We start from the raw sequence: 57671 nt of genomic DNA on the forward strand, positions 1-57671 counted from the left end.
ATGTTGCTTAATGATGACCCATGCAGGGTGGCGAACAGATGACTATCATGGGGGCTTTCCGCCCAGGGATGTCTCCCGATGAATGCACTTGCCGCTTTCCCGATCAACAGTAAATGGCCCGCCCAGCACCCGGAGCGCTTGCAACTGTACTCGTTGCCTACGCCCAACGGTGTAAAAGTATCAATCATGCTTGAAGAGCTGGGCCTGCCCTACGAGGCACACAAGGTCAGTTTCGACACCCAGGACCAGTTGTCTCCCGAGTTCATGTCCCTGAACCCCAACAACAAGATCCCCGCGATCATCGACCCCAATGGCCCAAGCGGGCAGCCGCTGGCGTTGTTCGAGTCCGGCGCGATCCTGATTTACCTGGCGGAAAAAACCAGCCGGTTGCTCTCCGAAGATCCGGCCACCCGCTATGAAACCCTTCAGTGGTTGATGTTCCAGATGGCCGGGGTCGGCCCAATGTTCGGACAGGTGGGGTTCTTCAATAAATTCGCCGGCAAGGCTTATGAAGACAAGCGCCCGCGTGACCGCTATGTCGCCGAGTCCCGCCGCTTGCTCCAGGTGCTCGAGAAACGCCTGCTGGGTCGCACGTGGATCATGGGGGATGACTACAGCATCGCTGACATCGCCACCTTCCCCTGGATTCGCAACCTGATCGGCTTCTATGAATCGGGCGACCTGGTGGGTATCGCCGATTTCCCCAATGTACTGCGCGCGTTGGATGGCTTTATCGCACGCCCTGCGGTGATCCGTGGCCTGAACATTCCGAGCTGAAGCATGCCGACTTTCGATTTCAAGCAACTGGATGTATTCAGCAGCGTGCCCTTCAAAGGCAACCCGCTGGCCGTGGTGCTCGGGGCCGACAGCCTGACGGACCAGCAGATGGCCGACTTCGCCAAGTGGACCAACCTCAGCGAAACCACGTTCTTGCTGAAGCCCCGTGACCCACGCGCCGATTACCGAGTGAGAATTTTCACCACCTTGCACGAACTGCCGTTTGCCGGGCATCCGACGTTGGGCAGTTGCCAGGCATGGTTGCACGCAGGCGGTGTTCCGCGTGGGCAAGAGGTCATTCAGGAGTGCGAAATCGGTTTGGTCCGCATCCGACGTGAAGGCGACGAACTGGCGTTTATCGCGCCACCGCTGTTGCGTTCGGGCGTTGTCGAGGCGCCGCTGCTGGAGCGTGTGCGCCTGGGGTTGGGCCTGGCCCCTGACGCGATTGTGCGCAGCCAGTGGGTGGATAACGGCGCGGGTTGGCTGGCGGTGATGCTGGCTGATCGCCGGGCCGTGCTGGAGGTGAAGCCTGACTATGCGCAACTGCTCGGGTTGGCCGTTGGCGTCATTGCTCCCTGCAACGGTGAGGACGCACAGTTTGAGGTGCGTGCCTTTATCGCTGGCGACGGTGCCCAGGAAGACCCGGCCACCGGCAGCTTGAACGCCGGCCTGGCCCAATGGTTGCTCAGCGAGGGCCTGGCGCCGGAGCGCTATGTGGTCAGCCAGGGCACGGTCATGGGCCGCGTCGGGCGTATTCGTATCGAGCGCCAGGGTGATGAAGTTTGGGTCGGCGGCGCCGTTGCGGTATGCATCGAAGGCCGTCTACAGCTCTAGATCAATGCAATTGTTACGTGCCGCGCAATACACTGTTCGGCCCTCGGCATTTGTGCTGCGGGTGCTTGGGGCATAAGCTTTGGTCCCAAAGATTTCAGCCATTTTTTCAGGAAAGCCATGACCAGCCAGTTCCCCCAAGCCCGCCCCCGTCGCCTGCGCCGCTCCCCGGAGCTGCGTGGCTTGTTCCAGGAAAGCGAATTCACCCTCAACGACCTGGTGCTGCCGATTTTCGTCGAAGAAGAAATCGACGACTTCGTGCCGATCACCAGCATGCCGGGCGTATTGCGTATTCCTGAGAAAAAACTGGCCGGCGAGATCGAGCGTTATGCCCGTGCCGGCATCAAGTCGGTGATGACCTTTGGCGTGTCCCACCATCTGGACGCCAGCGGCAGCGACACGTGGAAAGAACGCGGCCTGGTCTCGCGCATGTCGTCGATCATCAAGGACGCCGTGCCGGAAATGATCGTGATGTCCGACACCTGCTTCTGCGAATATACCGACCACGGCCACTGTGGCGTGATGCATGGCGCCCACGTCGACAATGACGCGACCCTGGTCAACCTGGGCAAACAAGCCGTGGCCGCCGCCCGCGCCGGCGCCGACGTGATCGCGCCCTCGGCGGCGATGGACGGCCAGGTCCAGGCCATCCGCCGCGCCCTGGACGACGCCGGTTTCACCCACATCCCGATCATGGCCTACTCCACCAAATTCGCCTCGGCCCTCTACGGCCCGTTCCGCGAAGCCGGCGGCAGCGCCCTCAAGGGCGACCGCAAAAGCTACCAGATGAACCCGATGAACCGCCGCGAAGCCGTCCGCGAATCGCTGCTCGACGAGCAGGAAGGCGCCGACGCGCTGATGGTCAAACCGGCCGGCGCCTACCTCGACATCATCCGCGACATCCGCGAAGCCTCACGCCTGCCAGTGGCGGCGTATCAGGTGAGCGGTGAGTACGCAATGATCAAATTCGGCGCCCAGGCGGGGGCGATTGACGAAGACCGCGTGGTGCGCGAGACCTTGGGCTCGATCAAGCGGGCGGGGGCGGATTTGATTTTTACTTACTTTGCGATGGATTTGGCGTTGGCGGGGATTTAAGGGCGCCATTTATCCCTGTGGTGAGCGGGTCGGATTTGCTTGCCGCAGGGGTAGGAGGGCGACCTTGTATATTGATTTTGAACAGCGCTCAATTAAATTTTTCGTAATCTTCCGCACCTAATGACTTTAACCATTTCTTGAAGAAATCAATTTGATCCTGTGGGTTGTTTGTTAGGTTTTCTTCTTCATAGTCGAATAAATGGACAATGTTGTCCTTGGTTGCTTGTTGGCCTAAAGTCATTTCGTATGCCACAAGTCCAGCGCTCATCTGAGAGGCCATTCTTGATGGTTTTACATTTATTTTGGCCCCTTTACATAGAAAGGTGATGTGCGGAAAATCCGCTCTAATATTTGCGAAGCAGACGTACAGGTCTCTTCCTCTATAAATTTTCTTAAAGTTTTCGGCTTCTGAAAATGTCATGGTGAGTTTTGTTGGGTCATATTTGACGGTGACTTGTTTGTGTTCATTGTTGATTATTACTTTTATATTTTTTGTTTCCATTTTATTTTCTGTTAGGGTTTGGTATGGAATATTCAATGCGGCTAACCTCCCCTTGGAGCTAGATTAGGTGTTGGCAGAAATTCAAGAACGCCGTAATTCTGTGGTGAGCGAACTTGCTCGAGTGGGACTGGGCGGCAGCCACTTAACTGGCTACACGGATCTAATTGACTGAGCGGGCCATATTGATTAGTTTTATTCCTTGAGTAAGTAACTGTCGAGTTTTTCTATTATGGTCTGTGGCTCGGGGTTTGCTTGTTTCATGGTCGTCGAGCTAAATTTGCAGTGATTCGGCCCATTTTTTGCGGTAAGAAATCTGTTCGTTGATGTCATTTGTAAGTTCGTTTTCTTCATAGTCGAATATACGAACAAGTTTTGCATCGGAATCACCTATTTGGGTTTCATAAGCTACGATGCCGCTAGACATTTGTGATGCCATGGCTGAAGGATAGACATTTATTTTTGAACCTTTACATAGAAATTTAATATCACTAAATTCTTTTCTCAATGAGCCAAAGCATAGATAAATATCTGCTTCGCTATACGTTTTTTTCAGTCCGCTGGCAAAGGTTATTGAAAGTGTTGCTGTTCTTCCGTCGCATTCTATTGTGGCCGTTTCTCGAGTTGAGTTTTTGATTACGAATATCTCTAGTGCTTTCATTTTTTTAGCTTCTATTTGGGTTGATTACTGGGTAGACCGACGCTGGGGTTGGCGCCGTGCCAGAAAGCCGTGCCATTTCCAAAAGGTGAGCTGAATTCCACATATAAAATTTCTCGTTCGGAAAAAACATCGATAGTTAATATTTTCATTTCACTTCTTCGTTAATGGGACTCGTACAACAGTATTATCTACATTCGTCGTGTTGGTCTTTAGCTCAAACGTCCATGTTTCCTCATGGTAATGATGCTTGCTCGGCTTGCTGTTCATTTCATGAAGGCCGTAACGGACGCTTCTTTTTGCATCGCCGGAAAAAATTCGGGAAAAGGGGACAGATTTATTAGTTTTTAATGCGCTGATGGTCAAACCGGCCGGCGCCTACCTCGACATCATCCGCGACATCCGCGAAGCCTCACGCCTGCCGATGGCGGCGTATCAGGTGAGTGGTGAGTACGCGATGATCAAATTAGGCGCCCAGGTGAGTGCGATCGATGAGGCACGTGTCGTGCGCGAGACCTTGGGCTCGATCAAGCGGGCGGGGGCGGATTTGATTTTTACGTACTTTGCGATGGATTTGGCGTTGGCGGGGGTTTAGGTAGGCGCTCATTCTGTGGCGAGCGTGCTCGTCACAGATGCATTTGCTAAGTTTGCACCGATTCAGCCCAGCGCTGGCAGAAATCATGCTGCTCTTGTATATCATTGGTGAGATCGTTTTCTTCATAAGAAAATATATGCACAAGTTCCCCTTCTGGCTGCCCCATAGTCATTTCGTAGGCAACAAGACCGTTTGACATATGTGAAGACATACCTGACGTGTGGACGTTGATTTTGGCGCCTTTGCAAAGAAACAATGTGTCTTTCATATCAGCTCTTAATAAACCGAAGCAATCGTATAAGTCCATTGCTGTATAGGTTTTTTGGATCCCGTTGCTTAGAAATAGATAAAGGGTGGGTTTGCCGCCTTCATATTTGACCACTGCACTGTCACGTATCCCGTCTTTGATAATGGTGATTTCACGTGATTTCATGGGTATTTCCTATGCGGGTTCAAAATTGTATATCCCTTAAAGGTTCCGTCTTCATTAACGGGCGATGCTCCTAAAATATCCTTGGTATCTATTCGTCCGGGAATTGCGATTTCTAATTCGTTTTTATGTTTTGAGAGCTTTCCGAGCTCTTTGTTCACGTCTCTTCCAGGGATTTTCCTCAGTGTGTAAAGGAAACCCTCTTCGAATCCAAAGTTTGAAGCAAATGCCAACGCTTGTTTCCTTGAGGTTGAAGTGGGGACGAATTTGCTAGGAGGGCTGGCATTATTCAAGGCGTGCAGGAAAAGGTCTGTGCTGTCTCCTCGACTTTCAAATCCATTATTAAAGATTTCGTCTGGTCCTCTTAAGTCACCGCGATATAGATATTCTCGTTTTTTTTCTGAGCTGGGTAGCGGGGGAGCCCCCTCATCCACCTTTCCCTGCCCGTGAGATTTTTCCGTATTAAGCTGTGGTTTACATCCCCCCGCGCCTGGGCATGTACTTAAACCTAGCGGATCCACCCACCCAGTAGGATTGGGCACGTACTGGTATGCATTGATCCCACCGGCCAGCTTTACCGGATCAGCTGTCAGGTAACGACCAATATCCGGATTGTAGTAGCGATGGCGGTTGTAGTGCAGACCGCTTTCCGGGTCGAAGTATTGGCCTTGAAAACGTAGTGGGTTGTCGACTTTGCCTACGTCGAGGCGGCTGATTTCGCCGTAGGCGCGGTAGTGGGCGGACCAGACGATTTCGCCGTCGGGCGTGGTGAGTTCTTGCGGCGTGCCGAGGTGGTCGAGTTGGTAGTGATAGGGCTTGGTTTCTTGTGGGCCGAAGCCTTCCAGCAATGCCAATGGGCGGAAGCTGTCGGGTTCGTAGAGGTAGCTGCGATGACGATCCGCGTGATGCTCAGCGACTACTTTGTCGCCTTGCCAGAAAAATTCTTTGGTGATGCCATCCACGGTTTTGCTGATGCGCCGCCCAAACGGATCGTAGCGATAACTGGCGGTTTGGCCATTGGGCTTTGTGATGCCGATCAGCCGGTGCTGACAGTCGTAGCGGTACTCGGTAACGAGTGAATGACCCTTGCCACGTCGCTCGCGTATCAGGTTGCCGAAGACGTCATAGTCGTAATGGTGATCGCCTTGGATCATCAACCGATTACCCGCAACGATGTCCGGGCCCGGCCTGTCCTGCATCAGCAGGTTGCCGGCAGGGTTGTGGCCGAAGCGTTCCTGGACGTCTTGCGAGTGATCGGCGCGGGTCAGGCGGTGGAGTGGGTCGTAGCGGTAAAGGTGTTCGCCTTTGCGGGTGTCGTGCAGGCGGGTGAGGTTGCCGGTTTTGTCGTAGTCGTAGTGGCGTTGGTAGAGGTGGTTTTGCTGTTGGGTGACGGCGTGGGTATGTAGCCGGTTTTGCTCGTCGTAGTGGTAGTGGCTGAGCAGTTGGCCTTGTTGGCGTTGGTGTTCGCGGCCGCTCTTGAACAGATGCGAGGTGAGCACTTCTCCGTTGAGCTCGACGGTGGCGAGATGGCCGCCTTTGTCGTGGTTGAAAGTGAGGCGGTTGTTGTCCGGTAGGCGTAAATGCTGAAGTTGGCCGCAGGCGTCGTAGCCGTAGCGCAGCGTGCCCCAGCCCTGGTGTTCGGCGGTGAGGCGGTTTTGGCGGTCGTATTCGTAGGCCAGAAACCAGTGGCCGTCGTCGACGCTGAGGAGGTTGCCTTGGCGGTCGTAGGCATAATCGACAGCGCTGCCGTCGGGCAGGGTTTTTCTTACGAGGCGACCGGCATGGTCGCGATGGTATTGAGTGACGAGCTGACTGCCATCGTCGCCGTATTCGGTTTTCTTCAGCAGGTTGCCGTTGAGGTCGTAGGCGTAGGCGGTGCGTTGGCCGTCGAAGCCGGTTTCCTGTTGGATCAGGCCGTTGGGGTGGTAGTCGAGCTGGTAGGTTTCGCCGACTTCGTTTTCGATGGCGGTGAGCAGTAAGCGGGCGTTGTCGTAGCGGTAGTTGACCTGGGTGCCGTCGGCATTGATGCGGCGGCTGATCAGGTGCAGGCCATCGGCGTATTCATAGCGGGTGACGTGGCCGAGTTCATCGCGTTCGGCGATGATTTTTCCGTAGGGGTTGTAGCTGAATTCCCGGCTAGTTCCCCCGGGCTGGGTCAGTTTCAGCAGGCGTCCTACAGCGTCCCATTGATACTGGGTCAGCGCGCCCTGTTCATCCTCACGCGCAACCTGACGGCCCAGGTCGTCATAGCGATAGCGCTTGATCCCGCCATTCGGTAACTGCTCTTCAACGAGCTGCCCGCGTTCGTTCCACACCAAGCGATGGCAGCTGTTGTCGGGGTACCAAACCCCGGTCAGTTGCCCTTGCTTGTCGTAGCTGTAGTCGGTCGCATTGCCATCGGGGTCGATCTTGCGAATGACATCGCCTTGGTCATTACGCTCGTATTTCCAGACCGCCTCACCACGGCGCATAACCCGTACGAAGCCGTTGTCATGCTCGTAGGACGTCGGCTCATCATCCCCCGGAAACAACGCGTTCAAGCGTCCGGCGGCGTCGTACTGATACGCCGTCACCGCGCCCATCGGGTCTTGCTCGACCGTCAGGCGGCCCTTGTCATCGTAGGATTTGAAATGTTGGGCGCCGTCGGGATCGATGCGCTGTACTAATCTCGCTCGGTCGTCATGTACATAAACCTCTTGGCTGCCATCGGCGTTGTGCACAGTGACTCGACCGTCATCGCCCCAGGCATACCGCGTATCCATCTGCGAAAAACTGGCCCAATGCCTGACACAGCGCGCCGCCTTGCCAGCGCGTTCCCATTCCCAGAAGAAACTCGCCCCACCGGCCAGCTGCCGTTCAAGAATGACGTGCTGTTCGTCGTACCGATAACGCTCACATTCACCGACAGCGTTGGTCGCCGACACCAGTCGTCCAGCGTCGTCATAGGCGTAGGAAACGACGTTCTGCTCGGTCACCCAAACAAAGGGTTCACGCCCCATGGCGCGATGAACCTGGTAGTCCACCGCCACGATGCGATCCAGCTCATAGCGCAAGAGCAAAGAGCGGCCCACGCCGTTGTCCAGCCGCTCAATCCGTCCCAACCGATCCCGAACAACCAACAACCGGTTGTCATACGCATCGCTGATCGCCGTCAGCACGCCGTCGCAAAAGTGATAAAACCGAGAAGCCTGGGCCAGCACCAACTCGTCAGGAACCGAGCCCAAATAGATCGCCGCTTCGGCCAGGCTGTTGGTGATCGCCGGCCGAGCCACCGTCGGCAAGGGCAGGGTGGTCGAGCGATTTTCGTGGTCCGTCCACACCACCGAATCGCCCACAACCACAAGCCGCTGCGCCAGCGCATGACTCCAGCCAAACCCCAACCCACAATCCACTTCCACCGCACTGGTGCGATACAAGCGCGTCCACTCGAACGGCAAGACCCCATCCAGCGCGCCATCGGTAAGGGTCAGCAATTCCTCGCCAGTGACCATCGACACCGGGCAACCGTTCGTAACGGTTTTATCCGCCGGAGCCGCCGCATCGCCCTTCGGATTCGACGCAACAGCAGGCACATCATCCACATGCTCCTGCCGCACCAACGCCGTACGCTGCGTCTTGCTGCGCACCGCCGGCACCGCGTTCGAAACAAGCGTGTCACCCGCCTTCAACGGCGCCACCGGCACCGCCTTGATCGGTATTGGGGCACTGCCCAGCAGCACCGGCTTAAGCGCTTCGGTGTGCTCCCCCAAGCGAGCTGTGCCGAACTGCGCGGCTATCTGCTCCAGCCACCTGCGCACCCGACGTGACTTGATGCCGGCCAGTACTTTGGTGCTGATGCGCACCACAAAACCCATGCCGGCCGACGCCAGCCCCAATAACAGGGTGATGACGACCTCGGCGCCAATCGCCCCGAGCATTTCGTTCATATACGGCGGTGGCAGCATGCGCATCCAGCTGACCAGGGCCGCCAGGTGAACGAACAGCAACGGCTCATCGCTGAGCACCAGCAAACCCTTGGCGAGGGTCTCGGCACTTAACGCGAGTAGTTTTTCAAGCTCGTCCTGGGAAAGGTAATGCAGTAGCTTTTCAGCGTTGGCCAGCGGGTCGGACAACCACTGGAGTAACTGCGTGATGTTGTCCCAAACCGAGTAAAGAACTTCGCCAAAGCCTTGGGCATAAGCGCGGTGCAGCGAGAGGTAGCGCTGGAGAAAATTCGCTTCGGAATAGTTCTTCCACAGCGGTTCGAAGGTGGTGTCCCATTCACTGCGCAGCCAGCCTTCCAGTGGCGTGATGACCGACTGATAAGAGGCGTACAGTGCCTTGAAATGCGCCGGGGAAACGTCGGGGTAGAAACTGACCCGGTACCGCTGGTTGCGGTCGCACTCGGTGACTTCGAGGATGCCGCTTGGGCCGATGGTTTTATGAATGGGCTCGCCCAGCGGGCCGCCGCCTGGATCGATGCGCTGCAACATCACCGGCGTGTTGCCGATCGGCACGAAGCGCGAGCTCTGGAACATATGCACCAGTGTCAACGTGCCGTTGGCCTGGCATGTAGCGACGGTGCTGCTGGGGAAGATCGAACGGTTGATCGGGGCGACCAGAGCCACCTCATTCCCAACCTTGAACACCTGCTCCACATCCAGTGCCGACGCGCTGAAAAAGCCCTGCGCCCAGCTCTCGTAGTGGTTGAGGCAGCTGCGGAAATCGCTGAGCACGGACTCGACGTCTCGCGTCTTTGAATCCATTGCGGCCAGCACCAGAAAGCCTATGGCTCGGCCGGTTGCTTCGATCATGAATGAGCCCCATCGATCAGGGCTCTCACTGGAAAAACCATCTGCACTCCCTCGCACTGTTTGATCAGGCGAGGGACTTTGCAGAGGTTTTCAGGGCAGGGGAGTAGAGCTTATCCGGCGGTTACGTGGGAAGTTTCAGCCAGTGCCGTACCAGGTTCGGCATAGCAGCGAACCCCGGTTAGACTTGCCTGTCGATATCCCCATTGCCCGGCCCGCCGTCCACCAAGGAAGCCTCATGTATTCAAGCCGCCTGATCCTCTGCCTCGCTACCTTGCTGCTGCTGGCCGGTTGCTCCACCTCGCGGGGGCCGCAACAACCCGAGCGTAGCGAGGCCGAGGTGAAGGCGCAGATCGTGCGCCTGCTCCCCGCCAAGGTCGCGGACCGCGACGGTTGGGCCCAGGACATCTACACAGCGTTCGACACCCAGAAGATCTACCCCAGCACCGAAAATATCTGCGCCGTGCTGGCGGTGACCGAGCAGGAGTCCACCTTTCAGGTCGACCCACCGGTGCCAGGCATGGGCAAGATCGCCCAGGATGAAATCCTGCGGCGTGCCGGGAAAGTTCATGTACCGGAGTTTGTCGTACGCAGCGCCTTGCAAGTGCGCTCGCCCACCGGCAAAACCTACGCCGAGCGTTTGAACGCCGCACGTACGGAGAAGGACCTGAGCGCGATCTTCGACGACTTCATCAGCATGGTGCCCCTGGGCAACACCCTGTTTGGCGGCTTCAACCCGGTGCACACCGCCGGCCCGATGCAGGTCAGCATCGACTTCGCGCAAAAGCAGGCACGGGGTTATCCCTACACGGTGGACGGCACGATTCGCCGCGAAGTATTCACGCGTCGTGGCGGCATGTACTTCGGCATCGCCCATTTACTCGGCTACCCGGTGAGCTATGACCAGCCGCTGTACCGCTTCGCCGATTTCAATGCGGGTTGGTACGCCAGCCGCAATGCCGCGTTCCAGGCTGCGGTCAGCCGTGTCTCAGGCACCGAATTGACGCTGGATGGGGATTTGATTCGCTATGGTTCGCTGCTGCCCGGTACCACCGAACTGGCGGTGCGTTCACTGGGAGCGAAATTGGATATGCGCAATCCCAGCATCCGTAGCCAGCTGGAGCAGGGTGATCAGTTGGATTTTGAGGACACCACGCTCTACAAGCGCGTATTCGTCCTGGCCGATAAAGCCGCAGGCAAGCCGCTGCCGCGAGCCATCCTGCCGGGCATCGTGCTCAAAAGCCCGAAGATCACCCGCAACCTGACCACGGCCTGGTTCGCCAAGCGCGTGGATGAGCGGTATCAGCGCTGTATGAAACGTTGATCAGGTGCGGCGCGTCGGGCTGAAGCGTTGCCATCGCAGCATAGGTATCTACACAACTTTGTAGCAGCTACGGTAACCACGATGCGAAGCGAGTCGCTCTTGCTTGTGATCTTGCTTGTGATCTTGCTTGTGATCTTGCTTGTGATCTTGCTTGTGATCTTGCTTGTGATCTTGCTTGTGATCTTGCTTGTGATCTTGCTTGTGATCTTGCTTTTGATCTAGGCGCCCCGTTAAACCACGCTGGCCGGAATTCGACAGTGATTTGGGGGGTAAACCGGCAGGGATGCCGGTTTAGCCGCCCCGCGCCATGGATGGCGCGTGGCGGCGGCCCCCCAAATCACTGTCGGATTACGGGCACACCGAGCCTAGGCGAGGTGCCGAGTGGTGGGGCATGAGCGTTTTGCTTACTTTTGCGCTTTTCAAAAGTGAGACGCCGTAAGGGCGGAACCCTAAGCCGCCGTTACCGCAGCAACGGATATGTACTCGCTCTGATCCAGCATCCTGGTCGGCCCTGAGGCCGCCATCGGGAGCAAGTCGAATCGTCGCACCGCCCCTCCCACATTTGGATCGCGGGGCGTCAGTTAGAGAGGCTTCGGCTCCCGAGCAGTCACAGATTCAGGGCCGCGCCCAAAGTTGTGTAGATACCCATGGCCATCGCAGCCAAGCCAGCTCCCATATGTTGACCGAGTTCTTTCAGGGGGCTCGATAAAGAAAAGGCCCGGCTTTTCGTGGAGCCAGGCCCTTTCCGTGTTGCTCGTTGAATCAGCTGCGTTCGAGGGCCAGCGCCACGCCCTGGCCGCCGCCGATGCACAGTGTCGCCAAGCCTTTCTTGGCGTCGCGCTTGATCATTTCATGCAGCAGCGTCACCAGAACGCGGCAGCCTGAAGCTCCAATAGGGTGGCCGATGGCGATGGCGCCGCCGTTGACATTGACCTTGTCAGCGTCCCATTCCAGCTCTTTGCCCACCGCCAGGGATTGCGCGGCGAAGGCTTCGTTGGCTTCGATCAGATCCAAGTCGCTCAATTGCCAACCGGCCTTGTCCAGGCAGCGGCGGGTGGCCGAAACCGGGCCGATGCCCATGATTGCCGGGTCGACCCCTGCGTTGGCATAGCTGGCGATACGCGCCAGCACCGGCAGGCCAAGGGCCTTGGCTTTGGCGGCGCTCATCAGCAGCACCGCAGCGGCACCGTCATTAAGGCTGGAGGCGTTGCCGGCGGTGACGCTGCTGTCTTTTTTGAAGGCGGGCTTGAGCTTGGCCAGGGACTCGGCGGTGGTACCCGCGCGCGGTTGTTCGTCCACCGCAAAGGCCAGCGGGTCGCCTTTACGCTGGGGAATCAGGATCGGCGTGATTTCATCGGCAAACCGTCCGGCTTCGATAGCGGCGATAGCTTTTTGCTGGGAGGCGGCGGCAAAGGCGTCCTGCGCCTCGCGGCTGATGCCGTACTTGTCCACCAGGTTTTCGGCGGTGATGCCCATGTGGTAGTCGTTGAACGCATCCCACAGGCCGTCGGTGATCATGCTGTCGATCATCTTGGCGTGGCCCATGCGCAAACCGGTGCGCGCGGCGGGCAGCACGTACGGCGCGAGGCTCATGTTTTCCATGCCGCCGGCGATGATGACGTCGGCGTCGCCGCAACGGATCGCCTGTGCGCCCAGGTGCAGGGCCTTGAGGCCCGAGCCACAGACCTTGTTCAACGTCAGGGCGGGAACGGCATGGGGCAGGCCGGCGAGAATCGAGGCTTGGCGCGCCGGGTTCTGGCCGCTGCCAGCGGTGAGCACCTGGCCGAGGATCACTTCATCCACTTCGGCCGGGTCGAGGCCGGTCTGCTCCAGCAGGCGACGGATTACCGCAGCGCCCAGTTCAGGGGCCGGGATACTGGCCAGCGAACCTTGAAAGCTGCCCACGGCGGTGCGGGTGGCAGCAACAATCACGACGTCTTGCATGGAATCTGTCCTCACTGGAAATGCATTTCTGGAACATGGTCCGGGACGATCAGTTTACCGGCGGTCTTGCTCACAATCTCTTCAACGCTGACGCCAGGTGCGCGTTCCTTGAGGACAAAAGCGCCATTTTCGATTTCCAGGTAGGCCAGGTCCGTGAGCACGCGCTTGATGCAGTTGGCGCCTGTCAGCGGCAGGCTGCACTGGCTGAGCAATTTCGACTCACCGTCCTTGGACGCATGGGTCATGATCACGATGATATTTTCCGCACCAGCCACCAGGTCCATCGCGCCGCCCATGCCCTTGACCAGCTTGCCGGGGATCATCCACGAGGCGATGTTGCCCTGTACGTCCACTTCGAACGCGCCGAGTACGGTGAGGTCCACGTGGCCGCCGCGAATCATCGCGAAGGACTCGGCGGAGGAGAAAATCGAGGCGCCGATGCGTGCGGTGACGGTTTGTTTGCCGGCGTTGATCATGTCGGCATCGATGGTTTCTTCGGTCGGGAACGGGCCCATGCCGAGCAGGCCATTTTCCGACTGCAGCATCACTTCCATGCCTTCGGGAATGTAGTTGGCCACCAGGGTCGGAATGCCGATGCCGAGGTTGACGTAGAATCCGTCCTGCATTTCGCGGGCGACGCGTTGAGCCATTTGTTCGCGGGTAAGAGCCATGTCATGAGTCCTTATTGTTCGGGCCGGGGCGGATTACTTGCGCACGGTGCGCTGTTCGATGCGCTTCTCGAAGGTGCCGCAGATGATCCGGTCGACGTAGATGCCAGGGGTGTGGATCTGCGCGGGGTCCAGCTCGCCCGGTTCGACGATTTCCTCGACTTCGACCACGGTGATCTTGCCGGCGGTGGCGGCCAGTGGGTTGAAGTTCTGGGCGGTGTGCCGATAGATGACATTGCCGAAGTGGTCGGCTTTCCAGCCTTTGACGATGGCGAAGTCGCCGGTGATGGACTCTTCCATCAGATAGGGGCGGCCCTTGAATTCGCGGGTTTCCTTGCCTTCGGCAACCGGGGTGCCGACGCCGGTGGCGGTGAAGAAGGCCGGGATGCCAGCACCGCCTGCACGCATTTTTTCCGCCAGGGTGCCTTGGGGGGTCAGCACTACTTCTATTTCACCGCTGAGCAGTTGCTTCTCGAACAGGGCGTTTTCACCAACGTAGGAGGCGATCACTTTGCTGATCTGCTTTTCTTCCAGCAGGATGCCCAGGCCGAAACCGTCGACGCCGCAGTTGTTGGAAACCACGGTCAGGTCACGGGTGCCTTTGCGCTTGATCTCGGCGATGAGGTTTTCCGGAATGCCACACAGGCCAAAACCACCGGAGAGTACGGTCATGCCATCTTCCAGGCCTGCCAGCGCCTCTTCATAGGACGCCACGCGCTTATCGAAACCTGCCATATGCACCTCGTTATTATTAGTGGGCCAGCCAATGGACCGAGTGTTGCGCCGACTGATTGATTTGTTAAGTTGTTTTTTTAGGTTGATTGATTTAGAAAACAGCATAGTCGAACCACCGTGCGGAGTTGTGTCATGACCGTTAAACAGATGCGTGCCTTCCTGGCCGTGGCCCAAAGCCTGAGTTTTGCCGCTGCCTGTGAGCGCCTGCACCTGTCCCAGTCGGCGCTGAGCCTGACTATCAAAGGCCTCGAGGAAGGGCTGGGTGGACGCCTGTTCAGTCGCAATACGCGCAATGTAGCGCTCACGCCTGAAGGTGAATCGCTGCTCCCGCTGGCTCGCCGTTTGATTGCCGACTGGGACAACGCGGAGGACGAACTGCGTCAACGCTTCACCTTGCAACGTGGGCGCGTGACGGTGGCGGCAATGCCGTCATTTGCCGGTAACCTGCTGCCGCCGATCCTGAAGATATTCCGCGCCCGTTACCCGCAGGTGAACGTGACGGTGCATGACCTGATCAACGAGCAGGTGCTGGAGATGGTGCGCGACCGCCAGGTGGAATTGGGCGTAGCGTTCGAACCGTCCGACGGTTCGTCATTGGCATTCACGCCGCTGTACCTGGACCGTTTTATTGCAGTGGTACCGGGAGATTCGCCGTTGGCGCAATTGAACGAGATCGACTGGAAAAGCCTGTTGGAACACCCCTTCATTACCCTTCAGCGCCCATCGACCGTGCGGGTAATGCTCGAAGAGCACCTGGGTGCCTTGCAGATGAAACTGCCGGTTGCGCTGGAAAGTCATCAACTGGCCACAGTGGGCAAGATGGTTGCCAGCGGCTTGGGCGTCAGCGCTGTGCCCGCATTGTGCGCGCGGCAGATGGAGGAGGCGGGCGCCCATTGCATCACCTTGACCGGCCCGGTGATCGAGCGGCCCATTGGGGTACTGACCAAACCAGGGCATGAACTGTCGGCGGCGGCGCAGGTGTTGTTTGATATCTTTCAGGATGAAGCGGGGAAGGGACGGTTTCCGACGTTCTGAAGTTCACACAACAAAAGTGGGAGCTGGCAAGCCAGCTCCCACAATAGATCAAGTACCACTTAGTAGTAACGGTCGATCACTTTAACTTGCGAGCTGTCTTTGAAAGAGGCCCAGGCATTGTTAAGTGTGTCGAACACCTGCTCGATAAAGTTGCGATCGGCTGCGGCTTTCTTGCCGACATAACCCTGGCCACGACGGTACATCTTCAGGCGCGCCGCCAGTTCGCGGTGATTGCGGTCGAACTCGGCTTCTTCGGTGTGGGGCGCCAGGCAGTCAAGTTGAACTTCGCCCGATTTGCCAATCCACAGGATATGGTCGTCGAGTGTGTCTTTCTGCGCTGCGAACATCTCAGCCAATTCATCGATAGTTGGTTGGTTGTTCAGATTCATGTGTAAGCCCCTTGACCAGTTGGCGATCTATCAATTGATTCATTGAAACTTCAAGTTGTCTCCGGCTCAGAAAACCGGGCGTCGGTGACGGTCTGCCGAATACGGGCAGGGTCTTGAACCTGATGCATGTAGTTTTGCTGATGAACCGCTACGCAACGCTTTCGTAACGAAGACAAGCAGCGCCTTAGCTCCTTGTACCGATCCCGTTCGGGGCCGGTCAGCTTCATCAATCTGCCTTGTGGGCAGTGCACATCCGGAAAAACAGCTCGGCGGTCAGACGAGCCTGTTCAAAACGCGTGTTACCAACACTCCCGATCCGGGAGACGTCTCGATAATGCAAGGACAAAAAGCTTACGTCAACGATTATGTAGTGATTATTTTCAGGCACTACATAAATCGCTGTGGGGGCGGGAAGATGCGGGGAAACGTGACTTGGGCGTCATTTTTTGGGGCGGCTGGTCTCAGGAGTAACTAGTGTTTCCTGGGTGCACATTGCGACTGGAAGTTTTTCGCGAGCAAGCTCGCTCCTACAGTCGTTCGGCCAGCAAGGGCAGTAATTGCTCGCACGACGCTTCGATTTTCACCTGCAGCAGCTCATCCCCACGGGTCTTGCCCAGGTTGATCGCAATCACCGGCTTACCCTGTTCCACTGCCGCCTTGCACAGGCGAAACGCCGAGTAAGCCATCAGCGATGACCCCACGACCAGCAGCCCCTCGGCATCGTGCACCGCAGCCATGGCCCTGGCTGCGGTAGCGGGGGCTACGTTTTCGCCAAAAAACACCACGTCGGGCTTCAGCCGTTGGCCTTCGCAATGGGGGCAGCGTGGCACTTGGAAGTGCTCCTCAAGCGTAGGGTCGAGCAAGGTGTCACCGTCAGGCGCTTGCACCGCATGGACGTGCGCGAAGTGCGGGTTGTCGATTTCCATCTGCCGCTGGATCACATCGCGCTCGCTGCGCTGCTGGCAATCCAGGCACAGCACCCGGTGCAAACTGCCATGCAACTCGATCACATCATGGCTGCCGGCCTGATCGTGCAGCGTGTCGACGTTTTGCGTGATCAGGCCGCTGATGAGCTGACGTTGCTGCAAGGTCGCCAGCGCCTGATGAGCCTTGTTCGGCCGGGCCAGGCGCACCCGTGGCCAACCCAGCATTGCCCTGGCCCAATAACGGCGCCGTGCTTGCGCGGTGGCGAGGAACTCCTGGTACATCATCGGCGCCTTGCCCCGGCGCACTCCTTCGCTGTCACGGTAGTCGGGGATGCCCGATGAGGTGCTGATCCCCGCACCGGTCAGCACCAGGAAGCGTTTTTCGGCCATCGCCCGATGCAAGGTATCGAGGTGGTCTGCTTGATGGTCCAGCGTGTCGAGCATGGGGCCTCCTATTCGCCGCGAATGTACTGCTCCAGCTGTTTGATCAAGGCCGCTTGTTCAGCAATGGCCTCTTTGACCAGGTCACCGATGGACAAAAGCCCCAGCAATTCGCCGTCTTCCACCACGGGCAAGTGGCGCAGGTGACTGTCGGTCATGATGTTCATGCACGCTTCGACCGTTTTGTGGGGATCTACGGTGATTACCGGCGAACTCATCACTTCATGAACCCTGGTGGTCACCGACGACAGACCCTTGAGGATGAGTTTACGTGCGTAATCGCGCTCGCTGATGATCCCGACCACGGCGCCGTCCTTGACCACCGGCAAGGCCCCGACGTTTTTCTCGGACATCCGCACCAGCGCCTCGAATACGGTGTGGTCCCACTGGATAGTGTGGACGTCCTGGTTCTTCTGGTCCTTGGCTTTGAGTAATTCTGCGACGGTTTTCATGGCGGCCACTCCGGTGTTGTTGTTAGTAGTCAGCGATTGCCCCTACAGAATCCTAGACGGGCCACGTTGCAGCAAGGTCCAAAGCGGCGTTAAACCCGTCGAAAAGCGTCATTCGCCGGTTTTTTTTGCGTTTTATCCGGCTTTTACCGGCTTTTTCGCCCGTTTGGGGTTGGCCGTCGTCTTGCGTGGCGCGCTCTTGCGCTTGTTTTTCCACGGTGTGGCGCCTTTGCCTGCCGGGCTGGCGGGACCGGTGATGGTCATGCGCATGCCATGACAGCGAGCCACCTGCTTGCTCATCCACGCCGCTTGTTTGGCGACAAACTCCTCCAGGCTCATTTCGCCGCTTTGCACCATATCCAGCGCCTGCTCCCAGATGGCGGTGGTGCCGGGATCAGCGATGGCGCGAGGCACCGCGTCAATCAGGCTGAAAGCCGCTGCGGTGGCCGACAGCGCCTTGCCGTTCTTCACCAGGTAACCTCGGTCCAGCAGGCCCTGGATGATCCCGGCGCGGGTGGCTTCGGTGCCAATGCCAGTGGTGTCCTTGAGCTTCTGCTTGAGCAGCGGGTCTTCGACCAGCTTGGCGACGTTTTTCATCGCTTTGATCAGGTCGCCTTCGGTAAAGGGCTTGGGCGGTTGGGTCCACAGGTCCTTGAGATTGACCTTGGCCACGGCACAGTCCTGGCCTTGCACCAGCATTGGCAAGGCTTGAGGTGCAGGCGTTTCCCTGCCTTTGGCGGGAGCAAGGGCTTCGGGCAGCGCGCGTTTCCAGCCTGGTTCGATGACAACTTTGCCCACCGCGCGCAACGCCTGGCCGGCACAATCGAAATCCGCCTGGGTACGGTCGTATTCATGGTTGGGCAGGAATTGCGCCAGGTAGCGCGCGCGTATCAGCGTGTAGACCGCACGGTGCTTGCCGGTGAGTTGGCTGACGTCCTTGCCGGCGCCGGTGGGAATGATGCCGTGGTGGGCGCTGACCTTGGCGTCGTTCCAGGCGCGTGAGCGACGATTGGGGTCCATGTAGGCCATCAGCTCGGCCAGGGCCGCATCCGCGCGGCCGAGAGCGGCGAGGATCTTCGGCGCTTCGCTGTGCTGGCTCAACGGCAGGTAGCCGCAATCGCTGCGCGGGTAGGTGATGACCTTGTGGGTTTCGTAGAGGGATTGGGCGATATCCAGGGTTTCCTGGGCGCCGAGGCCGAGCTTCTTGGAGCAGATTTCCTGCAGGGTGCCGAGGTCGAAGGGCAGGGGCGCGACCTCGCGCATGCGCTCGGTGCGCAGCTTAACCAATCGCGCACTGGCAGCGCGGGACATGGCGTCAGCGGCGTCCCGGGCCAGTTGCGGGTTGAGGCAACGGCCCTGGTCATCGCAGGCATCGTCGACGGCGCGCCATTGGGCAGTGAAGGTCATGCGCTCGTGGAGCAGGTCCACGTCGATGGCCCAATACGCCACGGGTACGAAATCGGCGATGCTGCGGTCACGGTCGACCACCAGGCGCAAGGTGGGGGTTTGCACGCGGCCCACCGGCAATACGCCCTGATAGCCGGATTGTCGCCCAAGCAAGGTAAACAAGCGGCTCATGTTCATGCCGATCAGCCAGTCGGCGCGGGAGCGGCCCAGGGCCGAGTGATACAGGCTGAAGGTTTGCGCACCGGGCTTGAGGGCGGCCAGGGCCTTGCGGATGGAGGCCTCGTCCAGTGCCGACAACCACAACCGCTGGATCGGCCCGCGATAACGGCAATGTTCCACCAGTTCACGGGCAATCATTTCACCCTCACGGTCGGCGTCGGTTGCGATCACCAGTTCCCGGGCTTCCCCCAGTAAGCGCTTGACCACCTTGAATTGGCTGGCGGTCTTGGGCTTGACCTGCATTTTCCATGTTTGCGGGACGATCGGCAGGTCGGCGAGCACCCAGCGTTTGTATTTGGCGTCATAGGCGTCAGGCGGGGCGGTTTCCAACAGGTGGCCGATGCACCAGGTGACTGTGACCCCGTTGCCCAGCCAGCATCCATCGCCCCGGCGGCTGGCGCCGAGCACGGCCGCGATGTCCTTGGCCTGGGAGGGTTTTTCACAGAGGTACAGCTGCATGGTCATCACATCAGATCGGGTTGATGCCTGGCAGGATGCTTAGTCAGAGAGATTTGAGCAACCATTATCTGTATGGATGTACAGCTTAAAGTTTCAAGCTACAAGCTACAAGAAAGAGCCGAGTGGCTTTTACTTGCCGCTTGCAGCTTGCCCCTTAAAGCTCATTCAGTTGTTGTCGATATCCACATGCCGGGTTTCCTTGAGGCAGAACAAGCCGACCACCAGGCTGACCCCGGTCACCACCACCGGGTACCACAAGCCATAGAAGATATCGCCGGTGTACACCACCAAGGCAAACGACACGGTCGGAAGGAACCCGCCAAACCAGCCGTTACCGATATGGTAGGGCAGCGACATTGAGGTGTAGCGGATGCGTGTCGGGAACAGCTCCACCATCAGCGCCGCCAGGGGGCCGTAGCACATGGCGGCGATCAGGATCAGCGCCACGATCAGCGCCACCACCATGACCTTGTTGACCTGGGCCATGTCCGCCGAGCTTGGGTAGCCAGCCAAGGTCACCGCGCCGCGCAGTGCAGCTTCATCGAAGCCATCGATACGCACGTCACCGACGCTGACCTGCACCGGCGCGCCGGCTGGGGCGGCGACGCTGCTGTACGGCAGGCCTTGCTTGACCAGGAAGGTCTTGACCTTGTCGCACGGGCTGTCAAAGCGCGCCTTGCCCACCGGGTCGAACTGGAAGGTGCAGGTGGCCGGGTCGGCCAGTACGGTAATCGGTGCCTGGTGACTGGCCTGGTCCATCGCCGGGTTGGTGTAGTGCGCCAGGCTCTTGAAGATCGGGAAATACAGCACGGTCGCCAGCAGCAGGCCGAGCATCAGCACCGGTTTGCGTCCGACCTTGTCCGACAGCCAGCCAAACAGGATGAAGAACGGCGCGCCAATCACCACACTGATGATCAGCAGCATGTTGGCCAAGGCCGGGTCCATCTTCAGGAACTGGGTGAGGAAGAACAGTACATAAAACTGCGCCGCATAGAAGGTCACCGCCTGCCCGCCGTTGATGCTGAACAGCGCGATCAATACGACCTTGAGGTTTTCCCATTTACCGAACGACTCGCGGATCGGCGCCTTGCTGGCCTTGCCTTCCTCTTTCATTTTCAGGAACGCTGGCGACTCGTGCAGGCTCATGCGAATCCAGGTGGAGATGCCCAGTAGCACGATGGAGAACAGGAACGGAATGCGCCAGCCCCACACCTCGAACTGGTCGCCGGTGAAGTAACGGCAGGCCAGCACCACCAGCAACGACAGCAACAGGCCGAGGGTGGCGGTGGATTGAATCCAGCTGGTGTGCAAGCCGCGTTTGCCGGGGGGCGCATGTTCGGCGACATAGGTGGCGGCGCCACCGTATTCACCGCCCAGGGCCAGGCCTTGCAGCATGCGCAGCACGATCAGAATGATCGGCGCAGCGATGCCGATGCTGGCATAGGTCGGCAATAGTCCCACGCAAAAGGTTGCCACGCCCATCAGGATGATCGTGACGAGGAAGGTGTACTTGCGCCCGATCATGTCGCCCAGGCGGCCGAACACCAGCGCGCCGAAGGGTCGCACCACGAAGCCTGCGGCGAACGCCATCAATGCGAAGATGAACGCCGTGGTGTCGTTGACCCCGGCAAAGAACTGCTTGCTGATCACCGCCGCGAGGGCGCCGTAGAGGAAGAAGTCATACCATTCGAACACCGTCCCGAGGGACGAGGCGAAAATGACTTTCTTCGAGTCGTTGCGGGTGCTCGCATGTATCGCCGAGCCCAGGGGTTGAGCATGTTCTGACATCGGGTAGCCCTCACAGTGATTATTTATTGTTGTTCCACTGTCGGCGCCAGGTGCGGCGCCGCTATTCAGATTGCGTGAACCGTTTCTCTCTGCGGGGCGAGGCTCCTTGTGTTCGGTGAAAGGATCAGTTGCGCGGCCTTCTCGGCGATCATCAGCGTCGGTGAGCAGGTGTTGCCGGAGGTAATGCGCGGCATGATCGAGGCATCGGCGATGCGCAGGCCCGGTACGCCATGCACGCGCAACTGCGCGTCGACCACCGCGTCCTGGTCATTGCCCATGCGGCAGGTGCCCACCGGATGGAAGATCGTCGTGCCGATACGCGCCGCCGCTTCGTGCAGCTGTTCTTCGGTTTGCAGAGCGTCACCGGGCAAATATTCCACCGGCTTGAACTGGCTGAGGGCCGGGGCGGCCACGATCCGCCGTGTCAGGCGAATGGCGTCGGCGGCTACGCGCAGGTCTTCGGGATGGCTGAGGTAGTTGGGCCGGATCAGCGGTGCGTCCGCTGGGTTGGCCGAGCGTATGTCGATGCGCCCGCGACTGTGCGGGCGCAGGTCGCAGACCGATGCGGTAAACGCGGGGAACGCGTGCAGCGGCTCGCCAAAACGCTCCAGGGATAGCGGCTGTACATGGTATTCAAGGTTGGCCGAGGTCTGCTCCGGCCCGGAGCGGGCAAACGCGCCAAGCTGGCTGGGCGCCATCGACAGCGGCCCGCTGCGGTCGTACAGGTAGCGCAAGCCCATGCCCATCTTGCCCCAGAGGGTGCCGGCGATCTGGTTCAGGGTGCGGGCGTTTTCCAGCTTGTAGATCAGGCGCAGTTGCAGGTGGTCCTGCAGGTTGCCACCCACGCCCGGCAGTTCATGAACCACGTCGATGCCCAACGGCTTGAGCACATGGGCGGGGCCGATACCCGAGCGTTGCAGGATGCCTGGCGAGCCGACGGCGCCGGCGCACAGTACGATTTCCTTGCGCGCTTTCCAGCTCAGTGGCTGGCCGAGTTGGCGCCCGACGACCTGAGAAGCGCGGCCGTTCTCCAGCACCACGCGATCGACCTCAACATCGGTCAACACGGTCAGGTTGGGCCGTTGGCGCACCGGTTTGAGAAACGCCTTGGCCGCATTCCAGCGCACTCCGGCCTTCTGGTTGACCTGGAAATAGCCGCAGCCTTCGTTATCGCCCTGATTGAAATCGCTGATGTTGGCGATGCCGCTTTGCTTTGCGGCCTCGCGAAACGCATCCAGGATCGGCCACGACAGACGCTGCTGCTCGACACGCCACTCGCCGCCGTCGCTGTGGAATGGCGAGGCGCCGGCAAAATGGTTTTCGCTGTGCTTGAACAGTGGCAATACGTCGTTCCAGGCCCAACCTGGATTACCTTGCGCCGCCCAGCCGTCATAGTCCTGAGCCTGGCCGCGCATGTAGATCATGCCGTTGATGGAGGAACAGCCCCCCAGCACTTTGCCGCGCGGGTAACTCAAGGCACGACCTTGCAGGCCAGCCTGGGCTTCGGTCTTGAAGCACCAGTCGGTGCGCGGGTTGCCGATGCAGAACAGGTAACCGACTGGAATATGGATCCAGGGGTAGTTGTCGCGACCACCGGCCTCCAGCAGCAGCACGCGATGGGCCGGGTTGGCGGACAGCCGATTGGCCAGCAAGCAGCCGGCGGGGCCGGCGCCGACGATTACGTAATCGTATTCAGCAGTTGCAATGGGCATCTGGGGTCTCGCTTGTTTTTCTTATTGGCTCCATCCTAGTTGTTAGTTTTCGTCTTAAAAATGTTAGTTTTTGCCCAGCTGCTGTGCGTTTTTAAACAGCGCTGCCCATGGGTGCGCAACGGAGGCGATATGTTCGACTGGAATGACCTGCGGTTTTTTCTCGAATTGCAGCGCAGCGGCCGTTTGCTCACCGCCGCGCAACGTTTGAAAACCACGCACGCCACGGTGGCCCGGCATATCGAGGCCATCGAAAAAAGCCTCGGTACCGCGCTGTTCGTGCAGCACGCCCAGGGGTATGAGCTGACGCCGGCCGGCGAAGCCTTGCTCAAACATGCCGAAGCCATGGAAAACGTCGCACTGCTGGCGGAAGACGAACTCACCCATTCTGCAGCGCCTCTGGGCAAGATTCGTCTCGGGGTGGCGGAGGGCCTGGGGGTGATGTTCCTCGCCGGTCGCATGGCTGGGCTGTTTGAACGTTATCCCGGCTTGGAAGTGGAATTGCTCGCGGTGCCGCGCTTTGTCAGCATCCTCAACCGCGAAGCGGAAATCAGCATTCACCTGGAACGCCCCAGCGTCGATCAGTTGGTCACCCGCAAACTCACCGATTACCGCCTGGCGCTGTATGCCAGCCGCGCTTATCTGCAGCGTCATCCGCCGATTGAAAAACGCGAAGACCTCGCGGCCCATTCATGGATCGATTATGTCGACGACCTGCTGTTCAGCCAGGAACTGAAATTCCTCAGCAGCTTCTGTCGCAACCCCAAGGTGGTCTTCCACAGCACCAGCGTGATTGCGCAACACCAGGCCGCGCGGTCGGGTTTGGGCATTGCGGTATTACCCTGTTTCATGGCGGCGGGCGATGCGGGCCTGGTGCCGTTGTTGCCGGGGGAGAGCATCCAGCGCAGCTATTGGATCAGCTCGCGTCGGGAGTTGCACAAGTCGGTGCGGTTGCGGGTGTTATGGGATTACGTGGTGGAGTTGTGCGCGCGGGAGCAGAAACTGTTGCTGGGTGAGGGCTGACTGACGAAACCGAATCAACACTGTGGGAGGGGGCTTGCTCCCGATGGCGGTGTATCAGCAAATGCAGCTGTGACTGAACCACTGCTATCGGGGGCAAGCCCCCTCCCACATTGGATCTCCCCACGCAGAACGTGGCGATTTTTAAAGAAACCAGCGGTATTCCCGCGCAGAAATCTCCTGCTGAAACGCCAGATGATCCTGGCGTTTGTTCTCGCAATACACATCGACGAATTCCGCGCCCAGCTTGTCGCGCACCACCGACTGATGTTGCATGGCGCGCACGGCGTCGAGCATGTCCACGGGGAAATCGGTGCCACTGCTGCGGTCTTCGTTCAGCGGCGCGATGGGCTCCTGCCTGGTTTCAAGGCCATGCTCCAAACCGGCGAGGATCGCCGCCAGCACCAGGTATGGGTTGGCGTCGGCGCTGGCCAGGCGATGCTCGATCCGCAGGTTACGTGGGTCGGACTCGGGGATGCGCACGCACGCATCACGGTCTTCGAAGCCCCAACTGGCGCGGGTAGCGGCGTTGACCGTACCGCCGAGGCGGCGGAACGCGTTGTGGTTGGGCGAGAAGATCGGCATGCAGTGGGGCAGCAACGCCAGGCAACCGGCCACGGCGTGGCGCAGCGGTTGCTGCTGGTGCGCCGCCAGCACGTTATTGCCCGCGCCGTCATACAGGCTGACATGCACATGCATGCCGCTGCCGGGAAACTGCAGGTAAGGCTTGGCCATGAAGCTGGCGCGGTAACCGTGTTTGAGCGCCACGCCGCGGGTGCTGCGGCAGAACAGGGCGGCCCAGTCGGCGGCGCGCAGGCCGTCATCGCAATGGCAAAAATTGATTTCGAATTGGCCCGGGCCGATTTCGGCGGTGATCACCGTGATATCGATGCCCTGGGCCTTGGCGGTTTGTGCCATGTCGTCCAGCACGTCGCTGAAGCGCGACAGCCGCTCGATATGCAAGTTGGGCTGGTCATCGGCATCGTCGCTCAGCGGGTCGCGGGCGAATTGCGGCAGGCCGTCGTCGAGCTTTTTGTCGAACAGGTAGAACTCCAGTTCGAATGCCACCACCGGGTGAATGCCTTTGTGGTGCAGGCGTTCCAGCACTTTGGTCAGCACTTCGCGGGGTTCGAATTCGATGGGCGCTTCGGTGCCATCGGAAGTGATCAGCATCTGCCCCAGCGGCTGCGATTCCCAGCTCACCGGCTTCAGCGTACCCGGCACCAGGCGCCGATTGGCATCCGGGTCACCGTCGTTGAAGCAGTAGTCGCCGATCTTGAACAACCCGCCCTGGGCACCCAACAACACGGCGTTCTGCGGCAGCTTCAACGGGCTGCCGGCGGCGACTTTTTCAAGCATATCCACCGGGTAGCGCTTGCCGTAGAAATGCCCCGGAATGTCCAGGGCGATCAAATCGACGTAGCGCACCTCGGGATAGTTCTGGCGGAAGGTCCGTACTTCGGCCAGCAAGGTTGCAGATGGGCTTTTCACGGGTGCAGCTCCTAGTTGTAAACCCACAGCACGCGGGCGGGCAGGTCGGTCAGGTTGGCGTAGCGACAGTGGGCGAAACTGGCCAGATGAAAGCTGTCGCCAGGGCCGAGGGTGACCGCATCGGCCTCGCCTTCAACCCACAGCGTCAACTCACCCTCCAGCACAAAACCGGCCTGTTCGGCACGGTCGCTCATGCTCTGCTCACCACTGTTGGCGCCGGGCGCCAACAGGCTGTCGAGCATCGAAAACGCACCGTTCATGCTCGGCGAGACGAGGATGTCGGTGATGCCATTGGCGTAGTACACCGTGCGCCGCTCGCTGGGCCGCGTTACCCAGTCCACCGCCTTGGGTTTGGGCAGGCTGTAGAAGTAAGTGGTAGGCACGTCGAGGGCGTGGCTGATGGCGGTCAGGTCGGCCACGGTCGGGCGCGACAAGCCACGTTCCACTTGGGACAGGAAACCCACTGAACGTTGGATCTTGTGCGCCAATTGCGCCAGGGTGAGTTTCTTGTGCTTGCGCAGGTCGTGGATCAGGGCGGCAAGGGTGGCGAGTTCATCTTGAGGTGTCATGAAATTTAATTCGAATAATTTCATGAAAAATTACAGGATTAATTTCATGGAAGCAATGATAGTGGCGATTCATGGTGGTGAGGAGCTAGCTCCCGCTGGGCAGCGAAGCTGCCCTAATTCGGCCACCTCATTTGTTCAGGTGTGTCTCGGCCGGCTTTTTTGGGGCTGCTGCGCAGCCCAGCGGGAGCAAGCTCCCTCGCCACGGGGCGTGGGGAAACATAATGAAATTGAGTCGTGGAGCGACCTTTCTCGGGCCTGCTAGGTTGAATGAGTCATTCAATCAAAGGGAGCGACGGATTGCTTCAAAGGCCCAACTCTCATTTGCTACGGCGAGGTCGTTATTCAGAAGCAGGGCGTGTGTATCTGGTGACGGCAGTGGTTTATCAGCGGTATCCGGTTTTTGCTGAATTGTCTCTGGCCCGGTTATTGGTTGCAGAGCTCAAACGCGCCCATGATTGCGGTCTGGTCGGTTCGTTGGCCTGGGTCATCATGCCGGATCATCTTCACTGGATGTTTGAGCTGCGTGACGCAACGTTGCCGCAGGTGATGCGACAAGTGAAGTCACGCAGCACGTTGACCATCAATCAAGCCTGTCGTACGAAGGGCGCGTTTTGGCAGAGCGGATACCATGATCGCGCGGTGCGAGCCGAGGAAGATCTTATAAAAATCGCGCGTTACATCATTGCCAATCCCTTGCGGGCGGGGCTGGTCGAGCATATCGGCGACTACTCGCTCTGGGATGCAATCTGGTTATGAGTTTGAGTTCCCGCGTGTGGCGAGGGAGCTTGCTCCCGCTGGGCCGCGAAGCGGCCCCAATCCATCCACCACGTTCGTTCAGGGATATATCGGTCGGGCTGTTTGGGGCTGCTGCGCAGCCAGCGGGAGCAAGCTCCCTCGCCACAAGGGTTATTGGCGATCGGGTAGTGTTTTGACCTGAATGTTTTCACGCCCCTGCGGTCGGAACCTGGGTACGCACTCAAAATTGAAGGAGCACCCATGAAGTCCAGATCCCTCGTTGCCTGTGTTCTCGTTGCGGCAGGCCTGTCTACCGCCAGTTTTGTGGTGCAGGCCGGCGATACGCCCCAGGAAACCGTGCAGCCTTCCAACATCAATACCCGTGATTTGAAGGAAGGTGACCGCGCCCCGGATATCCTCATGCGTAAGGAGTCGGCCCTCAGCGACTGGAAAAAACGTGGCCTCAAGCAGCCCGAGGAAGAGAGCCAGTGGGCGCGGGTCGGCGATAAATATGTACTGCTCAAGACCACCAACGGCACCATCCTTGAGATCACACCGGTCAAGAAATAATCCTGCCGCACCACCTGCTCGTTTCACCTTTCTTGCGTTAAGGTAACCGACCGCAATGGTCGCGTTACCTTCAAAGAAAAGAGAGCAGGATGCTTGCCACCATCAAAAACTACCCCCGCACGGTGAATCTGTTGCTGTCCGCCACGTTGCTGCTGACGTTGGCCAAGGCGATCACCTTTCCGTACCTGGTGATCTACCTCACCCGCCACTTTGCCCTCGACATCAGCCAGGTCGGCCTGGTTATCGGCAGCTCGCTGATTGTCGGCTCGTTGCTCAGCGTCTATGGCGGGTTCCTTGTCGATCGCGTCAACAGTTACCGTTTGCTGCTCGGTCTGAGCCTGGTGTTTGTGCTGGGCTTTATCGGTACGGTTGTGGCGCAGAATATCTGGGCGTTCTACAGCTGCCTGATCCTGATCAACCTGGCCTATGCGGTCATCGATATCGCGATCAAGGCCGGCTTCGCCAGCTTGCTGCCCGAGGAGGGGCGCAGCGAAGTGTTCTCGATCAAATATACGCTGACCAATATCGGCTACGCCGTGGGGCCATTTTTTGGCGCGATGGTGGCGAAGCTGGATATCAGCCTGCCGTTTATACTGTCGGCGCTGTTGGGCGTGGGATTTTTCCTGCTGTACTGGCGTTTGGGCGACCGCACATTGACCACCGTCGACGCCACGCAAAAACCGGTGCCGTTTCTCGCCGTGGGCCGTGTGCTGCTCAAGGATCATCGCCTGGTGTGTTTCACCCTCGGTGGCCTGCTCAGTGCGGTGGTATTCGGCCAATTTACGGCCTACCTATCGCAATACCTGGTGACTACCACCACTGCCGAATATACCTACACTGTAATCAGCGCCGTGCTCACCACCAACGCCGTGCTGGTGATTGCCTTGCAGTACCTGATTGGCCGGCGCATCTCGCACCGTTACCTGAGCCAGTGGCTGATCGCAGGTTTGGGCATGTTCATGCTGGGGCTGATTGGCTTTGCGTTGGCCAGCAGCGTGATGTGGTGGGTGCTGGCGATGGCGGTGTTTACCGTGGGGGAAATTATTGTGTTCCCGGCCGAGTACATGTTTATCGACCGAATTGCGCCTGATGCGCTGCGGGGGATGTATTACGGCGCGCAAAACCTGTCCAATCTCGGCGCCGCCTTGGGGCCGGTGTTATGCGGGATGGTGCTGGCCAGCCTGCCGGCGCATTACATGTTTTATATGCTCGGGATGTTTATCGTCGGCGGCGGGGTGTTCTACTTCATTGGGGCGAAGCTGAAGGCAAGTCATCCAGCGTGAGCTTGCCGACGTTGTTGCTTTGCAGCTCATAGCGCAATTCATCCACCATTTTCGCCACTTCCTCCGGGGTCTGCAGCCGTTTGGTGCTGATCCCGGTGACCACCAGATCGACCCGTCCGGTTTCGGCGTCGAATACCTTGAGGGTCAAGGATGCGTCCCGGCACAGGGTGAATTCGCAGGTCAGCGGCGACAAGCCTTCTTCGATGCAATTTCGCAGTTGAGAGAGGGTAAACATGCAGGTTCCTTCAAGGCACAGAGACGATGCCTTAAAGGTTATTGATTAGCCCGCTGCCTCATAAGGCGAATTAGCACTAGCTGCACTAGTGCATTTGCACTCTTAACGTTTGTTCTTTATCCGTACTTCACCGGCAAACAGCCCGCGTTCGCGGGCCCAGACGATGGCCGTACTGCGGCTGTGCACGCCCAGCTTGGAGTACACCGTCGCCACGTGGTTGCGCACGGTGTTGGGTGCCAGCTTCAGGCGCGAGGCGATCTCCTTGTCGGCCAGGCCCTCGCAGATCAAACCCAGCACGTCGCGCTCACGGGCGGTGAGGTCGGTAAAGGAAACGTTGGGCAGGTCAGGGCTGTTGACGCTTTTGGCATTGGCGAGTTTTTCGATCAGGGTCTGGCTGAACCAGGAGGTGTCCTGCATGACTTCCTCGATGGCCGCCACCAGTTCCAGCTCCGAGCGTTTACGTTCGGTGATGTTCATGAATACCAGCAGGTAGCACGGCATGTCCTGGATGATCACGGTGTCGGCCGACACCACGCAGTCGATCACTTCATCGCCTTTCTTGCGCACCTTGAGGTCATGACCTTCCAGGTTTCCGGCTTTCTCCAGGGTCGCGAACAACTGGGCGCCGGCCTGGGGGCTGTCGATGAAGTCGATGTCTTCGATGGATTTGCCGATCAGTTCTTCACTGATATAGCCGGTGATACTCATGAACGCTTCGTTGATATCCACCACCTGGCGATTGGCGGCGTTGCACACCAGGGTTGGCACGGGCGTCAGGCGGAAGGACTTGGCGAAGCGTTCTTCACTCTGGCGCAGGGCGATTTCCGCTTTGCGTCGCGGCTCCAGGTCCATGAACGAAAACAGCATGCAGTCCTCTTCGTTCATGTCCAGGGGCTGGCCGGCGACGATCACCAGCTTGCTGCCGCCTTCGGGCAGTCGCAGCTCTGCCTGCATCTGTGGAATGGTCGAGCCTTGCCCCAGCCGCTCGATAGCCAAGTCCTTGCGTTCGGCCTGTTCGAGCACGTCCAGTTCATACACGGATTTACCGATGACTTGGTCGCGGTTGTAGCCGGTCATCTCCAGGAAGCCCTGATTGACCTTGATGTAGCGCAGGTCGCTGAGGCGGCAGATCACGGCGGGCGCGGGGTTGGCGTTGAAGGTTTTCTCGAAACGCTGCTCGGCGCTGGCCCATTCGGTGGCGTCACTGAGGATCAGCACCAGCAGTTCCGGCTCGCCTTGCGAGTCGGTGATCACCAGGCTGCGCAGGCGGTGAACCCAGGTCTTTTCTTCATCGGCCGTAGGAATGACTTCCACGATCACGTCGCTGAACTCATCACCCGCCGCCGCGCGGGCGAGGGGGTAGTTATCCAACTGCAACGGGTGGTAATTGCGATAACGCAAGGTGAAGCGCTCGGCGTATTCCTGCCCATTGGCGCCCAGCCCCATGACGTCAGTGACGCCGTGCATGGTCAATGCGGCTTCGTTGGCCCAGAGAATGGTCTGGTCGACCTCGGCCAGGATCACGCCGTCGGACAACCCGGAGATGATCTGCTGCAGTTGGCGGCGGTTGGTTTCTTTGGCAAGAACATCCTGTGTCATAGGTTCTCCAAGGTGTGGACGCATGGGTTTTACGACATCCCCGGTTCAGGATAGTGCAGAGAAGTTGTCCGGGTGGGAGCGCGAATGAACCAGGCGGGGTAGTGCATACGGGCCCCGTCGCGTGCCATTGGCTTGATATGGTTTGCAGTAAGGACGCCGCCTGTGTGAGCGCGTAAAATGCCGGGATTTTACGCGTTTCACGCAAGGGTGCCCTTTGAGCGCAAGCAAAACCGTCGGACTGTTACTGCTCACTTCCCTGTTGGCGGCGTGCGGCACCTCGCCGCCACGCACGCCCAATGATATCTGCGGCATCTTTCGCGAAAAGGATGACTGGTACGACGCGGCCAAGGTCACGCAAAAACGCTGGGGCGTGCCGATCCAGGTGCCCTTCGCGATCATGTATCAGGAGTCGGGCTTTCGCTACGACGCCAAGACGCCGCGTAAATACCTGTTGTGGATCATTCCCTGGGGGCGCGTTTCCACCGCTTCCGGCTATGCCCAGGCCAAGGATGAAGTGTGGAATGACTACCGCAAAAGCACCGGCCGCAGCGGCGCCGATCGCGAGGATTTCGACGACGCCATCGACTTTATCGGTTGGTACATGGACAAGACCTACACCATCAATGGCGTCTACAAGTACGACGCCTACGGCCAATACCTGAACTACCACGAAGGCTGGGGTGGTTATCGTCAGCGCACCTATGCCAGCAAAGCCTGGCTGCCGCCGGTGGCGAGCAAAGTGCAGGCCCGTTCGCAGATGTATGCGCGGCAGTATGCCGGGTGCAAGGATGAATTGGGGCGAGGGTTTTGGAGTCGGTTCTGGCATTGGTTATAAACGCCGATTACTGGATGCATGCAAATCGAAATGTGGGAGGGGGCTTGCTCCCGATAGCAGGCTGTCAGTCAATGATGGGGTGACTGATGCACCGAATCGGGAGCAAGCCCCCTCCCACATTGGATCGCGTGGTCATGACACTTGCAAAACCCACTCGGTTCTGGGAAAACCGCAACCTTTCACGCCTTCAATGAGAGCCCCATGAGCAACGACGAATTGCAGATCACCGACATCCGCCTGGGCGACGGCAAAGCCGTGGTCAAGGGCGCGCTGATCACCACTCAATACACCGGCACCCTGGAAGACGGCACGGTGTTCGATTCGTCTTGGGAGCGGGGCAAACCGTTTCAGTGCGTGATTGGTACAGGTCGCGTGATCAAGGGTTGGGACCAGGGATTGATGGGCATGCAGGTTGGCGGTATACGCACGTTGTATGTACCGGCGCACCTGGCCTACGGCGAGCGCTCGATGGGTGCGCATATCAAGCCAAACAGCAACCTGCGTTTCGAGATTGAATTGCTGGAAGTGCTGACGCGGGATGATTGAAAGGATTGAATATGGACGTTGATCCACACGTGTTGCCTGGCTGCTCCCTCGAAGGCATTCGGGTGGTTGAGCTGCTTGGTTGTGACGAGACTGAGCTGCAAGACTTTTTTGAACGAGCGCCGGATTACTTCATCGCGGTTAACGGCGAACCCGCTACTGCGACCGAAGCACGAGAAGAGCTTCAGGGGCAATTACCCGCAGGCTGGCATTGCAGCCGTATGTACTGGCTGGGTTACCGCGATGCGCAAAACCAATTGGTCGCCGTGGTGAATATCGCCGCAGATTTGCTCGCCGTCGGAGTGTGGCATATCGGATTGTTGATGGTGCATACACGTTGGCACGGCAGTGGGCTGGCGCAGCGGCTGCACGCGGACCTCGAGGCATGGGCGGTGGGGAAGGGTGCCCACTGGTTGCGGTTGACGGTTGTTGTTGGCAATACCAAGGCCGAGCGTTTTTGGCCCAGGCTGGGGTATGTGACGGTGCGCATTCGAGAGGGGATTGCAATGGGGCGGCAGGTGAATAGGGTACTGATTCAGGTCAAGCCGATTGCCGAGAAGGGTATTGATGCCTATCTGGCCTTGGTCGAGCGCGACCGACCCGGTGCTCCATAGCCTGGAACTTACACCGAGCCCATGTTGCGGGGCTTGCCTGCAAAGGCAGAGTGTCAGGCATGAATTAGTAGCTGACACACCGCCATCGGGAGCAAGCCCCCCCACATTGCTCATTGGTGTGGTCGAGAAAGGGGTTCCTGAACCCATCCTGAAGAAATTTCTTATTCACCATGCGGAAACTTTCCTACGGTTTACTCTGCATAAATCGCGGCGTAAGCTTCGCGCGTTTTCATCAATAGCGGAGACCCTCAGTGGGTACTTGTTCGAGTGACAGTAGTCGGCCGGTTTCAGTAACCGGCACATACTTGGCAAGGTAACGCGCATTTTTTCGATGCCGTTGTCTCGCCAGAAAAGCGAGAAGCGGCATCCCGGCAGCAGCCATTCCTGGCGCCTGCCTGATCCCTCTCATCGACGCTGACCAGCACCCGAGTTGCCTCGGGAGGCTACGGACGCGCCTGCCTTTTACGGTGGGCGGGCCAGGTTCGGCTGCGCCTGTTCGGCAGGCGCAGTGCGGATGGGCGGTACCTGCACGAGAGTTTTTCATCGCGCAGGAGTAACACCATGAACCTCACGCTGCTCAAAGAGTTCTTCGCCGGTTTTCTGCGGACCCGGCATATCGCCCGGCATTTTCGGCGCCTGACGATGCTGGAGACCGTGACCGACGCCAGTGTCAGCCGCGAAGTACCGCCTAGCCTTGCGCAAACCCTGGTGGCCGCAGCCAACGGCAGTGCCGTGCAACTGCTGGGCATGCTGGGCAGCCACGCCGAGGGTTTGAACACCCAGGAGGCCGATGCGTTGCGTGGGCAGTACGGCCTCAATGAAGTCGAGCACGAGCAGCCGCTGCCTTGGTGGGTGCACGTGTGGCACTGCTATAAAAACCCGTTCAACTTGCTGCTGACGTTGCTGGCGGTGATCTCCTGGCTGACCGACGACATGAAGGCCGCTTTGGTGATTTTCTCCATGGTGGTGCTGTCGACCCTGTTGCGTTTCTGGCAGGAGGCCAAATCGAACAAGGCCGCCGACGCCTTGAAGGCCATGGTCAGCAACACGGCCACAGTGTTGCGCCGGGACGCGGCCAAGCGTCTTGAGCTGCCGATCAAGCAACTGGTACCGGGCGATCTGATCGTGCTGTCGGCCGGCGACATGATTCCCGCTGATTGCCGCGTACTCAGTGCCAAGGACCTGTTCGTCAGCCAGGCGGCGATGACCGGTGAATCGATGCCGGTGGAGAAGTTCGTCCAGCAGCAGGATGCCCAGGTTCGCAACCCGCTGGACTTGGAAAACATCCTGTTCATGGGCACCAACGTGGTGTCCGGCGCCGCCACGGCGGTGATTCTCGCCACCGGCAACCACACTTACTTCGGCGCCCTGGCGCAACGCGTCACGGCGACCGACCGTGCCACCACTTCCTTCCAGCAGGGAGTCAACAAGGTCAGCTGGCTGTTGATCCGTTTCATGTTCGTGATGGCCCCGCTGGTGTTGTTCATCAACGGGTTCACCAAGGGTGACTGGACTGAAGCCTTGCTGTTCGCGCTGTCGATTGCCGTGGGCCTTACCCCGGAAATGCTGCCGATGATCGTCACCTCGACGTTGGCCAAGGGCGCGGTGTTCCTGTCGCGCAAGAAGGTCATCGTCAAGCGCCTCGACGCGATCCAGAATTTCGGCGCCATGGATGTATTGTGCACCGACAAGACCGGCACGCTGACCCAGGACAGGATTTTCCTGGCGCGCCATGTGGATGTGTGGGGCCAGGAATCCGAGGACGTACTGGAAATGGCCTACCTCAACAGCTACTACCAGACCGGTTTGAAAAACCTGCTGGATGTGGCCGTGCTCGAGCACGTCGAAATCCATCGTGACTTAAAGGTCGGTACCGCGTTCCAGAAGGTCGATGAGATTCCATTCGACTTCAATCGGCGTCGCATGTCGGTAGTGGTGGCGGAGCAGGACCAGCCGCATCTGCTGATCTGCAAGGGCGCGGTGGAGGAGATTTTGGCAGTGTGCAGCACCGTGCGCCATGGCGAGGTCAACGAGGCATTGACGGAAGAGCTGTTGGCACGCATTCGCCAAGTGACTGCAGCGTTCAATGACGAGGGCCTGCGGGTGGTGGCCGTGGCCGCACAACCGATGGCGCCAGGTCGCGATACCTACAGCCTGGCGGATGAAAACAACCTGACCCTGATCGGCTATGTGGCCTTCCTCGACCCACCCAAGGAAAGTACCGCGCCTGCGCTCAAGGCCCTGAAGGCCCATGGCGTAGCGGTCAAAGTGCTGACGGGCGATAACGAACGAGTCACCGCAAAGATCTGCCGTGAAGTCGGCCTGGAGCAGCAAGGGCTGCTGATGGGTAACGACATCGAGGACATGACCGACGCCGAGCTGGCCCAGGCCGTGGAAACCACCAATGTGTTCGCCAAGCTCACGCCCAGCCACAAGGAGCGCATCGTGCGCCTGCTCAAGGCCAACGGGCATGTGGTCGGGTTCATGGGGGACGGCATCAACGATGCACCGGCACTGCGTACGGCCGATATCGGCATTTCGGTGGACAGCGCGGTAGACATCGCCAAGGAAGCCGCCGACATCATCCTGCTGGAAAAGAGCTTGATGATCCTGGAGGAGGGCGTGCTGGAAGGCCGGCGCACCTTCGCCAACATGCTCAAGTACATCAAGATGACCGCCAGCTCCAACTTCGGCAACGTGTTCTCGGTGCTGGTGGCGAGTGCGTTTATCCCGTTTCTGCCAATGCTGCCGATGCACCTGCTGGTGCAGAACCTGCTGTATGACATCTCGCAGATCGCGATTCCGTTCGACAACGTCGACGAGGAGATGCTCGCCAAGCCGCAACGCTGGCAGCCGGCAGATGTGGGCCGCTTCATGCTGTTCTTCGGGCCGATCAGCTCGATCTTTGACATCACCACGTTCGCACTCATGTGGTACGTGTTCGATGCCAATACCCCGGACCACCAGACCCTGTTCCAGTCGGGCTGGTTCGTGGTGGGGCTGCTCACCCAGACGTTGATCGTGCACATGATCCGCACCCCGAAAATCCCGTTCCTGCAAAGCCGTGCGGCGATGCCGTTGATGGTCATGACGGGCGTGATCATGGCGGTCGGGATCTTCCTGCCGATGGGGCCACTGGCGCATTACTTCAAACTGCAGGCGCTGCCGTCGCTGTACTTCGTGTTCCTGCCCGTGATCTTGCTGGCGTACATGGCGCTGACCCAGGCGGTGAAGGGCTACTACATCCGCAAGTTTGGCTGGCAGTAGTTGCCGCAGCAGTCATGGAGGTTTTTTTATGCAGGCAATCAACAACATCAACCTCGACTCTCTGGTGGATACCGTCGTCAGCCTCACGGCGGCGTTCCTCCTCGGCGGCTTGATCGGCTTCGAGCGCCAGTACCGCCAACGCACCGCAGGCTTGCGCACCAATGTGCTGGTGGCGGTCGGCGCAGCGATCTTTGTCGACATGGCCAATCGCCTGGGCGGTGCGGAAGGCGCGGTGCGCGTCGTCGCGTATGTAGTGTCGGGCATCGGCTTCCTGGGGGCCGGGGTGATCATGCGCGAAGAAGGCAATGTGCGCGGGCTCAACACAGCCGCCACCCTTTGGGCGTCGGCCGCAGTGGGAGCCTGTGCGGGGGCCGACCTGATCCTCGAGGCCTTGCTGGGTACGCTGTTCGTACTGGCCGCCAATACTTTGCTGCGGCCGATCGTCAACAACATCAACCGCCAGCCTTTGGACGTAGTCTCGGCCGAGGTCACCAACATCCTCTATGTCATCGCGCGGCGCAGCCAGCAACAGGCGGTCATGGTGCTGCTGGAAGCCGAGCTGGCGCGATGCAACTACCCGGCCAGTGATGTCGACGTAAGGCCGTTCGGCAGCGAAGAAGTTGAAATCGAGGCCACCCTGGCCGCGACGTCGGTCGACGGTGACGAGCTGGATGCATTGGTGGCGCGTATTTCCACCTCCAGCCTGGTGGTGCAGGCGTTCTGGAGCCCGAGTACCACCGACTGACCCGCCCGCCTGAAACCCCGTCGAGCCAATATCAGCTAAGCTTTTTTGCGAGGAAAAATCCTACAAGTAGTCAGGACTATCCCTTCAATCAAAACGTCATTGCATTGTTAAGGTTGGGCACTTACGGCTGGGCGCTCGTTCTCGTCCAGCCGTGATTGCTCGTGATGTTCAATGGAAGGGGCCAGGCTGCGAGCGGTTATCGTCCTGAGCGGGTGCAGTACCGTTTGTCGGAACTGTCATTTCTCACAGGTACCTAGGTCCCGGTTGATGTGTAAGGGTACTTTGACAGCCTAGGGGTGTGTATGAGCAAAGCATTAATCGTGGATGACCATCCGTTTATACGTGCGACCGTCAAGCATTTGCTGAAGTTGGAAGGATTCGATGACATTTATCAGGCGGGTGACGGTGCAGATGCAATGCAATTGGCGCGGGAGCAACGTCCCGAACTGATCATCCTCGACCTGGCGATGCCCAAGCTGGGTGGGTTGGAAGTTATCTGTCGGATCAAGTCCCTGGGCCTGCCGTGCAGGATCCTGGTGCTGACCTCCTACCTGGCCGTGTTTTTTTCCACCCGTTGCATGCGAGCCGGGGCCATGGGGTTTGTGGCCAAGACCGGCGAGCTGGACGAATTGCAAAAGGCCATCAGAGCGATCCAGTCCGGCTACAGCTGTTTCCCCAGCCTGCCTACCAGCTCGGTACGCCGTGACGACCTGCAAGAAACGGAGCGGCAGATGATCGAGTGCTTGTCGGACCGTGAATTGACCGTATTGCAGAAACTGGCCCTGGGGCTGGGCAACAAGGAAATTGCTGAAGACATGCTGCTGAGCCACAAGACGATCAGCACCTACAAGACCCGCCTCAAGGAAAAGTTACGTATGTCCTCAGTGGTGCACCTGTCCAAATTTGCCCAGCGCAATCATCTGATCTGATTTGAAATGATCGCCATCGCGTTCAAGCGGTTCGCCACGATCCTCTGGTTGAGCCTGTTGCCCATGGCCGCGATGGCCTTTGACGAGCCCACAGTTTTGCGGCTGTTGGGCCACTCTCGTATTGACCCGCCCGTCGTCACGCTGCAAGAGGCCGACTGGCGCTGGTTGCGCGAACGGCGCACCTTGCTGATGGGGGTGTCCGCTCCCGATTACGCCCCGTTTGACCTGACCAATAACCGTGAGGAGCTCGAAGGCATTACCGCCGATTTTGCAGCGCTGGTCAGCCAGGCCCTGAATATCTCCATTGAAGTTCGGTGTTACGAAACGCGCGATGAAGTGATCGAAGCCCTCAAGCGAGGCGATGTGGATTTCCTCGGCTCGGCCAATGGTTATGAAGCGGCCGACCCGCAACTGATCCTGTCCCGCACCTACGCCAATGACCAACCCACCCTGGTGACCCGCACCAGCGATAGCCAGGCGCTGACCGAGGACCTGGCGGGCAAGCGCGTGGCGATGCTCTATCACTATTTGCAACCTGAGGTGGTACGGGCGTTTTACCCCCATGCCCAGGTGGAGTTGTTTTCTTCGGCCTTCGAGGCGATTGGTGCAGTAGCGTTTGGCCGCGCCGATGTGTATCTGGGCGATGCCATCAGCACCAATTACCTGATCCACCGAAACCAGCTCAATATTGTGCGCATGGCGGATTTTTCCACTCTTGAAGTCAACCCGTTCGCCTTTGCATTCACCCGGCAGAATACGCGGCTGCCGCCGATCATCAATGCGGCGCTGGAGGCGATTCCTGCCGGGGAGCAAATGGAAATATTGCGCCGCTGGAGCGGCGGCAACCTCGGTATCGTCGGTGCCGGTAGGTTGCACTTGAGTGCCAGTGAACAACGCTGGCTCCTCAAGCATCCACGGGTCAAGGTCGCGGTGCTGGACAAGCTCCTGCCGCTGTCGGTCATCGATGATCGGGGCCAGTTCGAGGGGCTGAGTGCCGAGGTGCTGTCGCGTATCAGCCTGCGCACCGGTTTGAAGTTCGACGTGATACGGGGTAGCTCGATACCCCAGCAGATCGACCAGGTCAGTGCGGGCGCGGCGGATATGCTGGCGGTCGTGACCCCCAGTGTCGAACGCGCCGAAAAGGTGCGGTTCACCCGGCCCTACCTGACCAACGCCTTGGTGCTGATAACCCGAGGTGATGAACACAGCCCGGTCACATTGGAAGATATGGTGGGTAAACGCCTGGCGATGATCAGCGGCAACGGACTGCGCGATACGATCATGCGGGATTTTCCCGGCGTCGTGTTTATCGATGTGGACAGCGCGGAGCAGGCGATGGCGATGGTAGCCAGAGGCGAAGCGGAGGGGGCGGTCAATTCGCTGATCAGTGCGCGCTATATGATCGCCCGGTATTACCGCGACCGGTTGCGCATCACCAGTACGGTCGGCTCCGAGCCTGCGCGAATCACGTTCGGGGTCAACCGCAGTCAGTTGGAGCTTTATTCGATCCTCGATAAAGCGCTGCTGAGCATCACCCCGCAGGAAATGGATGAAATGATCACCCAATGGCGCAGCGAGGTGATCATCGAAGACAGCTATTGGCTACGGCACCGCAACATGATCATTCAGGGGTTCGGGCTGGCCGCGTTGCTGCTGATCGTCACGTTGAGCTGGGCCATCTACCTGCGCCGCCTGATTCGCAAGCGCGTCCAGGCCGAACGCGCCTTGAGCGACCAAATGCGCTTCATGAGCGTGTTGATCGACGGCACGCCGCACCCGATTTACGTGCGTGACCGGCAGGGGCGATTGATGGCCTGCAATAACGCTTACCTGGACGTATTCGGTTATAAGCTCGAAGACGTGATTGGTAAAACCGTGGTCGAAACCGACGCCGGCAACCTGCCCCAGGCTCAGTCGTTTCATCAGGATTACCTGCGCCTGATGGCAGAAGGCGAGCCGCAGATTCATGATCGAATACTCAAATTGCCCAACGGCGATGCCCTGACCATCTACCAGTGGATGCTGCCCTATCGCGACGGTGACGAGAAAGTGGTGGGCATGATTGCCGGTTGGGTGGACGTCAGCGAGCGCCAACAGTTGTTGGGTCAGCTGCAAGAAGCCAAGGACGAGGCTGACGCTGCCAACCGGGCCAAGACCACCTTCCTGGCGACCATGAGTCACGAGATCCGTACGCCGATGAATGCGGTGATCGGCATGATCGAGCTGGCCCTGAAGAATGCCGAGCGGGGCGTGGCCGACCGGGATGCCCTGGAAGTGGCGTCGGAGGCTTCGCGTGGCATGCTGGAATTGATCGGCGATATTCTCGACATCGCACGGATCGAGTCCGGTCATCTGTCGTTGGCCCTGGAACCGGCCAATCTGCATGAGTTACTGACCTCGGTGGCGCGGGTGTTCGAAGGTCTGGCGCGGGCCAAGGGGCTGGCGCTGCAGGTTGAACTTGATCCGTTGATCGACCGCGTGGTCCTGATTGACCCACTGCGTTTCAAGCAGGTGGTGTCGAATTTGCTGAGCAATGCCATAAAGTTTACCCACGAGGGCGAGGTCAGGCTCGGTGCTCATGCGGCGTTCGAAGGGGAGCATCTGGAGCTGAAATTCTGGGTGCAGGACACCGGAATTGGCATCAGCGCCCATGACCAGCTGCGCCTGTTCAGCCCCTTTATCCAGGGCAGCAATGGCGAACAGTCGGCACGTAGCGGCTCCGGCCTGGGGTTGGTGATCAGCCGCAACCTGTGCGAAATGATGGGGGGGCGACTGCACTTGAGCAGTGTGCTGGGGCAGGGCTCGCGGGTAGATGTAACGTTGGCCTTGGTCATGACCGCTGTATTGGCGCAGGAGGGGGCGTCGGCAAACCCTCCGGCAGAGCCGCCGGATGCCCTGAGCATCCTGGTGGTGGACGACTACCCGGCCAACCGCTTGCTGCTGGCTCGGCAGTTGAGTTTCCTGGGCCACCGTATCACCACGGCCGAGGACGGGATTCAGGGGCTCGAGCAGTGGCGTGCCGGGCAGTTCGATGGCGTCATCACCGATTGCAACATGCCGTTCAAGAATGGCTACCAGTTGGCACGGGACATCCGCGTATTGGAGCGTGAACGAGGCCTGGTGCCGTGCCTGCTGCTGGGGTTTACCGCCAATGCACAACCCGAAGAGGCCGAGCGCTGTCGGCAAGCCGGTATGGATGGGTGCCTGTTCAAACCCACCGGGCTTGACGATTTGCGCGTGGCGCTGGCGTCGCGCTCCACTTACGCCATGAGCCCAGAGGCGGCAGCATTTGATTTGAGCACCTTGATCGCGTTGACAGGCGAGGACCATCACGCGCTTACCGAATTGTTGACCCCCTTGCTCGACAGCCTCGAGGCGGACCGGGCGCTATTGCCGACGCTGCAACGCAAGGCCGACTTCGCCAGGCTGCACGACCTCGCTCATCGCGCCAAGGGCGGTGCCCGCATGGTCAAGGCACAGGTGTTGATCGCTCGCTGTGAAGCACTGGAGGCAGCCTGTGAAAGCCAGGACCGCAACGCGCTCGGGGTGGCGATCGGTGAGGTGGCGCAGGCGATGATCGCTTTGCATGAGGGGTTGAGTCTCCATTGCAATCAGTCTTGATCCCGATGACGACCATTCGGAGCTTTTGGGAGAAGTCCTACGTGATGGGGGAACATGCCTGATTTTGTCGTCGGGATTTGTCTGGAAAATGGGCCACGCTCACTGACGAGCGCTGCCTGCCCAGGGGCTTGCCATGCCGAACAAAGCACTGACCATTCTGATTGCCGATGATCTGCACTTGCAGCGGCTCTACATCGAAAAGATGCTTAACCAGTTGGGGTATCACCGGATCGTGCCGGTGCAAACCTTCGAAGAAGTCCAGATTCTCACCGCCATTCCGGCCGAACCCTTTGATGTGCTGATCATCAATGCGGGGCTGGCGGCCCATGCGCGTGGGCCCCACCCTCAGGCACGCCATGTATTGATCTACGACAACCTTGACCTGGGTGATCCCGCCGGCGCAATGCCGACGGTAGCGGTACGCCTGCCGGGCGTACCGGATAACGTCAATCTCGAACATTTCATGGACATCATCGACCCTCCCGAGGCCATGACCGGCTTGCGGGTTTTGCCGTGGCTAAGGGCGCTGTCCCGCCAACCGGTGGTCGGCGTCTAGGCCCACGTAACTGCCCAAGTGGCTTGTGCCCGATGACGGCCAATCACTGGGTATGGCTGTGTTCACGAAGGCGCTCGGCGGCACTGCGCAGCAACTGCTCGGTGCCCGCCCAACCCAGGCAGCCATCGGTTACCGACACGCCGTATTTCATTGACGGGCTCAGAGGCTGGCAACCTTCGAACAGGTGGCTTTCGAGCATCATGCCGATCAGCGACGTATCGCCTTGCAAGCGTTGCTCCAGCACCTCGCTGAACACCGCCGGCTGGCGCAACGGGTCTTTGCCGCTGTTGGCGTGGCTGCAATCGACCATGATGCGTGCCGCCACGCTGGATTTGGCCAGGTCGTGTTTGACTCGGGACACGCTCTGCGCATCGTAGTTTGGCCCGCGGTGACCGCCGCGCAGCACCAGGTGGGTGTCGGGGTTGCCCGACGTCTGGATGATCGCCGGATGGCCCTGGCTGTCGATGCCGAAGTGGCGGTGCGGGTGCGAGGCCGAGCGCATCGCGTCACAGGCAATCGCGACGCCGCCGTCGGTGCCGTTTTTGAAGCCAACGGGCATGCCCAGGCCGCTGGCCATTTCGCGGTGGATCTGCGATTCGGTGGTGCGCGCGCCAATCGCGACCCAACTGAGCAGGTCATCGAAGTAGCCGGCGGCCATGGGTTGCAGCAACTCGGTGGCGACCGGCAAGCCCAGCCGCAGCATTTCGCGCATCAGTTCCCGAGACAGCGCCAGGCCTGCGGCCATATCGTCGCTGCCATCGAGGTGTGGATCGTAAGCCAGGCCTTTCCAGCCAATAGTCGTGCGCGGTTTTTCGACGTAGGCGCGAATGACCAGCAGCATCTGGTCGCTGACTTCAAGCGCGAGCCTCTTCAGGTTACGCGCGTATTCCAGGGCCGATTGCGGGTCGTGTATCGAGCACGGGCCGACAATCACCAGCAAGCGTGGATCATGCCCATTGAGGATGGCGCGCACGGCTTGGCGGTGGGCGTGTACCTGTTCATTGAGGAACGGGCTGAGGGGCAGTTGATGCTTGAGCTCAAGGGCGCTGGGCAGGCGCTGGGTCAGGGCTTCATTGGCGCTGTCCAGGGTGGAGACGGGCAAAGCGGCGACAGAGACGTTCATATTCTGGATTTCCTGGGCAAGCGGCGGGCAATTCCCGCGCGCTTGGCCTACTGGGGTGTTCGACAATTGGCCGTATCGGTTACGTGTGTTGGCTTGCCACCAAGAAGTGACCGGTCGGAGGCGGCAGGCTGTCCCGAACGGAGCTGGCTAAATCGCCATGCAGCGCAAGTGCCGTGGCGGTAATAGGTGATGGTGTTCATGGCGTGATTCCTTAAGTGGGTGATCAAAAAATTATCAGGGCCTGAAAAAACAAAACCCCCGGTCGGGGAGCCGACCGGGGGTTAGATTTCTCTGGCAGGCGACCCCTTGAGTAGTGGGCGCCGATTTCAGGTATCAGGCGCGCCAGCGGCTAAACCAATACCCAAAATAAAAGCTGACCAGTGCGCTCGAACCGTTCACACGGGTAGCCGACACCGAGCGCGATGCGCTGGCAGCGGGGCAAACCTGAGTGTGGGTGAGTTGCAACATGGCATGTCTCCAAATGATGCGGGGAGCTTACTAGAGCGGCGCAGGTGGATTCAATCAGTAATTTCTATCGCATGGGGGGACTTACGGCTATGGGGGGAGTGTCGATATGCTGGACGCACTTAAGATTGCCAGGACGCAACCATGACTGCCTTGACCCTTGCTGCGGCGCAAACCCTTTCCGTCGCAGGCGATGTAGCAGCCAACATCGCGCGACATCTCGAGTTCATGCAGGCTGCAGCTGCACAGGGCGTGCAATTGCTAGTGTTTCCAGAGCTGTCGCTGACCGGCTATGAGCCCGCGCTGGCAGCCAAGCTGGCCATTGCGCCTGAAGACCCACTGCTGGCGCCACTACGCGAGATGGCCCGGGAGCTGCAGTTGACGGCGGTGGTGGGTATGCCGATCCGCCTGGCGCCAGAGGCGGATGTGCTGATCGGCGCTTTGGTACTGGGAGCTGACGGCTCGGTGGCGGTCTACACCAAGCAGCATCTGCATCCGGGCGAAGAACTTGCGTTCGCGGCCGGGCAGGGCGGTGCGGCGCTTGAGTGGGGGAAGGATCGTATTGCGCTGGCTGTGTGCGCTGACTTTTCCCACGCCAGTCATCCGCGCCAGGCGGCGCTGGCGGGCGCCACGGTCTATGCCGCAGGCGTATTGATCAGCGAGAGCGGCTACGCCACGGACAGCGCGCTGCTCCAGGGGTATGCGGCCGAGCATCGCCTTCTGGTGTTGATGGCTAACCATGGTGGCCCGTCGGGCGGCTGGGCTTGTGCCGGCCGCAGTGCGATATGGGCGGATGATGGTCGTTTGCTGGCGGCGGTGCCTGGGGTCGGCGAAGCGCTGGCGATTGCCCGTCGCGATGGCGAGCGCTGGGTTGGGCACGTGGTGGCTGTGTAAATGCCTTTCTACCTGCGCGCTGCGACGGAACACGACCTGCCTTTTGCACGATCCCTGACTCACCGGGCGATGGACCGTTATTACGTGCAAAACCAGCTGCTGTGGTCCGACGATGGCTTTGATAGGGCCTGGGCTGCTCGGGAAAACTGGCTGATTTACGCGGATGACTGCGTTGCCGGGTTTATCAGCCTGAGCCGTGATAGCAACGCGCTCTATATCCGCGAACTGCATATGCTCGAGGCCTATCGCGGGCTCGGTGCGGGCACTTGGGTGCTGGAGCAGATGGCGCTCAAGGCCCAAGTGCCTGGCCTGTTGCGTTTAACCGTGTTCAAGACCAACCCGGCCAAAAGGCTTTATCAGCGCACGGGGTTCAGCGTTGTCGGTGAAGACGCCGGATTCTGGCGGATGGAACGCGTTTGTCGCTCAACATCCTGTTGACGGTGCCGTTCCTTGATGTTTCAGCCTGGTCTTGTGCAGGGGTACGAATTGCGGGCATAGTTCAAAAAAACCGTTTAATTTGTTTAACGAAGTGATGAGCCTGTCACCTCTTGCGGTGTGCCAAATAGGATCATGCATCCAGATGAGTGGAATCGGTTCGCGTTTAAGGCAAGAAAGAGAGCGACTTGGCCTGTCGCAAAAAGTGTTTGGTGAAATCGGAGGCGTCGAAGCCAACGCCCAGGGCAAATATGAAAGCGGTGGGCGCGCGCCCAAGGCCGACTACTTGTCTCGCGTGGCCAGCAGAGGCGTGGATGTGCTGTACGTGTTGACCGGGACAGCGACGCCGACTCCACTGGAAAATCTGAGCCAGCTTGAAGAAAAAGTGCTGGTTGATTACCGGGCATTGTTCAAGGAAGACCAAGAGGCAATCCGCCGCCTGACGTCGACCCTGGCCGAGCATTCCCTTTCTCGCCATGGAAAAACCAAGCCTGCGCCGCAGGATTCCTGACCTTTTGCCCAGCAAATCCGGCCGTTCGCCGCTCGATAGAGGCGTGCCAAGCGCTCAAACTCCACATATATGACGCTTGCAGCTAGGTCTGCGCCCTGGTTTTTTGCTAAGGTGTTCAGCAACCTATAAGACCATATCGCGAGGTGTCTGCTTGATTAGGGTGCTAGTAGTCGATGACCATGATCTCGTTCGTACAGGCATTACACGAATGCTGGCTGACATCGACGGCCTGCAAGTAGTCGGCCAGGCCGAGTCGGGGGAGGAATCTCTGATCAAGGCCCGGGAATTGAAACCCGATGTGGTGTTGATGGACGTCAAGATGCCGGGGATCGGCGGTCTGGGCGCCACTACCAAATTATTGCGCAGCCATCCGGATATCAAGGTTGTGGTGGTAACGGTGTGCGAGGAAGACCCGTTTCCTACGCGTCTGCTGCAGGCGGGAGCCGCGGGTTACCTCACCAAAGGCGCCGGCCTGGCGGAAATGGTGCAAGCCATTCGCCTGGTATTTGCCGGCCAGCGCTACATCAGCCCGCAGATCGCCCAGCAGTTGGCCATCAAATCCTTCCAGCCCACCAGCGACTCGCCGTTTGACGCGCTGTCGGAGCGGGAAATCCAGATCGCCTTGATGATCGTCGGTTGCCAGAAGGTGCAGTCGATCTCCGATAAGCTGTGCCTCTCGCCCAAGACCGTCAACACCTACCGCTATCGCATCTTCGAGAAACTCGCCATCAGCAGTGATGTTGAATTGACCCTGCTCGCGGTGCGCCACGGCATGGTGGACGCCAGCGCCTGACATGACCACACCGTTTGATCCAAGTGCCTTTCTCTCGACCTGCAGCGGCCGCCCCGGCGTGTACCGTATGTTCGACAGCGAGGCGCGCCTGCTCTACGTGGGCAAGGCCAAGAACCTGAAAAACCGTCTGGCGAGCTATTTTCGCAAGACCGGTCTCGCGCCGAAAACCGCCGCCCTGGTTGCGCGTATCGCCCAGGTCGAAACCACCATTACCGCCAATGAAACTGAAGCGCTGCTGCTTGAGCAGACGCTGATCAAGGAATGGCGGCCGCCGTATAACATCCTGCTGCGTGACGATAAATCCTACCCCTACGTGTTTTTGTCGGATGGCGCTTTCCCGCGCCTGAGCATCCACCGGGGTGCAAAGAAGCAGAAGGGCAAGTATTTCGGGCCTTACCCCAGCGCCGGCGCCATTCGCGAGAGCTTGAGCCTGCTGCAGAAGACGTTTTTTGTGCGCCAGTGTGAAGACAGCTTCTACAAGAACCGTACGCGCCCGTGCCTGCAGTACCAGATCAAGCGCTGCAAGGCGCCCTGTGTGGGCCTGGTGGAGCCGGCGGAGTACGCCGAGGATGTGCGTCACTCGGTGATGTTCCTCGAGGGGCGCAGCAATGCGCTGACCGATGAACTGTCCGGGGCCATGGAGCAGGCGGCCAGCACCCTGGATTTTGAGAAGGCTGCCGAGCTGCGCGACCAGATATCGCTGCTGCGCCGCGTCCAGGACCAGCAGAGCATGGAAGGCGGCACCGGCGACGTCGACGTGATCGCGGCCTTCGTCAACCCGGGTGGCGCCTGTGTGCACCTGATCAGCGTGCGTGGCGGGCGGGTGCTGGGCAGCAAGAACTTCTTCCCGCAAACCGGGATCGATGAAGACGTCTCCGAGGTGATGGCCGCGTTTCTCGGCCAATATTATGTGAGCAGTCCTGAGCGCGACTTGCCGTCGGAGCTGATCGTCAACGTGGTCCACGAAGATTTCCCGACCCTGATCGAGGCGATCCATGAACTGCGCGGTCGCGAGCTGGACATCAGCCACCGCGTTCGCGGCACCCGTGCCCGCTGGCAGCAGCTGGCCGTGACCAACGCCGAACAGGCCCTGGGCGCGCGCCTGGCCAATCGACAGCACGTTGCCGCGCGCTTCGAAGCCCTGGCCGAGGTGCTCAACCTGGACGAGCCACCCCAGCGCCTGGAGTGCTACGACATCAGCCACTCCAGCGGCGAAGCCACCGTGGCCTCCTGCGTAGTGTTCGGCCCTGAAGGCCCGATCAAGGCCGACTACCGGCGTTACAACATCGAAGGCGTTACCGCCGGCGATGACTACGCCGCCATGCACCAAGCCCTCACGCGGCGCTTCAGCAGATTGAAGGACGGCGAGGGCAAATTGCCCGATATCCTCTTGGTGGACGGCGGCAAGGGCCAGTTATCCATGGCCCGCGACGTCCTCAATGAACTGGCCGTGCCCGACCTGATCCTGCTCGGCGTGGCCAAGGGCGCCACGCGCAAGGCCGGTTTCGAGACGTTGTACTTGAATGATGCCGCGCATGAGTTCACTTTGAAGGGCGACTCTCCGGCGCTGCACCTGATTCAACAGATTCGTGACGAAGCCCACCGCTTCGCCATTACCGGCCACCGTGCACGACGCGGCAAAACCCGCCGAACCTCAACCCTGGAAGGGGTGGCGGGGGTCGGCCCGACGCGGCGTCGCGACTTGCTTAAACATTTTGGTGGCTTGCAGGAGCTCTCCCGTGCCAGCATTGACGAAATAGCCAAAGCACCCGGTATCAGTAAAAAGCTCGCTGAATTGATTTATGCCAATCTGCACAGCGAATAGAATGCCTTCTCACCTCGTAGCCAGTTGTGCCGATGAATATCCCTAATCTGATCACCGTTCTACGCGTCCTGCTTATCCCGATTTTTATCCTGCTGTTCTATTTGCCGTATGAATGGAGCTATGTCGCCTCCAGTTCGGTATTCGCCTTTGCCGCCGCCACCGACTGGCTCGACGGCTACCTGGCGCGCCGCCTGGAGCAAAGCACCCCGTTTGGCGCGTTCCTTGACCCGGTGGCCGACAAACTCATGGTCGCCGTGGCCCTGGTGCTCTTGGTACAGGAACACGGCAACCTGTGGCTGACCCTGCCGGCTGCCGTGATCATCGGTCGCGAGATCGTTGTCTCGGCCCTGCGCGAATGGATGGCCGAAATCGGCGCCCGCGCCCACGTCGCCGTATCGAACATGGGCAAATGGAAAACCGCCGCGCAAATGCTCGCGCTGGTCATCCTGCTGGCCAATCCGTCGGACTTCTCGTTCTGGGTCCTCACCGGCTACGCCTTGTTGCTCATCGCTGCAGGCCTGACGCTGTGGTCCATGCTGCAATACCTACGGGCCGCCTGGCCCCACCTGCGCACCACCGTTGAAAAGAAATAAACTTTTTTGAATCAAGGGGTTGACGGGTGCTGGGGATTCTATAGAATGCGCATCACCAAGCGGGAATAGCTCAGTTGGTAGAGCACGACCTTGCCAAGGTCGGGGTCGCGAGTTCGAGTCTCGTTTCCCGCTCCAAATATTGCGCTGCAGAGTTCCACTGAATTCTGTAAGCGATTGAAAAAAGGACCTTCGGGTCCTTTTTTCGTTCCGAAAATTCAGCACCATCCAGGGCTTTACCAGGACTGCACGCAGCCCAACGGGAGCGGTGCGACAATTCGACAAGCACGCTTGCCACAATAGCCCTATCTGCCGGGCGTTCAACCTTGAGCCAAAGTTGTAAAGACACCTATACCTATGGTGCTCAGGCTCACTTATACAAAATCGCCTGATGAATATTCTCCAACGCCATGATGCGCTGGGCAGCGTTGAGTTTGATGGCTTCCTTGGGCATGCCGAACACCACGCAACTGGCTTCGTCCTGGGCTACCGTGGCGGCGCCGGCTTCGAGCATTTCCTTTAGCCCGCGTGCGCCGTCGTCGCCCATGCCGGTCATGATGATGCCGGTGGCGTTCTTGCCGGCGAATTTGGCTACCGAGCGGAACAGCACGTCCACCGACGGGCGATGGCGGTTGACCAGTGGGCCGTCGATGACCTGGGCGTGATAATAGGCGCCGCTGCGGGTCACCATCAGATGTTTGCCGCCGGGAGCGATCAGGGCGAGGCCGGGCAGGATGCGGTCGTTGTTGCGTGCTTCGCGCACTTCGATCTGGCACACGCTGTTGAGGCGCTCGGCAAAGGAGGCGGTGAATTTTTCGGGCATGTGCTGCACGATCACCATGCCAGGGCACACCCTCGGCAGAGCAGTCAACACGGCCTCGAGGGCCTGGGTGCCGCCGGTGGAGGTGCCGATGGCGACGATACGTTCGGTGGTCTGGGCCATGGCGTGGCCGTTGGCGGCGGGCAGGATTGCGTCTGCGCTGAGCTTGCCGGGTGGCGCGAGGGCGGGTGTTGGTTGGACGGTTCGTTTGCCCAGGTTCTTGACGTTGGAGTTCGCCGCTGCGCGGATGGCCGCGACCAGCTCGGCCGCCGATTCGATCAGGAAGTTCTTCAGCCCGGTGGTGGGTTTGGTGATGATTTCCACTGCTCCGGCCGACAATGCCTGCAGGGAGGTTTCGGCGCCTTTCTGGGTCAGCGAGGAACAGATCACCACCGGTGTCGGCCGCTCGCTCATGATTTTGCGCAGGAAGGTGATGCCGTCCATACGCGGCATTTCGACATCCAGCACGATCACGTCCGGCCATTCCCGAGCCAGTTTATCCATGGCGAAAATCGGGTCGGACGCGGCGCCCATCACATGGATGTCCGGCGTGTCGTTGAAGATCGCCAGCAGCACTTGCCGTACTACGGCCGAATCATCGACCAGCAGCACGCTGATTTTTTTGGTAGGCATTTTTTTTGAATGTTCCCATTGGTTGGTGTCGGACCCAGACGTTGCCGTTCCACAGGTCGAACACAATAGTGCGATAGCCGGTACTGCCCATGTCCTGAGCGGTCAGGTGCAGGTGATGGTGCTCGGCCAGGGCCAGCGCTGCGCGAATATTCAGGCTGGCCACGTCCTGTGCCGGCAGGGGGCGCGGCTGTTCGGGGAACATCTCGCCGCCGCCGAACAGCTTGACCTGATAATCCCGGGCCTGCGTGCCGTTGGCATGAGCGTGGCGCAGCAGCAATTCGAGCGCCTCGTCGGCATATTTGCCATCCAGGGGCTGACCTTTGCGCGAGCGCGCCGGCAACATGAAATGGCACATGCCGCCGATCAGCCGTTGCGGATGCCAGAAGGTGATCGCCACACAGGACCCGAGCAAGGTACGCAAGCGTGTCGGCCGCGTCGCAAAACTGACCTGGCCCGGCGCCAGCACCACTTCGACCACATCGGCAGGCTTTTTCATGGCTTGCGATAAATCGACGGCGCGACCAGCTTCAACGTGTCGTTGACCCCGTTGAGGCTTTCGGAGTGGCTGATGATGAAGTAACCGCCGGATTTGAGCAGCGGCAGCAGCCTGGCGACCACCTGGCTTTTGGTCTGCTGGTCGAAATAGATCATCACGTTGCGCAAGAAGATCACATCGAACTCGCCCAGGCCGGGCAGCGGTTCGTTCAGGTTGACCTGGATAAAGTTGACCCGGTTGCGCAGGGCCTTTTCGATCAGGAAAGTCCCGTGCTGGCGCCCTGTTCCCTTGAGGCAATACTTGACCAGCAGCGGCTGGGCCAGGGTGCCGGCGCGCTCCATGGAGTAATGCCCGTTGCGTGCCTTGGCCAGCACCTGGGTGCTGATATCCGAACCGATGACTTCCCAGGGCGTGGTGCCCAGGTTCTCCGCCAGCGTCATCGCCAGGCTGTAGGGTTCTTCGCCCGAAGAGCTGGCCGCGCTCCACACGCGAAACAGTTTGCCCGGCGGCGCCTTGGGCAGCACCTGCTGGCGCAGGAAGTCGAAGTGCTTGGGCTCGCGGAAAAAGTAGGTCTCGTTGGTGGTCAGCAGGTCCAGCGCAACTTGCAGCTCGCCCTTGCGCTGGTCGCTCATGATCAGCTTGAAGTACTCGCCGTAGCTCTGCAGTTCGTAGTGTTTGAGGCGTTTGAACAGCCGCCCGGCCACCAGGGCTTTCTTGGCGGGCGACAGGTTGATGCCGGTCGCGCGGTACAACCAGGACTGGAACTGGCCGAATTCACGATCATCGAGTGGGCTGGTGTCTGGCATGATCGAGCCTCAACGCGCGTCGAGGTCGAGAGCCAGCGCCTGGCCAGTCTCGGCCAGGCTGGACATCTCGTCGATGGACAGCACTTTGTCCACCTCAAGCACAATCACGAACTTGCCATCGACCTTGGCCATGCCGCTGATGAAATCCGCGCGGATGCGTGCGCCGAAGTTGGGTGGCGGTTCGATCTGTGTCGCCGGGATTTCCTGCACGGCGGAAACGGTGTCGACCAACAGGCCGATATCCTGCGGCTGGCCGTCTTCGGTGATGGCCTCGATGATGATCACGCACGAACGCCGTGTGATCGACGAGTTCGGCCGGCCAAAGCGCGCCGACAGATCGACCACCGGCACCACGGCGCCGCGCAGGTTGATCACGCCGCGCACGAAGGCGGGCATCATCGGCACCACGGTCAGGCTGCCGTATTCGATAATTTCCTTGATGCCCAGAATGCCGATGGCGAACATCTCGCCACCGAGCATAAAGGTCAGGTATTGCGCATCCTCGCCTGCCGCGACGGCGGTATGGCGGGTAGTCATCACTGCGCCCATGTCATTCTCCCTGTGAGCCCGCATCGATTCTTGCGATCAGAAACGGGTGAATTCCGATTCGTCCGGGGCGCTGGCCACGTTATAGGCGAAGGCTTTGCGCGGTGCCTGCTGCTCCGCGCGTGGCGGCTGGCGGTCAGGCTTGCCGGTGCTGTCTACGCCGCGGCCTTGAACCGCGGCCTTGGGGCTGGAGTCCAGCACGAAAAAGCTCATGGCCTGTTGCAGTTGCTCGGCCTGGCTGCTCATTTCTTCGGCGGTGGCGGCCAGTTCCTCGCTGCTCGAGGCGTTTTGCTGGGTCACCTGGTTGAGCTGGGTCATTGCGGTGTTGATCTGCGCGACACCGGCGGCCTGTTCCTCGGACGCGGCACTGATTTCCTGCACCAGGTCGGAAGTTTTATTGATGGAGGGCACCATTTCGTCGAGCAATTTGCCGGCTTTCTCGGCCATATCCACGCTGCTGGAGGACAGTTCGCCGATTTCCTGGGCGGCTACCTGGCTGCGCTCGGCCAGTTTGCGCACCTCGGCGGCCACCACCGCAAACCCCTTGCCGTGCTCGCCGGCCCGGGCGGCCTCGATGGCGGCGTTGAGGGCCAGCAGATTGGTCTGGTAGGCGATGTCATCGATGATGCTGATGCGCTGGGCGATTTTCTTCATCGCCACCACCGTCTGCTGTACCGATTCGCCGCCTTCGGTGGCTTCCTTGGCGGCCTTGCTGGCCATGCCATCGGTGACCTTGGCGTTTTCGGTGTTCTGGTTGATGCTGGCGCTCATCTGTTCGACCGACGCACTGGTTTCCTCGACGCTGGCGGCCTGTTCGCTGGTGGCCTGGCTCATCGATTGCGCGGTGGCGCTGACTTGCTCGGAAGCACTGGCCAGGTTATCGGCGGCGTTGCGCACCTCACCGATGATATGCGCCAGCTTGCCGACCATGTTGCGCATGGCGTTGAGCACCATGCCGGTTTCATCTTTGGCACCCGGTTCGATGTGCGTGTTGAGGTTGCCTTCGGCCAATTGCCCGGCGGCGGTGGCGGCTTGTCGCAACGGGCGGGAAATGATCCGCGCGATGAACAGGGCCAGGCCAAGGCCGATCAACAGGGCGACGACCAGCGCGGCGATGATCGACAAGCGTGCGTTTTCATACAGCGACGCGCCCTTGTCACCGGCGACGGTGGCGCCGGCGTCATTGAGTTCGACCATCTTCTGCAGGCGGCTGGTCACCTCATCGAAATGCGTCTTGGACTCCCCCCTGAGCAAACCGCGAGCCTGGGCTTCCTGGTTCTGCCGGGAAAATTCCAGCACCTGCTTGCTGGCTCCCAGGTAGGCGGTCCAGGCGCTGTTCACGCTGGCCAGGAGCTGGCGGTCCTCATCATTGGAGAGCAATTTTTCGTAGGTGCCCATGCGGGTTTCGAACTGCTGGCGCGCGTCGTCGGCTTCCCGTTCGGCCTGCGCCTTTTCCTCGGCGATTTCGGTGCCGATGTGGCGGTTTTCCTTCAAACGATAGTTGGCGGCAAAAAAGCGCATGCCGGCCGCTGCGCGCATGGAGGGCATCCAGTTGCCCTTGATGTCCTGGGCCGCCTGATTGACTGCACCGAGCTGGTGAATGGCGAAGCCGCCCATGGCCGCGGTAAGCGCCAGGACCACCAGGAATGAGCTGATCAACTTGGTGGAAATTTTCAAATCGTAGAACCATTTCATCGGGGAACCTCCATGGAATTGCAAATACGTCAGCGAGCGACGACCGGGGGCGACTGAGGCGCCTGGGCCGTGCGAGCTTCCAGTTGTACGATTTGGTTGAGCAGTGCCGGTACATCCAGGATCAGGGCCACTGCGCCGCTGCCCAATATGGTCGAACCGCTGATGCCGCGCAGTGCGCCGAACAGTTTGCCCAGGGGTTTGATCACGGTCTGGAACTCACCGAGCAGGTCATCCACCACCAGCCCGGCCTTGTGCTCGGCGTAACGCACCACCACCACATTCTGGCGGCGGGCGGCCGGGCCTTCGTGGCTGAAGTGATGGCGCAGGTCCACCAGCGGCAGCACTTCGCCACGCAGGTCCAGATACCCCTGGTCGCGGCTGGAATGGCGCTGGTGATCATCCAGTTCGATGCATTCCTGAACCATGTCCAGCGGAATCACGTAGGTGGATTGGTCGATGCCGACCAGGAAGCCATTGATGATCGCCAGGGTCAGCGGCAAGCGAATGCGCACCACGGTGCCCTGGCCGGGACGGCTGTCCAGGTCGACGGTGCCGCGCAACAACGTGATATTGCGCTTGACCACGTCCATGCCGACACCACGCCCGGACAGATTGGTCACCGCCTCGGCGGTCGAGAAACCGGCCTCGAAGATCAGGTTGTAGATCTCCTGGTCGGTGAGCACCGCGCCGCTGGCCACCAGCCCGCGTTCCTGGGCCTTTGCCAGGATACGTTCGCGGTTGAGCCCGGCGCCGTCGTCGGCGATTTCGATGACGATGCTGCCCGAGTCATGATAGGCATTGAGGCTCAGGTGGCCTTTGGTCAACTTGCCGGCCGCGCGCCGCGCCTCGGCGCTTTCGATACCGTGGTCCATGGCGTTGCGCAGCAGGTGCATCAGCGGATCGCCGATCTTCTCGACCACCGTCTTGTCCAGTTCGGTTTCCGCGCCGCTGATGATCAGGTCGATGTCCTTGCCCAATTCCTGGCTGACATCGCGCACCACGCGGCGAAAGCGGTTGAACGTGTCGCCGATGGGGATCATGCGCAGGTGCAGGGCGCCATCGAGTATCTCTTCCACCAGCCCCGATACCGTCGAGGTGGCCTCTTGCAGCGGGTCGTTATTACAGGAGCGGGCCAGCAGGCTCGCGCCGGCGCTGGCGATAACCAGCTCGCCGACCAGGTTGATCAGTTCGTCGAGCTTGTCGGCGTTGACCCGCACGTAATTGCCATCCCGGCTTTTTTCGCCGGCCGCCGCCACGCGCTGCTGCGCGGGCGGGGCAAATTCAGCGCGGGGGGCCACCTCGGTCGCGGGGCAGGCAGGGGTGTCGCCGGGTTCTTCGACGGCGCTGATGCTGACTTCACAGTCGTCACGCACAAAGTCGAACACTTCGTTGAGGGTGGCGTGGCTGGCCGTCGAGCGCAGGTCGATTTCGAACCCCAGGTAGCAGCTTTCAGGGTCCCAGCTGTCCACGGCCGGAATGCCGTCGGTCAGGGTGGTGACCTGCAACAGCGTGCCCAGGGTGTCGAGGTAGCGCAGGAAGGACAACGGGTCCATGCCGTTGCGAAAGACATCCACGCCGAAGCGCAGGGAAATATGCCAAAGCACTTCGTCCGCCGTGGCGTCGTCCACCGCAGCGGTTTCGACGCGGGCAGTCGCGGTCTGCAGCGGCTGATAGGCACTCAGCGCCTCGCGCAATACCTCACCGCGCTCCAGCGCGGCAGGCGTGGGCGCCTCACCGCGGCTGGCGACCACATCGATCAGTTCGAGCATGTGATCGCCGCACTTGAGCAGCAGCGCGATCAATGCGGCGTCCACCGCTACACTGCCGTCGCGCAGGCGGTCGAGCACGTCTTCGACGATATGCGTGAACCCCACGATCGACGCCAGGCCGAACAGGCCCGCCGACCCCTTGATGGTGTGCGCGGCGCGGAATATCGCGCCGATGGCATCCTGATCGCCGGGCTCGCTTTCCAGTTGCAGCAGGGATTGCTCCATGGCCTGCAACAGTTCGCGCGCCTCGACGATGAATGTCTGCTGTGCCTGATCGAGATTGATGCTCACCTGGACCTTCCTTGTCGATCAATGAGAGTGGGCAGCGCTGGCTACAACGCGGCGTTGCGACACAGTTCAAGCGCCTGGGTGACCGCCTGGCTCTGGCCGGTCACGCTCAAGGCGGTGCCGGCAATGCCGGCTTCACGCTGGATGACCGCGAGCAACTGCAAGCCGGCGCCATCCATCTCGGTGACCTGTGACAGGTCCAGCTCCAGGCGAGGCGCCGCGCCCATTTGCGGCAGCAACGCGCTCGCCAGTTCGGCCACGGTGTAAATCGTGAGTTCGCCGTCAATGCCCACGCGGGCGGTGTCGTCGAGTGTTTCGCACGTTATCGGCATGGGGGGCCTCCCGGGTGTCAGGGCAGGATCAGTTTGGATACGGCTGCCAGCATTTGCGCCGGCTGGAACGGCTTGACCACCCACGCCTTGGCGCCAGCAGCCTGGCCTTCGGCCTTTTTCGATTCCTGGGACTCGGTGGTCAACATGATGATCGGGGTGAACTTATAGTTGGCCAGCTTCTTGACCTCCTTGACGAAGGTGATGCCGTCCATGTTGGGCATGTTCACGTCGCTGATGATCAGGTGCACTTTCTGCCCGTTGAGCTTGCTCAGGGCATCCCTGCCGTCGCTGGCCTCGATCACGTCGTAACCGGCGCTTTTCAAGGCAATGCCGACCACTTGCCGCACGCTGCTGGAGTCGTCGACCACTAGTACATTCTTCGCCATGAGGGGCTCCTTAAAAAAACGTGATGTCTTGAGAATTCTGTTGCACGGACGCCGCGCCATGGTGCGTGCGCCGTTGCTCATCGGTGGCGTAGGTGGCTTCCATGCGCGCCAGCCACTGCCGGGCGTCGACGGCCACGGCCTGGTCCGGGGATTGGCGGGTCTGCATAAGGTGCTCATGCAAGGCGTGCATGTTGTCTCGCACGTGGCTGAGGATCTGGCTGACCCGGTCCTGGAATTGCAGGTTGACCAGTACTTCGGTCATCTCATCACGAATGCCGTGGCTTTCCTGCTTGAGCAGGTCGGCGGAGTCGGCCAGGCGCCCGGTGATGTTCTGGAAGCGTTCGAGCACCAATTGAATGCTGTTTTCAGAGGCGGCCACCGAGTTGCTGTCCTGGTCGGCACTGCTGGAAGCGGCCTGCACCAACTGGGTGATGGCGTTATTGATGATGTCGACCTTGGCCGACATCTGCTGGCCGGTTTCGCTGGATTTGCTCGACAGGCTGCGCACCGCATCGGCCACCACCGCGAAGCCGCGACCGGCTTCACCGGCCCGCGCCGCCTCGATGGCCGCATTGAGCGCCAGCAGGTTGGTTTGTGCGGCAATCGCGGCCACATCGGCGGCCATGGTGCGCAGTTCTCCGGTATAGGCGGTGAGGCTGCGTACTTGGGCGAGCGTCTGGTCACGGCTGGTTTGAGTGGCCTTGAGTGAGTTGATCACCTGGCTCAGCTCGCTGTCGCTGCGCGCCAGCACCTCCAGCGCGCCGTCGGCGGCCTTCCCGTCCAGTTCGCCGGCAGCCTGCTGCGAGGCTTGTACCGTTTCCTGCAATCGCGCGGCTATCCCGGTAAAACGGTTGGCCAGGCTCACAATCGCGTCTTCGGTCTGCTGGCGCGAGCTTTCCACCTGCTTGGCCCAGATCGGCATGGCGCCCAGCAACACTTCATCGAGCTGTGCCCGCGAGTCCATGCCGCTATGCGCCGCCTGCGCGCCTGACTGATCCGCCAGCGCCCACGCGGTGGCTCGCAGCATTGCGTCACGCTGCGAACCGGCGCTCCAGGCGCACGCACCGAGGCCGATCAGCACCAGTACCGCGCAGGCCGCCAGGCTGGCCACAGAGGTTGACTGCAACAGGATCCATATAACGGCGGGCACCACCGGAATGAAAGCGAACCAAAGAAAGCGCGGATGACCAGGAAGGGGGGCGTGGCTGGATTGACGCTGGGTCATGAGTTCGGTCCTTGAACAGTCTTGCGGATATAAACAACATAGGGGTTATCTGCTGTATATAGAATAGCTTTAGCCTGCGGCTATACCGTCCGTCCGGTTGATGACAATCGTATTACTTCCATGGAGAGATATTGGTGGTATTAAGTAGAAGGAGAGGGGTAGGGTTCTAGTGTCCGAGTACGTCTTGATATTCGCCGATTAATCGGGCAGGCAGATTCAAACCTAAGTCGACAGCGATGAGCCGTTTGAGCGACTCTCG

Annotated in this window: 49 protein-coding genes, 1 tRNA gene and 2 pseudogenes; 25 read left to right on the forward strand and 27 right to left on the reverse strand. The window is 59.8% G+C overall.

The window, feature by feature from the left end:
• Positions 1 to 78: 78 nt before the first annotated feature.
• The 3 genes from C4J84_RS09725 to hemB all read left to right on the forward strand — a co-directional run bounded on the left by C4J84_RS09725 (position 79) and on the right by hemB (position 2703).
• Positions 79 to 777 (forward strand): glutathione S-transferase N-terminal domain-containing protein, encoded by a 699-nt coding sequence (locus tag C4J84_RS09725; RefSeq protein ID WP_124370276.1) that lies wholly within the window; start codon positions 79 to 81, stop codon positions 775 to 777.
• A 3-nt stretch (positions 778 to 780) separates the two neighbouring features.
• On the forward strand, positions 781 to 1611 hold the full coding sequence (locus C4J84_RS09730; protein WP_124370277.1) for a PhzF family phenazine biosynthesis protein: 831 nt from the start codon (positions 781 to 783) through the stop codon (positions 1609 to 1611).
• A gap of 117 nt (positions 1612 to 1728) precedes the next feature.
• Complete coding sequence (hemB, locus tag C4J84_RS09735) at positions 1729 to 2703, forward strand: porphobilinogen synthase (protein WP_016977356.1); 975 nt, start codon at positions 1729 to 1731, stop codon at positions 2701 to 2703.
• A gap of 88 nt (positions 2704 to 2791) precedes the next feature.
• On the opposite strand, the gene C4J84_RS09740 is transcribed toward hemB, so the two are convergent.
• Both C4J84_RS09740 and C4J84_RS09745 read right to left on the reverse strand, forming a co-directional pair.
• Positions 2792 to 3241 (reverse strand): hypothetical protein, encoded by a 450-nt coding sequence (locus tag C4J84_RS09740; RefSeq protein WP_305955296.1) that lies wholly within the window; start codon positions 3239 to 3241, stop codon positions 2792 to 2794.
• Between the two features lie 235 nt (positions 3242 to 3476).
• Positions 3477 to 3863, reverse strand: a complete 387-nt coding sequence (locus C4J84_RS09745; RefSeq protein WP_124370278.1) for a hypothetical protein — start codon at positions 3861 to 3863, stop codon at positions 3477 to 3479.
• 346 nt (positions 3864 to 4209) lie between these two features.
• Between C4J84_RS09745 and C4J84_RS09750 the strand changes: the two are divergent.
• Positions 4210 to 4455, forward strand: a pseudogene (locus C4J84_RS09750) (porphobilinogen synthase); the annotation flags it as partial.
• A gap of 46 nt (positions 4456 to 4501) precedes the next feature.
• On the opposite strand, the gene C4J84_RS09755 reads toward C4J84_RS09750, so the two are convergent.
• On the reverse strand, positions 4502 to 4888 hold the full coding sequence (locus C4J84_RS09755) for a hypothetical protein (protein WP_124370279.1): 387 nt from the start codon (positions 4886 to 4888) through the stop codon (positions 4502 to 4504).
• Positions 4885 to 9678, reverse strand: coding sequence for an RHS repeat-associated core domain-containing protein (locus tag C4J84_RS09760; protein ID WP_124435231.1), 4794 nt, complete (start codon positions 9676 to 9678; stop codon positions 4885 to 4887). Before C4J84_RS09760 ends, C4J84_RS09755 begins: the two co-directional genes overlap by 4 nt.
• A 235-nt stretch (positions 9679 to 9913) precedes the next feature.
• Between C4J84_RS09760 and C4J84_RS09765 the strand changes: the two genes are divergently transcribed.
• Positions 9914 to 10999, forward strand: a complete 1086-nt coding sequence (locus tag C4J84_RS09765; protein WP_124370281.1) for a DUF1615 domain-containing protein — start codon at positions 9914 to 9916, stop codon at positions 10997 to 10999.
• Between the two features lie 762 nt (positions 11000 to 11761).
• Here C4J84_RS09765 and C4J84_RS09770 read toward each other — a convergent pair.
• From C4J84_RS09770 to C4J84_RS09780, 3 genes are read right to left on the reverse strand one after another with little or no spacing between them, the layout of a single operon-like run.
• Positions 11762 to 12943, reverse strand: coding sequence for an acetyl-CoA C-acetyltransferase (locus C4J84_RS09770; RefSeq protein WP_124435232.1), 1182 nt, complete (start codon positions 12941 to 12943; stop codon positions 11762 to 11764).
• Positions 12944 to 12954: 11 nt separating this feature from the next.
• Positions 12955 to 13614, reverse strand: a complete 660-nt coding sequence (locus tag C4J84_RS09775) for a CoA transferase subunit B (RefSeq protein ID WP_003211625.1) — start codon at positions 13612 to 13614, stop codon at positions 12955 to 12957.
• Positions 13615 to 13647: 33 nt separating this feature from the next.
• Entirely contained in the window at positions 13648 to 14346 is a 699-nt protein-coding gene (locus tag C4J84_RS09780) for a CoA transferase subunit A (protein WP_124362130.1), read from the reverse strand.
• 132 nt (positions 14347 to 14478) lie between these two features.
• Here C4J84_RS09780 and C4J84_RS09785 point away from each other — a divergent pair, with 132 nt between their 5' ends.
• The gene (locus tag C4J84_RS09785; protein WP_124370283.1) at positions 14479 to 15381 is read left to right on the forward strand and encodes a LysR family transcriptional regulator; all 903 of its coding nucleotides are present in this window, start codon (positions 14479 to 14481) and stop codon (positions 15379 to 15381) included.
• Positions 15382 to 15440: 59 nt separating this feature from the next.
• Here the strand turns inward: C4J84_RS09785 and C4J84_RS09790 are convergent, their stop codons facing one another.
• The 6 genes from C4J84_RS09790 to C4J84_RS09815 all read right to left on the reverse strand — a co-directional run bounded on the left by C4J84_RS09790 (position 15441) and on the right by C4J84_RS09815 (position 23171).
• Positions 15441 to 15770, reverse strand: a complete 330-nt coding sequence (locus tag C4J84_RS09790; protein ID WP_057725643.1) for a hypothetical protein — start codon at positions 15768 to 15770, stop codon at positions 15441 to 15443.
• Between the two features lie 527 nt (positions 15771 to 16297).
• A complete protein-coding gene (locus tag C4J84_RS09795) occupies positions 16298 to 17140 on the reverse strand; it encodes an NAD-dependent protein deacetylase (protein ID WP_124370284.1) in 843 nt (280 codons plus the stop codon).
• 8 nt (positions 17141 to 17148) lie between these two features.
• A complete protein-coding gene (locus C4J84_RS09800; RefSeq protein ID WP_124370285.1) occupies positions 17149 to 17589 on the reverse strand; it encodes a CBS domain-containing protein in 441 nt (146 codons plus the stop codon).
• A 132-nt stretch (positions 17590 to 17721) separates the two neighbouring features.
• Positions 17722 to 19671 carry a DNA topoisomerase III gene (locus C4J84_RS09805; RefSeq protein ID WP_124372413.1) on the reverse strand — a complete coding sequence of 650 codons (1950 nt, stop codon included), beginning with the start codon at positions 19669 to 19671 and terminating at the stop codon, positions 17722 to 17724.
• A 165-nt stretch (positions 19672 to 19836) separates the two neighbouring features.
• Positions 19837 to 21459: an MFS transporter gene (locus C4J84_RS09810; RefSeq protein WP_124435233.1), complete on the reverse strand. Its 1623-nt coding sequence runs from the start codon at positions 21457 to 21459 to the stop codon at positions 19837 to 19839.
• A 65-nt stretch (positions 21460 to 21524) separates the two neighbouring features.
• Entirely contained in the window at positions 21525 to 23171 is a 1647-nt protein-coding gene (locus C4J84_RS09815) for a GMC family oxidoreductase (protein ID WP_124370287.1), read from the reverse strand.
• A gap of 129 nt (positions 23172 to 23300) precedes the next feature.
• Here C4J84_RS09815 and C4J84_RS09820 point away from each other — a divergent pair, with 129 nt between their 5' ends.
• Positions 23301 to 24191 (forward strand): LysR family transcriptional regulator, encoded by an 891-nt coding sequence (locus C4J84_RS09820; protein WP_124429234.1) that lies wholly within the window; start codon positions 23301 to 23303, stop codon positions 24189 to 24191.
• Positions 24192 to 24332: 141 nt separating this feature from the next.
• Here C4J84_RS09820 and C4J84_RS09825 read toward each other — a convergent pair whose 3' ends face one another.
• Both C4J84_RS09825 and C4J84_RS09830 read right to left on the reverse strand, forming a co-directional pair.
• The gene (locus tag C4J84_RS09825; RefSeq protein WP_124435234.1) at positions 24333 to 25679 is read right to left on the reverse strand and encodes a glutamine synthetase family protein; all 1347 of its coding nucleotides are present in this window, start codon (positions 25677 to 25679) and stop codon (positions 24333 to 24335) included.
• A gap of 11 nt (positions 25680 to 25690) precedes the next feature.
• A complete protein-coding gene (locus C4J84_RS09830) occupies positions 25691 to 26248 on the reverse strand; it encodes a helix-turn-helix domain-containing protein (protein ID WP_124370290.1) in 558 nt (185 codons plus the stop codon).
• 297 nt (positions 26249 to 26545) lie between these two features.
• Between C4J84_RS09830 and C4J84_RS09835 the strand changes: the two genes are divergently transcribed.
• The 3 genes from C4J84_RS09835 (at position 26546) to C4J84_RS09845 (ending at position 28836) form a co-directional block, all read left to right on the forward strand.
• The gene (locus C4J84_RS09835) at positions 26546 to 27004 is read left to right on the forward strand and encodes a transposase (RefSeq protein WP_124405784.1); all 459 of its coding nucleotides are present in this window, start codon (positions 26546 to 26548) and stop codon (positions 27002 to 27004) included.
• Positions 27005 to 27244: 240 nt separating this feature from the next.
• Positions 27245 to 27553: an RcnB family protein gene (locus C4J84_RS09840; protein WP_124370291.1), complete on the forward strand. Its 309-nt coding sequence runs from the start codon at positions 27245 to 27247 to the stop codon at positions 27551 to 27553.
• Positions 27554 to 27642: 89 nt separating this feature from the next.
• On the forward strand, positions 27643 to 28836 hold the full coding sequence (locus C4J84_RS09845) for an MFS transporter (protein WP_124370292.1): 1194 nt from the start codon (positions 27643 to 27645) through the stop codon (positions 28834 to 28836).
• Here the strand turns inward: C4J84_RS09845 and C4J84_RS09850 are convergent.
• Positions 28799 to 29071, reverse strand: a complete 273-nt coding sequence (locus tag C4J84_RS09850) for a DUF1652 domain-containing protein (protein ID WP_124370293.1) — start codon at positions 29069 to 29071, stop codon at positions 28799 to 28801. The two genes, C4J84_RS09845 and C4J84_RS09850, sit on opposite strands and share 38 nt — an antisense overlap.
• Positions 29072 to 29173: 102 nt before the next feature.
• Complete coding sequence (locus C4J84_RS09855; protein ID WP_124435235.1) at positions 29174 to 30670, reverse strand: helix-turn-helix transcriptional regulator; 1497 nt, start codon at positions 30668 to 30670, stop codon at positions 29174 to 29176.
• Positions 30671 to 30884: 214 nt separating this feature from the next.
• On the opposite strand from C4J84_RS09855, the gene C4J84_RS09860 reads away from it, so the two are divergent.
• The 8 genes from C4J84_RS09860 to C4J84_RS09895 all read left to right on the forward strand — a co-directional run bounded on the left by C4J84_RS09860 (position 30885) and on the right by C4J84_RS09895 (position 41780).
• A complete protein-coding gene (locus C4J84_RS09860; protein ID WP_124406830.1) occupies positions 30885 to 31505 on the forward strand; it encodes a hypothetical protein in 621 nt (206 codons plus the stop codon).
• 201 nt (positions 31506 to 31706) lie between these two features.
• Positions 31707 to 32051 (forward strand): FKBP-type peptidyl-prolyl cis-trans isomerase, encoded by a 345-nt coding sequence (locus tag C4J84_RS09865; RefSeq protein ID WP_124366566.1) that lies wholly within the window; start codon positions 31707 to 31709, stop codon positions 32049 to 32051.
• A gap of 11 nt (positions 32052 to 32062) precedes the next feature.
• A complete protein-coding gene (locus C4J84_RS09870; protein WP_124435236.1) occupies positions 32063 to 32662 on the forward strand; it encodes a GNAT family N-acetyltransferase in 600 nt (199 codons plus the stop codon).
• Positions 32663 to 33223: 561 nt separating this feature from the next.
• A complete protein-coding gene (gene mgtA / locus C4J84_RS09875) occupies positions 33224 to 35929 on the forward strand; it encodes a magnesium-translocating P-type ATPase (RefSeq protein WP_124435237.1) in 2706 nt (901 codons plus the stop codon).
• A gap of 28 nt (positions 35930 to 35957) precedes the next feature.
• Positions 35958 to 36674 carry an MgtC/SapB family protein gene (locus tag C4J84_RS09880; protein WP_124362147.1) on the forward strand — a complete coding sequence of 239 codons (717 nt, stop codon included), beginning with the start codon at positions 35958 to 35960 and terminating at the stop codon, positions 36672 to 36674.
• Positions 36675 to 36976: 302 nt separating this feature from the next.
• Complete coding sequence (locus tag C4J84_RS09885; protein ID WP_124362148.1) at positions 36977 to 37603, forward strand: response regulator transcription factor; 627 nt, start codon at positions 36977 to 36979, stop codon at positions 37601 to 37603.
• 6 nt (positions 37604 to 37609) lie between these two features.
• Entirely contained in the window at positions 37610 to 41224 is a 3615-nt protein-coding gene (locus tag C4J84_RS09890; RefSeq protein ID WP_124435238.1) for a transporter substrate-binding domain-containing protein, read from the forward strand.
• 133 nt (positions 41225 to 41357) lie between these two features.
• A complete protein-coding gene (locus C4J84_RS09895) occupies positions 41358 to 41780 on the forward strand; it encodes a chemotaxis protein CheY (protein ID WP_124366569.1) in 423 nt (140 codons plus the stop codon).
• Between the two features lie 43 nt (positions 41781 to 41823).
• On the opposite strand, the gene C4J84_RS09900 is transcribed toward C4J84_RS09895, so the two are convergent.
• Entirely contained in the window at positions 41824 to 42903 is a 1080-nt protein-coding gene (locus C4J84_RS09900; RefSeq protein WP_124435239.1) for a 3-deoxy-7-phosphoheptulonate synthase, read from the reverse strand.
• A 609-nt stretch (positions 42904 to 43512) separates the two neighbouring features.
• Here C4J84_RS09900 and C4J84_RS09905 point away from each other — a divergent pair.
• The 7 genes from C4J84_RS09905 (at position 43513) to C4J84_RS09935 (ending at position 48554) form a co-directional block, all read left to right on the forward strand.
• A complete protein-coding gene (locus C4J84_RS09905; protein ID WP_124406835.1) occupies positions 43513 to 44262 on the forward strand; it encodes a carbon-nitrogen hydrolase family protein in 750 nt (249 codons plus the stop codon).
• Positions 44263 to 44700 (forward strand): GNAT family N-acetyltransferase, encoded by a 438-nt coding sequence (locus C4J84_RS09910; protein ID WP_124429247.1) that lies wholly within the window; start codon positions 44263 to 44265, stop codon positions 44698 to 44700. It begins immediately after the preceding gene.
• A gap of 142 nt (positions 44701 to 44842) precedes the next feature.
• Positions 44843 to 45208, forward strand: coding sequence for a helix-turn-helix domain-containing protein (locus tag C4J84_RS09915; RefSeq protein ID WP_124366573.1), 366 nt, complete (start codon positions 44843 to 44845; stop codon positions 45206 to 45208).
• 151 nt (positions 45209 to 45359) lie between these two features.
• Positions 45360 to 46001, forward strand: coding sequence for a UvrY/SirA/GacA family response regulator transcription factor (uvrY, locus tag C4J84_RS09920; protein WP_017530522.1), 642 nt, complete (start codon positions 45360 to 45362; stop codon positions 45999 to 46001).
• Between the two features lies 1 nt (position 46002).
• Positions 46003 to 47826 (forward strand): excinuclease ABC subunit UvrC, encoded by a 1824-nt coding sequence (gene uvrC / locus C4J84_RS09925; protein ID WP_124366574.1) that lies wholly within the window; start codon positions 46003 to 46005, stop codon positions 47824 to 47826.
• Positions 47827 to 47858: 32 nt separating this feature from the next.
• Positions 47859 to 48419, forward strand: coding sequence for a CDP-diacylglycerol--glycerol-3-phosphate 3-phosphatidyltransferase (gene pgsA / locus C4J84_RS09930; RefSeq protein ID WP_034119069.1), 561 nt, complete (start codon positions 47859 to 47861; stop codon positions 48417 to 48419).
• A gap of 59 nt (positions 48420 to 48478) precedes the next feature.
• Positions 48479 to 48554: transfer RNA gene (locus C4J84_RS09935), tRNA-Gly, on the forward strand.
• 232 nt (positions 48555 to 48786) lie between these two features.
• Here the strand turns inward: C4J84_RS09935 and C4J84_RS09940 are convergent.
• The 9 genes and pseudogenes from C4J84_RS09940 to C4J84_RS09980 form a co-directional block, all read right to left on the reverse strand.
• Entirely contained in the window at positions 48787 to 49869 is a 1083-nt protein-coding gene (locus C4J84_RS09940) for a chemotaxis response regulator protein-glutamate methylesterase (protein ID WP_124362297.1), read from the reverse strand.
• A complete protein-coding gene (gene cheD / locus C4J84_RS09945) occupies positions 49832 to 50365 on the reverse strand; it encodes a chemoreceptor glutamine deamidase CheD (RefSeq protein WP_124435240.1) in 534 nt (177 codons plus the stop codon). The genes C4J84_RS09940 and cheD overlap by 38 nt, the downstream gene beginning before the upstream one ends.
• Positions 50362 to 51171 carry a protein-glutamate O-methyltransferase CheR gene (locus C4J84_RS09950; protein WP_124435241.1) on the reverse strand — a complete coding sequence of 270 codons (810 nt, stop codon included), beginning with the start codon at positions 51169 to 51171 and terminating at the stop codon, positions 50362 to 50364. Before C4J84_RS09950 ends, cheD begins: the two co-directional genes overlap by 4 nt.
• Before the next feature lie 9 nt (positions 51172 to 51180).
• On the reverse strand, positions 51181 to 51720 hold the full coding sequence (locus C4J84_RS09955; protein ID WP_124366576.1) for a chemotaxis protein CheW: 540 nt from the start codon (positions 51718 to 51720) through the stop codon (positions 51181 to 51183).
• Between the two features lie 36 nt (positions 51721 to 51756).
• Positions 51757 to 53412, reverse strand: a complete 1656-nt coding sequence (locus C4J84_RS09960) for a methyl-accepting chemotaxis protein (protein ID WP_124435242.1) — start codon at positions 53410 to 53412, stop codon at positions 51757 to 51759.
• 29 nt (positions 53413 to 53441) lie between these two features.
• Complete coding sequence (locus C4J84_RS09965) at positions 53442 to 55472, reverse strand: chemotaxis protein CheA (RefSeq protein WP_124435243.1); 2031 nt, start codon at positions 55470 to 55472, stop codon at positions 53442 to 53444.
• 41 nt (positions 55473 to 55513) lie between these two features.
• Positions 55514 to 55801: a lipid asymmetry maintenance protein MlaB gene (locus C4J84_RS09970; RefSeq protein ID WP_124435244.1), complete on the reverse strand. Its 288-nt coding sequence runs from the start codon at positions 55799 to 55801 to the stop codon at positions 55514 to 55516.
• A 17-nt stretch (positions 55802 to 55818) separates the two neighbouring features.
• Positions 55819 to 56187, reverse strand: coding sequence for a response regulator (locus C4J84_RS09975; RefSeq protein ID WP_124366580.1), 369 nt, complete (start codon positions 56185 to 56187; stop codon positions 55819 to 55821).
• A gap of 10 nt (positions 56188 to 56197) precedes the next feature.
• Positions 56198 to 57142, reverse strand: a pseudogene (locus tag C4J84_RS09980) (methyl-accepting chemotaxis protein); the annotation flags it as partial.
• Between the last annotated feature and the right edge of the window lie 529 nt (positions 57143 to 57671).

Source organism: Pseudomonas sp. R11-23-07 (assembly GCF_003852295.1).
GTDB lineage: Bacteria > Pseudomonadota > Gammaproteobacteria > Pseudomonadales > Pseudomonadaceae > Aquipseudomonas.

What these genes read in the sequence shown, in the direction of transcription:
- C4J84_RS09865 (WP_124366566.1), top strand. Translation starts at nt 31,707, where the DNA reads ATGAGCAACGACGAATTGCAGATCACCGACATCCGCCTGGGCGACGGC.
- C4J84_RS09765 (WP_124370281.1), top strand. Translation starts at nt 9,914, where the DNA reads ATGTATTCAAGCCGCCTGATCCTCTGCCTCGCTACCTTGCTGCTGCTG.
- pgsA (WP_034119069.1), top strand. Translation starts at nt 47,859, where the DNA reads ATGAATATCCCTAATCTGATCACCGTTCTACGCGTCCTGCTTATCCCG.
- C4J84_RS09970 (WP_124435244.1), bottom strand. Translation starts at nt 55,801, where the DNA reads ATGCCGATAACGTGCGAAACACTCGACGACACCGCCCGCGTGGGCATT.
- C4J84_RS09830 (WP_124370290.1), bottom strand. Translation starts at nt 26,248, where the DNA reads ATGACACCTCAAGATGAACTCGCCACCCTTGCCGCCCTGATCCACGAC.
- C4J84_RS09975 (WP_124366580.1), bottom strand. Translation starts at nt 56,187, where the DNA reads ATGGCGAAGAATGTACTAGTGGTCGACGACTCCAGCAGCGTGCGGCAA.
- mgtA (WP_124435237.1), top strand. Translation starts at nt 33,224, where the DNA reads ATGAACCTCACGCTGCTCAAAGAGTTCTTCGCCGGTTTTCTGCGGACC.
- C4J84_RS09805 (WP_124372413.1), bottom strand. Translation starts at nt 19,671, where the DNA reads ATGCAGCTGTACCTCTGTGAAAAACCCTCCCAGGCCAAGGACATCGCG.
- C4J84_RS09910 (WP_124429247.1), top strand. Translation starts at nt 44,263, where the DNA reads ATGCCTTTCTACCTGCGCGCTGCGACGGAACACGACCTGCCTTTTGCA.
- C4J84_RS09950 (WP_124435241.1), bottom strand. Translation starts at nt 51,171, where the DNA reads ATGCCAGACACCAGCCCACTCGATGATCGTGAATTCGGCCAGTTCCAG.
- C4J84_RS09755 (WP_124370279.1), bottom strand. Translation starts at nt 4,888, where the DNA reads ATGAAATCACGTGAAATCACCATTATCAAAGACGGGATACGTGACAGT.
- hemB (WP_016977356.1), top strand. Translation starts at nt 1,729, where the DNA reads ATGACCAGCCAGTTCCCCCAAGCCCGCCCCCGTCGCCTGCGCCGCTCC.
- C4J84_RS09955 (WP_124366576.1), bottom strand. Translation starts at nt 51,720, where the DNA reads ATGGGCGCAGTGATGACTACCCGCCATACCGCCGTCGCGGCAGGCGAG.
- C4J84_RS09785 (WP_124370283.1), top strand. Translation starts at nt 14,479, where the DNA reads ATGACCGTTAAACAGATGCGTGCCTTCCTGGCCGTGGCCCAAAGCCTG.
- C4J84_RS09895 (WP_124366569.1), top strand. Translation starts at nt 41,358, where the DNA reads ATGCCGAACAAAGCACTGACCATTCTGATTGCCGATGATCTGCACTTG.
- C4J84_RS09840 (WP_124370291.1), top strand. Translation starts at nt 27,245, where the DNA reads ATGAAGTCCAGATCCCTCGTTGCCTGTGTTCTCGTTGCGGCAGGCCTG.
- C4J84_RS09810 (WP_124435233.1), bottom strand. Translation starts at nt 21,459, where the DNA reads ATGTCAGAACATGCTCAACCCCTGGGCTCGGCGATACATGCGAGCACC.
- C4J84_RS09870 (WP_124435236.1), top strand. Translation starts at nt 32,063, where the DNA reads ATGGACGTTGATCCACACGTGTTGCCTGGCTGCTCCCTCGAAGGCATT.
- C4J84_RS09900 (WP_124435239.1), bottom strand. Translation starts at nt 42,903, where the DNA reads ATGAACGTCTCTGTCGCCGCTTTGCCCGTCTCCACCCTGGACAGCGCC.
- C4J84_RS09845 (WP_124370292.1), top strand. Translation starts at nt 27,643, where the DNA reads ATGCTTGCCACCATCAAAAACTACCCCCGCACGGTGAATCTGTTGCTG.
- C4J84_RS09850 (WP_124370293.1), bottom strand. Translation starts at nt 29,071, where the DNA reads ATGTTTACCCTCTCTCAACTGCGAAATTGCATCGAAGAAGGCTTGTCG.
- C4J84_RS09800 (WP_124370285.1), bottom strand. Translation starts at nt 17,589, where the DNA reads ATGAAAACCGTCGCAGAATTACTCAAAGCCAAGGACCAGAAGAACCAG.
- C4J84_RS09915 (WP_124366573.1), top strand. Translation starts at nt 44,843, where the DNA reads ATGAGTGGAATCGGTTCGCGTTTAAGGCAAGAAAGAGAGCGACTTGGC.
- C4J84_RS09815 (WP_124370287.1), bottom strand. Translation starts at nt 23,171, where the DNA reads ATGCCCATTGCAACTGCTGAATACGATTACGTAATCGTCGGCGCCGGC.
- C4J84_RS09745 (WP_124370278.1), bottom strand. Translation starts at nt 3,863, where the DNA reads ATGAAAGCACTAGAGATATTCGTAATCAAAAACTCAACTCGAGAAACG.
- C4J84_RS09890 (WP_124435238.1), top strand. Translation starts at nt 37,610, where the DNA reads ATGATCGCCATCGCGTTCAAGCGGTTCGCCACGATCCTCTGGTTGAGC.
- uvrC (WP_124366574.1), top strand. Translation starts at nt 46,003, where the DNA reads ATGACCACACCGTTTGATCCAAGTGCCTTTCTCTCGACCTGCAGCGGC.
- C4J84_RS09820 (WP_124429234.1), top strand. Translation starts at nt 23,301, where the DNA reads ATGTTCGACTGGAATGACCTGCGGTTTTTTCTCGAATTGCAGCGCAGC.
- C4J84_RS09940 (WP_124362297.1), bottom strand. Translation starts at nt 49,869, where the DNA reads ATGCCTACCAAAAAAATCAGCGTGCTGCTGGTCGATGATTCGGCCGTA.
- C4J84_RS09885 (WP_124362148.1), top strand. Translation starts at nt 36,977, where the DNA reads ATGAGCAAAGCATTAATCGTGGATGACCATCCGTTTATACGTGCGACC.
- C4J84_RS09770 (WP_124435232.1), bottom strand. Translation starts at nt 12,943, where the DNA reads ATGCAAGACGTCGTGATTGTTGCTGCCACCCGCACCGCCGTGGGCAGC.
- C4J84_RS09960 (WP_124435242.1), bottom strand. Translation starts at nt 53,412, where the DNA reads ATGAAATGGTTCTACGATTTGAAAATTTCCACCAAGTTGATCAGCTCA.
- C4J84_RS09780 (WP_124362130.1), bottom strand. Translation starts at nt 14,346, where the DNA reads ATGGCAGGTTTCGATAAGCGCGTGGCGTCCTATGAAGAGGCGCTGGCA.
- C4J84_RS09790 (WP_057725643.1), bottom strand. Translation starts at nt 15,770, where the DNA reads ATGAATCTGAACAACCAACCAACTATCGATGAATTGGCTGAGATGTTC.
- C4J84_RS09725 (WP_124370276.1), top strand. Translation starts at nt 79, where the DNA reads ATGAATGCACTTGCCGCTTTCCCGATCAACAGTAAATGGCCCGCCCAG.
- C4J84_RS09760 (WP_124435231.1), bottom strand. Translation starts at nt 9,678, where the DNA reads ATGATCGAAGCAACCGGCCGAGCCATAGGCTTTCTGGTGCTGGCCGCA.
- cheD (WP_124435240.1), bottom strand. Translation starts at nt 50,365, where the DNA reads ATGAAAAAGCCTGCCGATGTGGTCGAAGTGGTGCTGGCGCCGGGCCAG.
- C4J84_RS09795 (WP_124370284.1), bottom strand. Translation starts at nt 17,140, where the DNA reads ATGCTCGACACGCTGGACCATCAAGCAGACCACCTCGATACCTTGCAT.
- C4J84_RS09905 (WP_124406835.1), top strand. Translation starts at nt 43,513, where the DNA reads ATGACTGCCTTGACCCTTGCTGCGGCGCAAACCCTTTCCGTCGCAGGC.
- C4J84_RS09775 (WP_003211625.1), bottom strand. Translation starts at nt 13,614, where the DNA reads ATGGCTCTTACCCGCGAACAAATGGCTCAACGCGTCGCCCGCGAAATG.
- C4J84_RS09730 (WP_124370277.1), top strand. Translation starts at nt 781, where the DNA reads ATGCCGACTTTCGATTTCAAGCAACTGGATGTATTCAGCAGCGTGCCC.
- C4J84_RS09880 (WP_124362147.1), top strand. Translation starts at nt 35,958, where the DNA reads ATGCAGGCAATCAACAACATCAACCTCGACTCTCTGGTGGATACCGTC.
- C4J84_RS09855 (WP_124435235.1), bottom strand. Translation starts at nt 30,670, where the DNA reads ATGACACAGGATGTTCTTGCCAAAGAAACCAACCGCCGCCAACTGCAG.